Origin of the sequence: Campylobacter sp. BCW_4323, from assembly GCF_001763115.1 — a bacterium.
Taxonomy (GTDB): Bacteria; Campylobacterota; Campylobacteria; order Campylobacterales; family Campylobacteraceae; genus Campylobacter_D; species Campylobacter_D jejuni.
In genome coordinates this window covers 57672-115342 of the sequence record NZ_MJYC01000057.1, presented here as the reverse complement: position 1 = coordinate 115342, position 57671 = coordinate 57672, and the positions used below count along the sequence as shown (strand labels likewise).

Annotated in this window: 57 protein-coding genes and 2 pseudogenes (2 of these 59 cut by a window edge); 35 read left to right on the top strand and 24 right to left on the bottom strand. The window is 30.8% G+C overall.

Annotated features, from left to right (window positions below):
- The 14 genes and pseudogenes from coaD to AJN60_RS05465 all read right to left on the bottom strand — a co-directional run.
- Positions 1-296, bottom strand: partial view of a pantetheine-phosphate adenylyltransferase gene (coaD, locus tag AJN60_RS05535; protein ID WP_002852633.1) — the 5' portion only. Its footprint begins 181 nt before the window's first position; 296 of the gene's 477 nt are visible here — the first part of the coding sequence; its start codon is at positions 294-296; its stop codon lies beyond the left edge, outside the window.
- 39 nt (positions 297-335) lie between these two features.
- Entirely contained in the window at positions 336-899 is a 564-nt protein-coding gene (locus tag AJN60_RS05530; protein WP_002871446.1) for a UbiX family flavin prenyltransferase, read from the bottom strand.
- Positions 896-1558 carry a flagellar basal body P-ring formation chaperone FlgA gene (flgA, locus tag AJN60_RS05525; RefSeq protein ID WP_002852578.1) on the bottom strand — a complete coding sequence of 221 codons (663 nt, stop codon included), beginning with the start codon at positions 1556-1558 and terminating at the stop codon, positions 896-898. The genes AJN60_RS05530 and flgA overlap by 4 nt, the downstream gene beginning before the upstream one ends.
- Before the next feature lie 83 nt (positions 1559-1641).
- Positions 1642-2155: pseudogene (locus tag AJN60_RS05520) on the bottom strand (MetQ/NlpA family ABC transporter substrate-binding protein); the annotation flags it as partial.
- Positions 2156-2783: 628 nt separating this feature from the next.
- Positions 2784-2954: a cysteine-rich KTR domain-containing protein gene (locus tag AJN60_RS09360; RefSeq protein ID WP_004614788.1), complete on the bottom strand. Its 171-nt coding sequence runs from the start codon at positions 2952-2954 to the stop codon at positions 2784-2786.
- 54 nt (positions 2955-3008) lie between these two features.
- Complete coding sequence (gene tet(O) / locus AJN60_RS05515) at positions 3009-4928, bottom strand: tetracycline resistance ribosomal protection protein Tet(O) (protein ID WP_010790859.1); 1920 nt, start codon at positions 4926-4928, stop codon at positions 3009-3011.
- Between the two features lie 530 nt (positions 4929-5458).
- Positions 5459-5908: a hypothetical protein gene (locus AJN60_RS05500; protein WP_002892961.1), complete on the bottom strand. Its 450-nt coding sequence runs from the start codon at positions 5906-5908 to the stop codon at positions 5459-5461.
- Positions 5909-6006: 98 nt separating this feature from the next.
- Positions 6007-6267 (bottom strand): annotated as a pseudogene (locus AJN60_RS05495) (MetQ/NlpA family ABC transporter substrate-binding protein); the annotation flags it as partial.
- 9 nt (positions 6268-6276) lie between these two features.
- Positions 6277-7047 (bottom strand): MetQ/NlpA family ABC transporter substrate-binding protein, encoded by a 771-nt coding sequence (locus tag AJN60_RS05490; RefSeq protein WP_053872593.1) that lies wholly within the window; start codon positions 7045-7047, stop codon positions 6277-6279.
- Between the two features lie 47 nt (positions 7048-7094).
- A complete protein-coding gene (locus AJN60_RS05485; protein WP_044779442.1) occupies positions 7095-7868 on the bottom strand; it encodes a MetQ/NlpA family ABC transporter substrate-binding protein in 774 nt (257 codons plus the stop codon).
- A 191-nt stretch (positions 7869-8059) separates the two neighbouring features.
- The gene (locus AJN60_RS05480) at positions 8060-8971 is read right to left on the bottom strand and encodes a methionine ABC transporter permease (protein ID WP_052859179.1); all 912 of its coding nucleotides are present in this window, start codon (positions 8969-8971) and stop codon (positions 8060-8062) included.
- Positions 8968-9978, bottom strand: coding sequence for a methionine ABC transporter ATP-binding protein (locus AJN60_RS05475; RefSeq protein WP_052859182.1), 1011 nt, complete (start codon positions 9976-9978; stop codon positions 8968-8970). The genes AJN60_RS05480 and AJN60_RS05475 overlap by 4 nt, the downstream gene beginning before the upstream one ends.
- 4 nt (positions 9979-9982) lie before the next feature.
- Positions 9983-12595 (bottom strand): valine--tRNA ligase, encoded by a 2613-nt coding sequence (locus AJN60_RS05470; protein ID WP_070286048.1) that lies wholly within the window; start codon positions 12593-12595, stop codon positions 9983-9985.
- Between the two features lie 22 nt (positions 12596-12617).
- Positions 12618-13637, bottom strand: a complete 1020-nt coding sequence (locus AJN60_RS05465) for a hypothetical protein (RefSeq protein WP_070261323.1) — start codon at positions 13635-13637, stop codon at positions 12618-12620.
- 128 nt (positions 13638-13765) lie between these two features.
- Between AJN60_RS05465 and AJN60_RS05460 the strand changes: the two genes are divergently transcribed.
- The 14 genes from AJN60_RS05460 (at position 13766) to purU (ending at position 26425) form a co-directional block, all read left to right on the top strand.
- The gene (locus AJN60_RS05460) at positions 13766-15796 is read left to right on the top strand and encodes an ATP-dependent helicase (protein WP_070286047.1); all 2031 of its coding nucleotides are present in this window, start codon (positions 13766-13768) and stop codon (positions 15794-15796) included.
- 47 nt (positions 15797-15843) lie between these two features.
- Positions 15844-16584, top strand: coding sequence for an AcfC family adhesin PEB2 (gene peb2, locus AJN60_RS05455; RefSeq protein WP_004304145.1), 741 nt, complete (start codon positions 15844-15846; stop codon positions 16582-16584).
- A gap of 98 nt (positions 16585-16682) precedes the next feature.
- A complete protein-coding gene (tpx, locus tag AJN60_RS05450) occupies positions 16683-17210 on the top strand; it encodes a thiol peroxidase (RefSeq protein ID WP_070286046.1) in 528 nt (175 codons plus the stop codon).
- A gap of 223 nt (positions 17211-17433) precedes the next feature.
- Positions 17434-20208, top strand: a complete 2775-nt coding sequence (napA, locus tag AJN60_RS05445) for a periplasmic nitrate reductase subunit alpha (protein ID WP_070286045.1) — start codon at positions 17434-17436, stop codon at positions 20206-20208.
- Between the two features lie 17 nt (positions 20209-20225).
- Complete coding sequence (gene napG, locus AJN60_RS05440; RefSeq protein ID WP_044779449.1) at positions 20226-20966, top strand: ferredoxin-type protein NapG; 741 nt, start codon at positions 20226-20228, stop codon at positions 20964-20966.
- Complete coding sequence (gene napH / locus AJN60_RS05435; protein ID WP_079861547.1) at positions 20963-21745, top strand: quinol dehydrogenase ferredoxin subunit NapH; 783 nt, start codon at positions 20963-20965, stop codon at positions 21743-21745. The genes napG and napH overlap by 4 nt, the downstream gene beginning before the upstream one ends.
- The gene (locus tag AJN60_RS05430; RefSeq protein WP_079861548.1) at positions 21742-22266 is read left to right on the top strand and encodes a nitrate reductase cytochrome c-type subunit; all 525 of its coding nucleotides are present in this window, start codon (positions 21742-21744) and stop codon (positions 22264-22266) included. Before napH ends, AJN60_RS05430 begins: the two co-directional genes overlap by 4 nt.
- Positions 22267-22270: 4 nt before the next feature.
- The gene (locus AJN60_RS05425) at positions 22271-23185 is read left to right on the top strand and encodes a WD40 repeat domain-containing protein (RefSeq protein WP_070286042.1); all 915 of its coding nucleotides are present in this window, start codon (positions 22271-22273) and stop codon (positions 23183-23185) included.
- Positions 23178-23516, top strand: a complete 339-nt coding sequence (locus AJN60_RS05420; RefSeq protein ID WP_070286041.1) for a chaperone NapD — start codon at positions 23178-23180, stop codon at positions 23514-23516. The genes AJN60_RS05425 and AJN60_RS05420 overlap by 8 nt, the downstream gene beginning before the upstream one ends.
- A gap of 12 nt (positions 23517-23528) precedes the next feature.
- Complete coding sequence (tatA2, locus tag AJN60_RS05415) at positions 23529-23702, top strand: Sec-independent protein translocase subunit TatA2 (protein ID WP_070286040.1); 174 nt, start codon at positions 23529-23531, stop codon at positions 23700-23702.
- A gap of 78 nt (positions 23703-23780) precedes the next feature.
- A complete protein-coding gene (locus AJN60_RS05410; RefSeq protein ID WP_002859818.1) occupies positions 23781-24029 on the top strand; it encodes a tetratricopeptide repeat protein in 249 nt (82 codons plus the stop codon).
- A complete protein-coding gene (gene ciaD, locus AJN60_RS05405; RefSeq protein ID WP_070286039.1) occupies positions 24026-24517 on the top strand; it encodes an effector protein CiaD in 492 nt (163 codons plus the stop codon). The genes AJN60_RS05410 and ciaD overlap by 4 nt, the downstream gene beginning before the upstream one ends.
- Positions 24486-25604, top strand: coding sequence for a CCA tRNA nucleotidyltransferase (locus AJN60_RS05400; RefSeq protein ID WP_070286038.1), 1119 nt, complete (start codon positions 24486-24488; stop codon positions 25602-25604). Before ciaD ends, AJN60_RS05400 begins: the two co-directional genes overlap by 32 nt.
- Positions 25601-26425 carry a formyltetrahydrofolate deformylase gene (purU, locus tag AJN60_RS05395; protein WP_002852510.1) on the top strand — a complete coding sequence of 275 codons (825 nt, stop codon included), beginning with the start codon at positions 25601-25603 and terminating at the stop codon, positions 26423-26425. The genes AJN60_RS05400 and purU overlap by 4 nt, the downstream gene beginning before the upstream one ends.
- Here purU and AJN60_RS05390 read toward each other — a convergent pair.
- Positions 26422-27696, bottom strand: a complete 1275-nt coding sequence (locus AJN60_RS05390) for an aminotransferase class V-fold PLP-dependent enzyme (RefSeq protein ID WP_079861549.1) — start codon at positions 27694-27696, stop codon at positions 26422-26424. The genes purU and AJN60_RS05390 overlap by 4 nt on opposite strands.
- Before the next feature lie 35 nt (positions 27697-27731).
- Here AJN60_RS05390 and AJN60_RS05385 point away from each other — a divergent pair, with 35 nt between their 5' ends.
- From AJN60_RS05385 to AJN60_RS05375, 3 genes are all read left to right on the top strand, one after another.
- The gene (locus AJN60_RS05385; protein WP_070318003.1) at positions 27732-28610 is read left to right on the top strand and encodes a DUF234 domain-containing protein; all 879 of its coding nucleotides are present in this window, start codon (positions 27732-27734) and stop codon (positions 28608-28610) included.
- Between the two features lie 3 nt (positions 28611-28613).
- Positions 28614-29633: a fla regulon two-component system sensor histidine kinase FlgS gene (locus AJN60_RS05380; protein ID WP_070286036.1), complete on the top strand. Its 1020-nt coding sequence runs from the start codon at positions 28614-28616 to the stop codon at positions 29631-29633.
- Between the two features lie 98 nt (positions 29634-29731).
- Positions 29732-31063, top strand: a complete 1332-nt coding sequence (locus tag AJN60_RS05375; RefSeq protein ID WP_070286035.1) for a Cj0814 family flagellar-dependent secreted protein — start codon at positions 29732-29734, stop codon at positions 31061-31063.
- 57 nt (positions 31064-31120) lie between these two features.
- Here AJN60_RS05375 and AJN60_RS05370 read toward each other — a convergent pair whose 3' ends face one another.
- The 6 genes from AJN60_RS05370 to AJN60_RS05345 are packed head-to-tail and all read right to left on the bottom strand — an operon-like array spanning position 31121 to position 36981.
- On the bottom strand, positions 31121-32548 hold the full coding sequence (locus tag AJN60_RS05370) for a Mur ligase family protein (protein ID WP_070286034.1): 1428 nt from the start codon (positions 32546-32548) through the stop codon (positions 31121-31123).
- Positions 32549-33268 (bottom strand): alpha/beta fold hydrolase, encoded by a 720-nt coding sequence (locus tag AJN60_RS05365; RefSeq protein ID WP_070286033.1) that lies wholly within the window; start codon positions 33266-33268, stop codon positions 32549-32551.
- Position 33269: 1 nt separating this feature from the next.
- On the bottom strand, positions 33270-33485 hold the full coding sequence (locus AJN60_RS05360; RefSeq protein WP_002852622.1) for a type II toxin-antitoxin system Phd/YefM family antitoxin: 216 nt from the start codon (positions 33483-33485) through the stop codon (positions 33270-33272).
- A 59-nt stretch (positions 33486-33544) separates the two neighbouring features.
- The gene (locus AJN60_RS05355) at positions 33545-34585 is read right to left on the bottom strand and encodes a D-alanine--D-alanine ligase (RefSeq protein ID WP_044780319.1); all 1041 of its coding nucleotides are present in this window, start codon (positions 34583-34585) and stop codon (positions 33545-33547) included.
- 9 nt (positions 34586-34594) lie between these two features.
- A complete protein-coding gene (gene ruvA / locus AJN60_RS05350) occupies positions 34595-35146 on the bottom strand; it encodes a Holliday junction branch migration protein RuvA (RefSeq protein ID WP_002861440.1) in 552 nt (183 codons plus the stop codon).
- Positions 35122-36981, bottom strand: a complete 1860-nt coding sequence (locus AJN60_RS05345) for a flagellar assembly protein A (protein WP_070286032.1) — start codon at positions 36979-36981, stop codon at positions 35122-35124. The genes ruvA and AJN60_RS05345 overlap by 25 nt, the downstream gene beginning before the upstream one ends.
- Positions 36982-37083: 102 nt before the next feature.
- Between AJN60_RS05345 and murJ the strand changes: the two genes are divergently transcribed.
- From murJ to AJN60_RS05310, 7 genes are read left to right on the top strand one after another with little or no spacing between them, the layout of a single operon-like run.
- Positions 37084-38535, top strand: coding sequence for a murein biosynthesis integral membrane protein MurJ (gene murJ, locus AJN60_RS05340; protein ID WP_044779412.1), 1452 nt, complete (start codon positions 37084-37086; stop codon positions 38533-38535).
- Entirely contained in the window at positions 38535-39923 is a 1389-nt protein-coding gene (gene cysS / locus AJN60_RS05335; RefSeq protein WP_070286031.1) for a cysteine--tRNA ligase, read from the top strand. The genes murJ and cysS overlap by 1 nt, the downstream gene beginning before the upstream one ends.
- The gene (locus tag AJN60_RS05330; RefSeq protein ID WP_070286030.1) at positions 39916-41658 is read left to right on the top strand and encodes an ABC transporter ATP-binding protein; all 1743 of its coding nucleotides are present in this window, start codon (positions 39916-39918) and stop codon (positions 41656-41658) included. Before cysS ends, AJN60_RS05330 begins: the two co-directional genes overlap by 8 nt.
- A gap of 30 nt (positions 41659-41688) precedes the next feature.
- Positions 41689-42747 carry a quinone-dependent dihydroorotate dehydrogenase gene (locus tag AJN60_RS05325; RefSeq protein ID WP_070286029.1) on the top strand — a complete coding sequence of 353 codons (1059 nt, stop codon included), beginning with the start codon at positions 41689-41691 and terminating at the stop codon, positions 42745-42747.
- On the top strand, positions 42744-43994 hold the full coding sequence (locus AJN60_RS05320) for a M16 family metallopeptidase (protein WP_070286028.1): 1251 nt from the start codon (positions 42744-42746) through the stop codon (positions 43992-43994). The genes AJN60_RS05325 and AJN60_RS05320 overlap by 4 nt, the downstream gene beginning before the upstream one ends.
- A complete protein-coding gene (dapA, locus tag AJN60_RS05315) occupies positions 43987-44883 on the top strand; it encodes a 4-hydroxy-tetrahydrodipicolinate synthase (protein WP_070286027.1) in 897 nt (298 codons plus the stop codon). The genes AJN60_RS05320 and dapA overlap by 8 nt, the downstream gene beginning before the upstream one ends.
- Positions 44883-45662 carry an enoyl-ACP reductase gene (locus tag AJN60_RS05310; RefSeq protein WP_070286026.1) on the top strand — a complete coding sequence of 260 codons (780 nt, stop codon included), beginning with the start codon at positions 44883-44885 and terminating at the stop codon, positions 45660-45662. The genes dapA and AJN60_RS05310 overlap by 1 nt, the downstream gene beginning before the upstream one ends.
- A 40-nt stretch (positions 45663-45702) precedes the next feature.
- Here AJN60_RS05310 and AJN60_RS05305 read toward each other — a convergent pair whose 3' ends face one another.
- Positions 45703-46008 carry a hypothetical protein gene (locus tag AJN60_RS05305; protein WP_052949992.1) on the bottom strand — a complete coding sequence of 102 codons (306 nt, stop codon included), beginning with the start codon at positions 46006-46008 and terminating at the stop codon, positions 45703-45705.
- Between the two features lie 11 nt (positions 46009-46019).
- Positions 46020-46616 (bottom strand): MBL fold metallo-hydrolase, encoded by a 597-nt coding sequence (locus AJN60_RS05300; RefSeq protein WP_070286025.1) that lies wholly within the window; start codon positions 46614-46616, stop codon positions 46020-46022.
- A 73-nt stretch (positions 46617-46689) separates the two neighbouring features.
- Between AJN60_RS05300 and AJN60_RS05295 the strand changes: the two genes are divergently transcribed.
- The 6 genes from AJN60_RS05295 to AJN60_RS05270 all read left to right on the top strand — a co-directional run bounded on the left by AJN60_RS05295 (position 46690) and on the right by AJN60_RS05270 (position 52680).
- The gene (locus AJN60_RS05295; RefSeq protein WP_070286024.1) at positions 46690-47430 is read left to right on the top strand and encodes an NAD+ synthase; all 741 of its coding nucleotides are present in this window, start codon (positions 46690-46692) and stop codon (positions 47428-47430) included.
- Positions 47431-47433: 3 nt separating this feature from the next.
- The gene (locus AJN60_RS05290) at positions 47434-48360 is read left to right on the top strand and encodes a tetraacyldisaccharide 4'-kinase (RefSeq protein WP_070286023.1); all 927 of its coding nucleotides are present in this window, start codon (positions 47434-47436) and stop codon (positions 48358-48360) included.
- Entirely contained in the window at positions 48357-49769 is a 1413-nt protein-coding gene (thrC, locus tag AJN60_RS05285; RefSeq protein ID WP_002852451.1) for a threonine synthase, read from the top strand. Before AJN60_RS05290 ends, thrC begins: the two co-directional genes overlap by 4 nt.
- Positions 49766-50485: a 3-deoxy-manno-octulosonate cytidylyltransferase gene (kdsB, locus tag AJN60_RS05280; RefSeq protein ID WP_052805543.1), complete on the top strand. Its 720-nt coding sequence runs from the start codon at positions 49766-49768 to the stop codon at positions 50483-50485. Before thrC ends, kdsB begins: the two co-directional genes overlap by 4 nt.
- 86 nt (positions 50486-50571) lie before the next feature.
- Positions 50572-51816, top strand: coding sequence for a Cj0814 family flagellar-dependent secreted protein (locus AJN60_RS05275; protein WP_070286022.1), 1245 nt, complete (start codon positions 50572-50574; stop codon positions 51814-51816).
- A 93-nt stretch (positions 51817-51909) separates the two neighbouring features.
- On the top strand, positions 51910-52680 hold the full coding sequence (locus AJN60_RS05270; protein ID WP_002861461.1) for a transporter substrate-binding domain-containing protein: 771 nt from the start codon (positions 51910-51912) through the stop codon (positions 52678-52680).
- Between the two features lie 15 nt (positions 52681-52695).
- On the opposite strand, the gene fliP is transcribed toward AJN60_RS05270, so the two are convergent.
- Positions 52696-53430: a flagellar type III secretion system pore protein FliP gene (fliP, locus tag AJN60_RS05265; RefSeq protein ID WP_002861462.1), complete on the bottom strand. Its 735-nt coding sequence runs from the start codon at positions 53428-53430 to the stop codon at positions 52696-52698.
- Positions 53431-53573: 143 nt separating this feature from the next.
- Here fliP and glmU point away from each other — a divergent pair, with 143 nt between their 5' ends.
- The 5 genes in view from glmU to AJN60_RS05240 are tightly spaced (at most 3 nt apart) and all read left to right on the top strand, a layout consistent with a single transcriptional unit that may run on beyond the window.
- On the top strand, positions 53574-54863 hold the full coding sequence (gene glmU, locus AJN60_RS05260; protein ID WP_070286021.1) for a bifunctional UDP-N-acetylglucosamine diphosphorylase/glucosamine-1-phosphate N-acetyltransferase GlmU: 1290 nt from the start codon (positions 53574-53576) through the stop codon (positions 54861-54863).
- Positions 54860-56014, top strand: coding sequence for a bifunctional phosphopantothenoylcysteine decarboxylase/phosphopantothenate--cysteine ligase CoaBC (gene coaBC / locus AJN60_RS05255; RefSeq protein WP_070286020.1), 1155 nt, complete (start codon positions 54860-54862; stop codon positions 56012-56014). Before glmU ends, coaBC begins: the two co-directional genes overlap by 4 nt.
- On the top strand, positions 56011-56628 hold the full coding sequence (locus AJN60_RS05250; RefSeq protein WP_044779277.1) for a hypothetical protein: 618 nt from the start codon (positions 56011-56013) through the stop codon (positions 56626-56628). The genes coaBC and AJN60_RS05250 overlap by 4 nt, the downstream gene beginning before the upstream one ends.
- Before the next feature lie 3 nt (positions 56629-56631).
- Positions 56632-57300 carry a polyprenyl diphosphate synthase gene (gene uppS / locus AJN60_RS05245; RefSeq protein ID WP_044779276.1) on the top strand — a complete coding sequence of 223 codons (669 nt, stop codon included), beginning with the start codon at positions 56632-56634 and terminating at the stop codon, positions 57298-57300.
- Positions 57297-57671, top strand: partial view of a prepilin peptidase gene (locus AJN60_RS05240; RefSeq protein WP_070286019.1) — the 5' end (the start) only. Its footprint extends 402 nt past the window's final position; the window shows 375 of its 777 coding nt (coding positions 1-375); it begins with the start codon at positions 57297-57299; its stop codon lies beyond the right edge, outside the window. Before uppS ends, AJN60_RS05240 begins: the two co-directional genes overlap by 4 nt.

Genomic DNA, 57671 nt, shown 5'->3' with positions numbered 1-57671 from the left:
TGCAATTCGTATTCAAAATCACTCACCGCTCTAAGTCCACGGATTATAGTATTAACTTTTAATTCTTTGGCTAAATCTACAAGTAAATTATCAAAAGCAATGATTTTAACATTTTTTAAATTTTGTGTTGCAAGCAGGGCTAGTTCTTTGCGTTTTTCTAAATCATAGCAAGGTTTTTTATGTTCACTTTTTGCTATGGCAACGATGACTTCATCAAAAATTTTTAAAGCTCGTTTGATAACATCTAAATGTCCGTTGGTAATAGGATCAAAAGTCCCAGGATATAAACAAGTCATTTTTGCTCCAATTTTTTTTAAAAATATAACAAATTTAAACTAAAAATTTTGCCATTTTTCATATAAATTGTGTTTTATTTCTAAAAGATCTAGCCATTTACCTACGATAAAATTTTCCATTTGTTCTAGATTGTTTGCTTTAGAATAACTTGCGATAATAGGAGGTGCGATAATAACTCCCATTTGGCTAAGTTTTAACATATGTTCTAAATTTAAAGTAGAAAAAGGCATTTCACGTACGCCTAAGATGAGTTTTTTTCTTTCTTTTAAGGCCACTGCTGCAGCACGCATTAAAAGAGTGTCTGCAAAACCAGCGTGAATTTTTGCTAAACTTGAAATCGAACAAGGAGCAATGATAGTTTTTTCTATTCCAAAAGATCCACTTGCTACACTTAGACTTAAATTTTTATCATCTAAAAAATGAGTGTATTTAAAATTTTCTTGACAAATTTCTTCTAAATTTGCTTCATTTTCAGCTTTGAAACTAAGTTTTGCACCTTGAGTTAAAATACAATAAAGTTCGCATTGATTTTCTAAATTTTTTAATAATTTTAAGCCTAAATTGACACTGCTTGAACCAGAAATTCCTAATAAAACCTTCATTGTATAATCATCCTATTTTTACCCACTACGATGCCTTGCATAACTTTACCTTCTTTGTTTTTTGCACGAATCCTTTCGCCCATATTTGCACTTTGCAAAGCCACAAGTTCGATTAAAACATCAACATTTGCTTCACTTAAAACTCCGATTATAGGATCATTTCGGCGTATTAAAGCTGTGGTTTTAAACATATTTGCTCTTAAAATGGCGTTTTTGTTAATATTGCTTTTAGCTACAAGATTATCTACATCATCTAAGGTTAAGGCATTTAAAGGAACTTTATCAAAATCAATCAATACGCTTTTATAGTCAAAAGCTCCAAGTTTATCTCCTCTTTTTATAGCGCGTTCGCTTTTTAAAACTTCTAAATTTGCTTGAATGAAATATCTAAAAAATACATTTTTTTGTATATTTTGCGGAGTTTTAAATTCAGCCCTTAAAAAGCCTTGTGCTTGATTAAAACGCCCATTAGCGATTCTTAGAAATTCATATTGATCAAAATCTTTAGGCAATGATGTTATTTTTAAATCAATTTGAGAAATTATAATTTTAGGGAAATTATTTCTAAATTCTTTAGCTAGTGCTGTTTTGATTTCTTCTAAACTAGCTGCTTGGATATAATTTATCACAATAAAAAAAGTTAAAAAAATAATTTTCATTTTTATCCTAAGAATTATAATGCAATAAATAGTATTTTAGCTTTTATAAGTTTAACAAAGCCTTTAGAAGACTTTGTATAGAGTTAAAAAGTAGGGATAACAGAGCCTTTGTATTTTTCTATGATAAAATTTTTAATTTTATCGCTTGTTAAAATTTCTTTAATAACAAGACTTTTTTGACTTGTTTCTTCACCTTTTCTTGTAGCTAAAACAATAGCATATAAACTATCTTTATCTTCTATAAAAATACCATCTTTTAAAGGGTTTAAACCTGCTCCAAGAGCATAGTTTGTGGTAATAACAGCCAAATCAGTATCATTTAGGGCTCTTGGAAGTTGTGCGGCTTTAAGCTCTATAAATTTAAGTTTTTTTGGATTTTTACTTATGTCAATAGGGGTTTTAAGGGTGTTTTGACTTTTAAATTCTATTAAATTTGCTTTAGCTAGTAAATCAAGGGCTCTGCTTTCATTGGTAGCATCATTAGGTATAGCGATTTTAGCACCATTAGGAATGTCTTTTATCTTTTATGGAGTTAGAATATATAGCCATAGGAACTAAAACAATAGCACCTAAAGAACTTAAATTTGTTCCTTTGTGGGCTGTCCGTCCGTTCCGTTACTTCCCCCTGTGCTTCAAGGTCTGGTCGGATTCCCTGCAACGGCAGAACTCCGTGTAGGATAATTCCACATAGCCGCCACTTTCTCTGATATATACCTTTCTTGGTGCATATTTCACCATAAATACCTCCCATCTGAATTTTTGAAATGTAAAAAATCCAGATGGAGAGGCGGAGAACGACACCGCATATCAGAAACAGCCCTACGGCACTTTCCAACAAAAATCGACAAAAGAAAAACCGCAAAGGCTCTGTGACCTTTACGGTTATAGGAAATAGTAATTCTATTGTATGGAGATTGTACTTCTACTTTCAAGGTGAGAAGTACCGTTGCACTGGCAGAAATTTTTTTAACTGGTTTCCTGCCGTTCTCTGATATGCTATGTATTGATAAATTTTGCTTCGTATGAGCAGATAGATAACTGTCCGAAAAAAGGACATAAAAAAATCCCTCCAAATTTAAAAACAAATTCAGAGGGTAATTTAGGGTATAACAAAATAACCCACCCGAATATCGTTTTTTTTATTTGGTGAGTTTGTTCTTTCAAATACGAAACAAAAAGAGCCGATGATTCGTGAATTGTTCCACAATTTCATCGGCTCTGCGTCTTAAGCGTCTGGCTCTTTGATGACAGTTATCTTCAAGTTGTCAACTTTAATCAATCTTTCTTGTCTGCATTTTGGACAATAAAGGGGATAATTCTCCAAAACAGTGTCCTTCCTAATTTTATTACGGGTTTTGCTCCCACAAACAGGACACAATATCCATTCGCATTTCATCATAATTAGTCTCTAATCCTTTCAAATCTCATTTTATATGACTTTTGCAAGCTGTTAAGCTAACTTGTGGAACATATGCCGAACCTTATCTATACGGCTATTCGGGCGGCGGGGTTGGCAAATAAATTTACCAATAGCTGGCTGGTATCCTTTTAACTCTGTCAAGCAGACTCCCTGCCCATTTGTGAAACAAGTTAAATCGTTCCTGTATTCTTGAATACATCTAGCAGGGATTTCTCCTTTCAGAATGACCTCGTCATTCTTTATCTGAGTACTTACAATATCTGCACAATACCTTGGAGCATCATGATACGCCCGTGAGAGATATTCCTGCGGTGCATAAATTTCAAAGTGGAGATATGGCTCTAATAGTTCTGTCCCTGCTTTTTTTAAAGCCTGCTCCAATACGATAGGGGAAAGCAGCCGAAAGTCTGCGGGGGTACTTACAGGACTATAATACAATCCATATTCAAAACAGATTTTACAGTCTGTCACTTTCCATCCATACAGCCCCTGCTCGCAGCCATAAAGAACCCCCTCCATAACCGCATTTTGGAACGATTGATTTAAATATCCAAGTGAAACTCTGCTTTCATACTGCACTCCGCTTCCAATAGGGAGCGGCTCTATGGACAACCCGACAGAAGCCCAGAAAGGATTTGGCGGGACTTCTATGTGGATGGTATATTCTGCTTTTCTAAGCGGTCTTTCCATATATATAACAGTAGGCTCTTTTATTTCTGCCTCCACATGATATTTTTCCTCAAGGATGGCACAAATGACTTCCATCTGCACATTCCCCAAAAAAGAAAGTATAATCTCATGCGTTGTAGTATCCACATAATATTTTAAAAGAGGGTCGCCATCTGAAATTTCTGTAAGTGCCCCAAGCAATATTTCCCGCTGTTCAGATTTCTTTACTGCAATCGTTGTTTGGAGCATAGGGAGAGGATTTTCAATAAATTTTCTCTGCGGCAACAGTATTTCGTTCCCCAAAATACTGTTTAGCTGCAAAACATCATTTGGTAAAATTACAATATCACCAGAGCAGGCTGTATCGGATGAATATAATTCACCGTTTGTCGGAACACACATCTCTGTGATTTTTATTTTCTCTTTTTCAGATATTCTAATAACATCCCTCAAATGCAATGTTCCGCTATATATACGCACATAAACAAAACGCCGCCTTTTCTCTGAATATTCAATCTTAAAAACCTGCCCGCATAGTTCAGATTGACCTTCAGGCGTTGATGAATAAAATTTACTGGCAATTACTTCTATAAGCTGCCGAATCCCCAGATTGTTTTTAGCGCTTCCGTGATAAACGGGAAATAACGTTCCGTTTTGGAATCTCCTGTTTTCTTCCTGTTCCAGTTCTGACATTTTAAACGGTTTCCCTGACATATATTTCTCTAATAGTTCATCGTTTCCCATAATTACCGCATCCCACTGTTCCATATCGTCATTGTCCGTTACATTTATATGGGGATGCTGCCCAACCTTTTGCTTCACTATAATTTCCGAAGAAAGCTTTGCTTTCATTTCCCGATATACCATTGGCAAATCAATCCCCTCTTGGTCAATTTTATTGATGAAAAAAATTGTCGGAATCTTCATTATCTGTAGTGCATGAAACAGTATACGGGTCTGTGCCTGTATGCCATCCTTTGCAGAAACTAATAATACTGCTCCGTCTAATACGGATAAAGAACGGTATACTTCCGCCAAAAAATCCATATGGCCTGGCGTATCTATAATGTTGACTTTTACATCCTCCCACTGAAAAGATGTCACTGCTGTCTGGATAGTGATTCCCCTTTGACGCTCCAAATTCATTGTATCTGTCCTTGTTGTGCCTTCATCTACGCTCCCTAGTTCTGCAATTGCACCACTGGTATACAATAAACTTTCCGTTAATGTTGTCTTTCCTGCGTCAACGTGAGCCAGAATGCCTAAGTTAATTATTTTCATGTGATTTTCCTCCTATCAACACTCAAAAAAGGGCATAAAAATACCCAGTGATAAACACTCCTATCACTGGGTAAATAACTCCAATAGCCGTTTTCCCCTCCGGCATTATAGCCAACAAAAAAGAGTATCAAGGGTAAACGCTGCGGTCTATGACCGCCCTTGACACTCTTTTCCTTATGGCTTTGATGATAAACAAGGGGAAATGGCTTCTTGTGGCATTTCTGCCCCTGTGATATAATGAACGACGCTACCGCCCCCAGACAGGTAGAGAAAGGGTGTGAACCGCATGAGTGAACTTCTGTCATTTTTTCTCTCTGTTTTGGCAAGTGTAGTTGCCTACTACATCTGCAAATGGTTGGACGGAGAAGAATAACTGGTAGCCAGCCTTGGGATTAAGCCACCCACCCAGAACGGAATAGAAAAGCCCCGGAGTTGCGACCTCCGGGGCTTTTTGCTGTGCCACATGAGCACTTCTGTCATTTTCGCCTACTGGCATTATACCATATGCCTTTCGGCATTTCAAGTATGCCCTACTTCCACCACTTGTAAACTGTGGGCTTGCTCAATCCTGTCTCCCGTATGCAGTCTGCTTTCTTTCCGTCCGGGTGCTGACGCTGCCATTCTTCGACAATCTTCGACTTTTCTCCGCTGCCTTTTGGTCTACCATTTCCCTCTCTCCAATCCCTATCCTGTCTTTTCATACGAATATCACGAATTGCCCTTGCTTCTTCTAAGTGATCAGCCTGTTTTTGGTAATTCCTTTTATTCGCTGGCATAGGAATAGCCGATACTCTTTCCGCTTCACTTCGACTATATGTGACATAATTTTCTTGATAAAACTGCATAGCGTCCATTATATCACGCTTAGTAAAACGGTTATGCTCATCATCTGACATATCATCAAGAAACTGCAATAGGGAAAAAGCGTCCGTAAAAAGCTCATCTTCCGGAATATCGCACTTAACGGCATAGGACGCCAAAACGCAAAGGCAGCTGTATCTATGCCCTACAGAAGCTCCCTCTTTTATTTTCCGCAGCCACCAATCATATAAGTCCCTTTTGATATGCCAACGCTCACGGTATTAAAATCATCTAAAAAAGGTTTATGCTGATATAAATTTGCATCTAAATCTTTCTCATTTAAAGCGATATTAGGTATATTATAGTCATTAAATTCCTTAACTATTAACTTCCAACCTTTTTCTTGAAATAAGGGTTTAGAGAAATTTAAAATTTCAGCATAAGGCGTTGGTGTTGCACCTATGATTATGGTTTTATCTGCCCCAAAACTAAGGCTAATTGTAAATAAAACACTTAAAAATATTTTTTTAATATTCATGCTATACTCCTAAAAAGCTGGGATTAATATATCTTTATAATGTTTATTAATGATGGCTTTAAATTTATCGCTTCTTAAAATTTCATCAATTACTTTGGTTTTTTCGCTATTTTTATCTTCTGAGCGTACCGCAACATAATTTACATAAGGGCTATTTTTATCTTCCCTAAAAATAGTATCTTTACTTGGATTCAGACCGGCTCCAAGTGCGAAATTAGAATTAATTATAGCAATATCAACATCATCTAAAGCTCTTGGAAGTTGTGCGGCTTTAAGTTCTATAAATTTAAGTTTTTTTGGATTTTTGTTTATGTCCAATGGGGTTTTTAGAGTATTTTTGTTAAGCTCTATTAATTTTGCTTTCTCTAAAAGCTCTAAAGCTCTGCTTTCATTGGTCGCATCATTAGGTATAGCAACTCTAGCACCTTCTTTAAGATTTTCTAAATTTTTGATTTTTTTACTATAAACTCCTACTGGAGCTATAAGTACAGGCGTTGTTGCAATTAAATTTGAACCTTTTTTTAGGTTGTATTCTTCTAAAAAAGGTTTGTGTTGATATAAATTTGCATCAAGTTCTTTTTCCTCTAATGCACGATTGGGCAAAATATAGTCTGAAAATTCTACTATTTTAAGCTCATACCCTTTGTTTTTAAAATCATCTTTCATTAGTTCTAGTAAGCTACCAAAAGGATTTGGAGTGGCTCCTATAGTAATGTTTTGTGCAAATAGGCTAGATAAATTTAGAATGCAAGCGAGTATAATAATTTTAAATAAATTCATAAAAACTCCTTTGTATTTAAAAAAAAGTCCCTAGGCAAGGGACAAAATTAAAAAGCAGGTAAAACAGATCCGTTGTATTTTTCTATGATAAATTGTTTGATTTTATCACTTTGTAGAGCTTGGATTAAGGCTTTGATTTTTGGATCGTTTTCATGTCCCACTCTTACAACAAGAATGTTTGCATACGGGCTTTCTTTATCTTCGATAAATACACTATCTTTTGCAGGATTTAGATTTGCAGAGAGAGCGTAGTTGGAATTAATTACAGCAAAATCAACATCATCTAAAGCTCTTGGAAGTTGTGCGGGCTTTAATTCTACAAATTTAATTTTTTTAGGATTGTTTATAATATCAAGAGGTGTTTTTAAAGCCTTATCTTTAAATTTTACCAAACCTTTTTTTGCAATAATATCTAAAGCTCTACTTTCATTGGTTGGATCATTTGGAATGGCGATTTTAACCCCTTCTTTAATATCATCTAGACTTTTATATTTCTTGGAGTAAACAGCCATAGGTTCTATGTGTATGGCAGCTACTTTGATAAGTTTGGTGCCTTTGTTTTTATTAAATTCTTCCAAATAAGGAGTATGTTGGAAAAAATTTGCATCGGCTTCTCCGTTATCAACAGCTAGATTGGGCAAAACATAATCTGTAAATTCTTTGATTTCAAGTTTATAGCCTTGTTTTTCTAAATCAGGTTTTGCTTGTTCTAGGATTTCAGCATGAGGAACAGGAGTTGCTGCAACTGTGATGATTTCTAATGCATTTGCATTAAGACTTAATGTTAAAATACTTGCTATAAATAAAGATTTGATTTTCATTTTTTTCCTTTTTAGTCATTTTGTGCTTGCTTTAATCTTAATAAATTCACTCTGACTATCAGGAAGAAGCGTATAAAAACTTGTTGATAGCCAGATTAACGCATCTGATACATCATTTTAATTCCTTTAATTTTTTGTTTAAATTTTACTTAAAAAAACTTATATTTATCTTAAAAGGAGATATAATCTCCTTATTTTTTGAAACCTTTATAAAGCAAACTTCCTAAAAATAAGATAAAAATAATTGCTTGCCAAAAGAAATTTTCATCATTGTTTATATTGATAACTATACTAACTCCAAGTAAAATCAATAGAGTGGCAATGATATATGTAGTTTTACTATTTTTAGCCCAAGTATAAAATAAATTACCTAGAATTTGAACTAACTGAACTAATATAAGTAAAATAACTACAGTTTGAATCATAACTTCTTTGTTAAATCTTTCATAACCATAGCGAATAGCGACATCTCCCAAACCTCCACCACCGACAGTTCCAGCAAGAGCAGAAAAACCAATGGTAAAGATTAAAGTTAGAGTAATTCCGCTAATTATAGCAGGAAGAGCCTCACTAAAGATAACCTTGAAGATAATTTGAATATTGCTAGCGCCATAACTTTTTGCTGCTTCTATGATTCCTTTGTCTATTTCTTTAAAAGCACTTTCAAGCATCTTTGCCAAATAAGGAGCTATTCCGATAGCTAATGGAACTATGGCGGCATTTGTACCTATGCTGGTGCCTACTATGATTTTAGAAAGTGGTAAAAGAACAACTATAAGAATTAAAAATGGAAAGGCACGCAGTATATTTGTAATAAAATCTAAAATGCTATAAGCGATTTTATTTTCTTTAATTCCGTTTTTATCCCAAATAGCAAGTAAAATTCCAGGAATAATAGCCAATAAAAATCCAAATAGTACAGCCATTAAACTCATATAAATTGTTTCATTAAGTGCAGGTTTTAAAATGTTCTCATAATTTTCACTGAAACTTGTGATAGAATTTAAACTCACTTCTTTAATATCCTGCCAAGAAAATTCATTAAAAAATTGAGAAATTCTACTAAAAAAAGCACTGATGATAGAGATGTTTTCTTCATTCATGATGCCACCTCCCATAATACTCCACTTTTTTCTATGTAATCAAGAACCTTGTCTTTATCCTTTTCATTTATATTTATAACTAAATTTCCCAAGGCTTTTCCATTCAGTTTTTCTATTTTACCCCAAACTATGTTAAAGTCTATATTTAGAGTTCTTGCCATATGAGTGATGACGCTATTTTGGGCAACTTCTTTTGGAAAGTAAAGTTTGATATTAAGTCCGTGTTTAGGCAAAAAATCACTTTCTCCTAAAAATTCTTTCATTTTGGCATTAGGCTTTAAAAAAAGCTCATCAATTGCTCCACTTCCTATGATTTGTCCATGTTCAAGTAATAAAGCTTTTTGAGCTATGTCTTTTACCACATCCATTTCGTGAGTTACTAAAACAACAGTAATCCCAAATTCAGCATTGATTTTAGATATAAGCTCTAAAATATTTTTTGTAGTGTTTGGATCAAGAGCCGAAGTAGCTTCATCACTAAGTAAAATTTTTGGGTTTAAAGCTAAGGCTCTAGCAATAGCAACGCGTTGTTTTTGCCCCCCACTCAGTTCTCTTGGATAGGATTTGTTTTTATGATCAAGCCCTACGATTTCAAGCAAAGAATTGACTTTTTGGGCAATTTCTTTTTCGCTCATGTATTCTTTATTAAAAAGCTTGGCATGAAATTTACACTGAGTATAGTGTGTTCTTAAAGGCATAGCAACATTTTCAAATACATTTTTGCGCTCCATTAGGGCAAAATTTTGAAAAATCATTCCTATATCTTTTCTAAGCACTCTTAGCTCTTTTGATTTTTTTTGACTTAAATCTTTAATTTCTTGATCAAAGACTTTTAAGCTTCCTTTTTGATAATTCTCAAGTCCATTAATACATCTTAAAAGAGTGGATTTTCCAGCTCCACTATGACCAACTATAGCGTAAATTTCACCCTTTTTAATCTCCAAAGAAACATCGTTTATCACGAGTTCCTTGCCATAATATTTTTTTAAATTTTTTATTTTTATCAAATTTTTAACCTCTTAGATTTTGAAGCTCAACTGATATTTTTTCAAGTTGAATTTTTAAATTTTCTAGAGCTTCTTTATTTTGCTCCACCACCTCTTTAGGTGCGTTAGCAATGAATTTTTCATTTGAAAGCATGGAGTTAAGCTTGAAGCTTTCTTTTTCAAGTTTATTTTTTTGATTTTCAAGCCTTGTTAAAATACCGCTTAAATCAACATTTTCAAGCGTAATGAAAATTTCTAAATTTTCGCTAACATCACACATTGCTTTTGGTAATTTTTCTTCACTAAATTCTATTTGCTCGCACTTTGCGAGCATCATGATAAAATTCATATAAGCTTTGATTTCATTTTTGATTTTTCTATCGTTAAATTTGATATAAGCTTTTTCTATTTTAGAATTTCCAAGATCGATTAAACTTTTAGCACGGCGGATACCAACTATGCTTTCTATAAGTAAAGAAAAGATTTTTTCTATGTTTTTATCTTGTTCTTTAAATTTTGGATATTTGCTTATCATAATAGAAGGGCTTGTTTTAAGTTCTGTATCGCTTAGTTTGTGATATAAATATTCACTGATAAAAGGCATAAAAGGATTTAAGAGCTTTAAAGCTTCTTTGAAAATACTACCAAGTTCTTTAACACTCGATTTTTCTGCTTTGCTAAGCTCTATACCCCAATCGCAAAAATCATCCCAAAAGAATTTATATAGAGTATTGGCTGCATCATTAAAACGATAATTGTCTAAATTTTCTCTTACATCTTTAACACAAGTTTGAAATTTGGCATAGATATATTTTGCTAATTCTGAATGAAGTGTGATATTTTCCAAATCTTCAAATTTACTTTCATTTAAAAGCAGATAATTTGCAGCATTATAAATTTTATTTGTAAAATTTCTAACTTGTAAAAGTTTATCATTACTAAGTTTAATATCGCGTCCTTGTATAGCAAGAAGCGCTAAAGTAAAGCGTAAAATATCAGCACTATATTCTTTAATGCTTTCATTTGGGTCGATAACATTTCCAAGGCTTTTGCTCATTTTTCTACCTTGCTCGTCTTTCACAAGAGCGTGTAAATAAATATCTTTAAAAGGAAGTTGATGTAAGGCATTAGTGCTTTGAAACATCATTCTAGCTACCCAGAAAAATAAAATATCAAAACCTGTAATGAGTAAAGAATTAGGATAAAAATCTTTTAAATCCTTTTCAGACCAAGTTTTATCTTTACCCCAGTTTTCATTTCCCCAGCCTAGAGTACTCATAGCCCAAAGCCCCGAAGAAAACCAAGTATCAAGCACATCTTCATCTTGTTTGAAATTTTGACTTTGGCATTTTGGGCAAGTTTTAGGCGTATGTTGGCTTGCCCATTCATGAGAGCACTCGCAATAATACACAGGAATTTGATGTCCCCACCAAAGTTGTCTTGAAATACACCAATCTCTTAAATCTTTCATCCAGGCATTAAAGCTATTTGTCCAGTGATTTGGGTAAAATTTACTTTCTCCAAGAGCAACTTTTTCTATACTTTCTTGGGCGATTTCTTTTTTTACAAACCATTGTTTGGAGATATAAGGTTCAACTATATTGTTGCAACGATAACAATATCCTATTTGATTGTTATGCTCTTCTATTTTTTCTATAAAACCAAGACTTTCAAGTTTGGCTACGATTCTTTCTCTTGCTTCTAAGCGTTCCAAACCTTGAAACTCTAAACAATGTTCGTTTAAAATTCCTTTTTCATCAAAAACACTTATAAATTCTAAATTATGTCTAAGTCCTACTTCATAATCATTCATGTCATGAGCGGGAGTAACTTTTACAACTCCTGTTCCAAATTCTTTTTCTACATGTTCATCAGCTATAATTTTAATGGCTTTTTTGCTTATAGGTAAAATCACTTCTTTGCCCACAAATTTAGTATAGCGTTCATCATCAGGATGCACCATAACTGCAGTATCGCCAAAAAAAGTTTCAGGGCGCGTTGTGGCTACTACTAAAAATTCATCGCTATCTTTTAAAAAGTATTTAATATGATAAAGTTTTCCTTTGTTTTCTTTGTATTCAACTTCTATATCACTTAAAGCGCCATCGTGAGTACACCAATTGATCATATAGTTTCCACGCACAATAAGTCTTTTATCGTAAAGTTCTACAAAGGCTTTTTTTACCGCATTGGCTAAACCTTCATCCATAGTAAAACGCAAGCGACTCCATGCAGGAGTGATGCCTAGTGTTCTCATTTGGTCTAAAATTTTTCCACCGCTTTGCTCTTTCCACTCCCAGACTTTTTTTATAAATTTTTCTCTACCTAGTTCTTCTTTTTTAATGCCTTGAGTAAGGAGTTGTTTTTCTACAACATTTTGAGTAGCAATACCTGCGTGATCAAGCCCTGGTTGATAAAGAACCTTATAGCCATCCATTCTTTTGTAACGCGTCATAATGTCTTGTAGAGTAAAGGTTAAAGCATGTCCTATGTGTAAAACTCCAGTGACATTAGGAGGAGGCATCATAATGCAGAAATTTTTATCTTTTTCTTGTATGGTTTTATTGCCATCGATCTCAAAATATCCGCGTTCTTCGCAAATTTGATAATACTCTTTTTCTAAATTTTTATCATACATTATTTGCCTTTATTGTTTTAGCTTATTTAATAGAGCTAATTTCTATAATTTCGCAAAACGGGAAGAAATATTGTGCTGTATTAAGTCCAGTTTTCAAACTTTTGATATGTTTAGAAAAATCACTTCCTTTGCCATCTTTTTTAATTTGAAGTTTAAGTCTTTCTAAAATTTCTTCACGTGCTACATGTTCATTTAATTCTTTTGGATTGTTTAAATATGGGCTTAATCTATCTAAGCTAATATATTTATAAGCTTTTTTCATATCTGAAAAGATAATTTCTTTGTTATAGATAGTTAATTTCATTTCCCCTTTTGGTAGCATTTTAACAAAAATACTTAGATAATAATCTTTTGCATTATCTTGTATAACGCTTAGCATATCTTTTAACAGATTGATTCTGTATTGGCTTAAAAATTTTCCATCTAAAATATAAACTTTCATATTTTCTGTACTAAGTTCAGGTTCTAAACGACTGTTTTTTCCTATGCTTAGATACTCTCTAGCGGTATTTAGATATTTATTTTTGTTTGATTTGTTTGATTGAAGTTCTTTTTTTACGGCTCTCTCTCTTTCTAAGATCTTTTGTTGTTTGCTGATTTCTTTTTTAAGAGCTTCTATTTTAGCTTGTTTATTTTCTTGTTTTAATTTTTCTTTATCCGTATCTAAAATTTGTTTATTTTCATTTGTATTGATATTATTGCTTATGTTGGTGTCATTATTTAAGCTTTGATTGTTTTCGCTTATTGGTGTATTAAATGTATCATTATTTAAGCTTTGATTATCATCTAATGGGTTTGTTTCTTGCTTTTGGATGGTATTGTTATTAATATTTATATCTGATGAACTATTGTTGGTTTGGATCGAGGGCGAATAGGAATTATCGTAGTTATTGGTATACGATTTTTGCTCGGTGTAAGTGTTGGTGTTTAAGGTGTAATTCTTTGGTTTTGAATATTCAAAAAGATAATAATAGGTTCCACCTAATATCACAATAACAGCAATTAATATGCCAACAATAATAGAAAAAATTTTCAAATTCATTTGCTATCCCTTAAAAACAGAAAGTTAAATAATTTTAGCATTGTACTATAATCTAATATAAAGTAATTTTAAATTTTTATATTTTTAAGTAATTTTTTTTTATAATTTTAACTTTTATAAGGAAAATAATGCCACTTTCAAAATTAAATAATGAACAATATCTTGCTGCTACTGCTGATTTTGGACACAATCTCGTCATTGCAAGTGCAGGTACAGGAAAAACTTCTACTATTGTTGCAAGAATTTCTTATCTTTTAAGTAAGGGAGTGGCACCGCAAAAAATCATGCTTTTGACTTTCACAAATAAAGCCAGCAAAGAAATGATAGGGCGTTTAGGGAAATTTTTTGATAAAAATATTACTAATAAAATACTTGCAGGAACTTTTCATAGTACGGCTTATACCTTACTTAGAAATGCGGATAAAAATATAATTTTAAAGCAAGCAAGCGAGTTAAAAACTCTACTTAAAAGTGTCTATGAAAAAAGAACCTTTAGGCATTTAAGTGATATAAAACCTTATCAATCAAGTTATTTATATGATCTTTATTCTTTGTTTCAAAACAAAGCACACAATCAAGATTTTTATACTTGGTTTTGTCAAAACTATGAAAAACAAAGTATTTATGCTGAAATTTATGAAGATATTTTAAAAGAATATGATAATGAAAAAAAGCGTTTTAATTATGTAGATTTTAATGACTTGCTTATCAATCTAAAAGAGCTTTTAAAAGAAAAAAAATATGAATTTGATGAAATTTTAGTGGACGAATATCAAGACACAAATACTTTGCAAAGTTCCTTAATAGAGGCTTTTCATAGCAAAAGTTTGTTTTGCGTGGGGGATTATGATCAAAGTATTTATGCTTTTAATGGAGCCGATATTAATATCATAGGTGGGTTTAAAGATCGTTTTAAAGATGCAAAAATTTTTTCTTTAAATAAAAACTACCGTTCATCAAGAAGTATTTTAGCTTTGGCTAATAAAGTGATTTTAAATAACGAAAGATTATATCCAAAAGAACTTATTGTTACAAGAAATGATGAGTTTAAAGCCCCATCTTTGCTTACTTTTGAAGAATTATTTGATCAGTATCAAAATATAGCCAAAATGATACTTACAAGCGGAGTAAGTTTGGAAGAAATTGCCGTGATTTTTCGCAACAACTCAAGTGCTGATGGGGTTGAAGTAGCTTTAAGGGAGCAGGGCATTGCAAGTGTGAGAAAGGGAAGTGGAAGTTTTTTTGAAAGTTTGGAAGTTAAAGCTTTTAGCTCCATGCTTGCGCTTGTGGTAAATCCTAAAGATATCATGGCTTTTATTCATTTGGTTCAATATACCAAAGGTGTGGGTGGAGTTTTAGCAAAAGAAATTTTTGACGCACTTTTAAAATTAGGGCATGGAAATTTAATAAAAGGTTTTTTAGATCCTGATAAAAATGTAAATTTGCAAAATCATCAAAAAAGAAATTATCAACTTGGGCTTTTTGCAGATTTGGAGGAATTAGCCAGCGAAACTCGTTTTAAATTTGAGAGTGAATTTGATGCACATCCTATTTTAAGACTTTCAAAAATCAATGATTTGTGCGCTAGAAATTTGGAAAAAATCTATCTTTTTTTAAAAAAAGCTATGGAAATAAAACATTCTTTGACTTTAGTCAATTTAATTTGTGAAAATTCTTTTTATAGAGAAATTTGCGAAGAACTTGCAACCAAAAGAGCTACAAATAAAGCAGGGCAGGTGGATTTATTAAGAAAGAGTGAAAATTTAGAAAAAATAGAAACAAAATTCAATGTTTTAAAAGAGCTTACAAAAAATTATAGCGATATTTACAAGTATTATAATTTTCTAACTTTAGGTGCAAGCGAAATGAGTAGTGGCAAAGGAGTTAATTTGCTTAGCGTGCATGCAAGCAAGGGTTTGGAATTTGATCTTGTTTTTGTGATCGATCTTGCACAAGGTCGTTTTCCTAATCAAAAGCTTATGGGAATGGGTGGAAGCTTAGAAGAAGAAAGAAGACTTTTTTATGTTGCAGTAACTAGGGCAAAAAATATACTTTATTTAAGCTATGCTAAATACGATAAAAACAAAAAAACTTCTTTCGCTCCTTCTCGTTTTCTTATAGAAGCAGGGCTTTGCAAGGGAGAGTTAACTATAGATTGATAAAATTTCCTTTCAAGTAAGTTATATTATAAAGAAAGGTTTATTTTATGAAAAAAATATTAATTTTAAGTTTAGTAGCAGCAAGTTTTTTAAATGCTGAAATTTTAGTTTATGGTCCAGGTGGTCCTGCTCCTGTGCTAAAAGAGCTTGCTTTAAAATTTGAGGAAAAAACAAAAGAAAAGGTGATTGTAACGGCAGGTCCAACTCCAGCTTGGATAGATAAAGCAAAAGAAAATGCAGATTTGATTTTTTCAGGCAATACTTCAATGATGGATGATTTTGCTAAAAAAATTCCAAGTTTAAGTTTGGAAAATTTAAGCGTTTTAAATGTGCGTCCATCGGGTATTATCGTGCGTCCAAATAATCCAAAAAATATTAAAAATTTTGAAGACATTTTAAAAGATGGCGTAAATGTTATGGTGGTTGATGGTGCAGGACAAGTTGGACTTTATGAAGATATGGCTTTAAAAAGTGCAAAAAGAGAAAATTTGGTAAAATTACGTAAAAATATAAAAATTTATGCTAAAAATTCCAAAGCTGCTGTAGATGAGTGGAATAACAATCCAAATATTGATGCTTTAATCATTTGGTCTCATTGGGCAAAGGCTTTAGGCGATGATAAAGCTTTATTTATCAAAGATAAAAATGCAGTGATTTATCGTGCAGCTGAAATAGCTCCTACAAAAAAAGGTTTAGAAAACAAAAAAGCTTTAGAATTTGTAGATTTTATTAAGAGTAAGGAAGCTCAAAAAGTGTGGAAAAAATATACTTGGAAAGAAGTAAAATAATTTTCAGTGAAATTAAAAATAATTAATGTTTATAGGATATAATCACTCCTAAAACATTAATTGTAATAATGTTTAAAATATCAAAAAAAGGAAATTAAATGAGTACAGTAAATTTTAAAGGAAATCCTGTAAAACTTAAAGGAAATTCGGTAGAAGTTGGAGCAGATGCTCCTAAGGTAAATCTTAAAGCTAAAGATTTAAGCGTGATTGAAATCGGTGCAGCGGGTAAAACTCAAATCATTTTAAGCGTTCCAAGCTTAGATACACCAGTTTGTGCTACAGAGGCTAGAGAATTTAATAAAAAAGTAGCCAGTTACAATGGTGCTGAAGTGATTGTAGTAAGTATGGACTTGCCTTTTGCTATGGGAAGATTTTGCAGTACAGAAGGTATTGAAAATTTAAGTGTTGCAAGTGATTTTGTGGCAAAAGAATTTGGTGAAAAATATGGTGTTTTGATAAATGAAGGTGCTTTAGAAGGGCTTTTAGCTCGTGCCGTATTTGTGATTAAAGAGGGTAAAGTGGCATATAAAGAACTTGTAAATGAAATCACAGAAATGCCAGATATTGTAAAACTTGATGCATTTTTTGGTGGTTCTAGCTGCTGCGGTGGTTGTGGTTGCCATTAATTTTGATTAAGCCCATTCTTAGGGCTTAATTTTTACATCTTCATTTTTTTATTATTTTAAGTTGATTATTTTTAATATTTATTTTATGTAAGAATAATATAAAAAGGACAATAAAACTCCTATAAAATAGAGCTTTAAAATTATTATTTTTATTAAAATTTCAAGAGATTTTTATACTCCATTTTTTATAATAAGATGATTTTTTTATTTTGGAGGAATAAGGATGAATAGAAGGGATTTTATTAAAAATACCGCTATTGCAAGTGCTGCTAGTGTTGCAGGACTTAGTGTTCCAAGCTCTATGCTTGGCGCGCAAGAAGAAGATTGGAAATGGGATAAGGCTGTTTGTAGATTTTGTGGAACTGGCTGTGGAATTATGATAGCCAGAAAAGATGGCAAAATCGTAGCAACAAAAGGTGATCCTGCAGCACCTGTAAATCGCGGACTTAATTGTATCAAAGGTTATTTTAATGCTAAGATCATGTATGGTGAAGATCGTCTTGTTATGCCTTTACTTCGCATGAATGAAAAAGGCGAATTTGATAAAAAAGGCAAATTTCAACAAGTTTCTTGGCAAAGAGCCTTTGATGAAATGGAAAAACAATTTAAAAAAGCCTACAATGAACTCGGCGTTACAGGTATAGGGATTTTTGGTAGTGGGCAATACACTATCCAAGAAGGTTATGCTGCTTTAAAACTTGCAAAAGCTGGCTTTAGAACAAATAATATTGATCCAAATGCAAGACATTGTATGGCCTCTGCAGTGGTTGGTTTTATGCAAACTTTTGGTGTAGATGAACCATCAGGCTGTTATGATGATATAGAACTTACAGATACTATTATCACTTGGGGAGCTAATATGGCTGAAATGCACCCAATCCTTTGGTCAAGAGTAAGTGATAGAAAACTAAGTAATCTTGATAAGGTCAAAGTTGTTAATCTAAGCACTTTTTCTAACCGTACTTCAAATATTGCTGATATTGAAATTATTTTTAAACCAAATACAGATTTGGCTATTTGGAACTACATAGCAAGAGAGATTGTTTATAATCATCCAGAGGCTATGGATACGAAATTTATCAAAGATCACTGCGTATTTGCAACTGGTTATGCTGATATTGGTTATGGTATGAGAAATAATCCAAATCATCCAAAATTTAAAGAAAGTGAAAAAGATACAGTTGAAAAAGAAAATGTAATCACTTTAGACGATGAAGAGGCTACTTCTTTATCTTATCTTGGCGTTAAAGCGGGTGATAAATTTGAAATGAAACATCAAGGTGTGGCTGATAAAAACTGGGAAATTTCTTTTGAAGAATTTAAAAAAGGTTTAGCCCCTTATACTTTAGAATACACTGCAAAGGTAGCCAAAGGTGATGATAATGAGTCTTTGGAAGATTTTAAGAAAAAACTTCAAGAATTAGCTAATCTTTACATAGAGAAAAATCGCAAAGTCGTAAGTTTTTGGACTATGGGCTTTAATCAACATACAAGAGGTTCTTGGGTAAATGAACAAGCTTATATGGTGCATTTTTTACTAGGAAAGCAAGCTAAACCAGGTAGTGGAGCCTTTTCTTTAACAGGACAGCCAAGTGCTTGCGGAACGGCTAGGGAAGTAGGGACTTTCTCACATCGTTTACCTGCGGATATGGTTGTGGCAAATCCAAAACACAGAGAAATTTCTGAAAAAATTTGGAAAGTTCCTGCAAAGACTATCAATCCAAAACCAGGTTCTCCTTATCTTAATATCATGAGAGATTTAGAAGATGGAAAAATTAAATTTGCATGGGTGCAAGTGAATAATCCATGGCAAAACACTGCAAATGCAAATCACTGGATCGCAGCAGCAAGAGAAATGGATAATTTTATTGTTGTAAGTGATTGTTATCCTGGAATTTCAGCAAAAGTAGCTGATCTTATTTTACCAAGTGCTATGATTTATGAAAAATGGGGTGCTTATGGTAATGCTGAAAGAAGAACTCAACATTGGAAACAACAAGTCTTACCTGTAGGTGCTGCCATGAGTGATACTTGGCAAATTTTAGAATTTGCAAAACGCTTTAAGCTTAAAGAAGTTTGGAAAGAGCAAAAAGTGGATAATAAACTTACCTTACCAAGTGTTTTAGAAGAGGCAAAAGCTATGGGTTATAGCGAAGATGATACACTTTTTGATGTGCTATTTGCCAATAAAGAAGCAAAAAGCTTTAATCCAAACGATGCTATCGCAAAAGGCTTTGATAATACTGATGTTAAAGGCGATGAGAGAAAAATTCAAGGCAGTGACGGAAAAGAATTTGCAGGCTATGGCTTTTTCGTTCAAAAATACCTTTGGGAAGAATATCGTAAATTTGGCTTAGGACACGGCCATGATTTAGCGGATTTTGATACCTATCATAAAGTAAGGGGTTTAAGATGGCCTGTGGTTAATGGCAAGGAAACACAGTGGAGATTTAATACTAAATTTGATTATTATGCTAAAAAAGCGGCTCCAAATTCAGATTTTGCTTTTTATGGTGATTTTAACAAAATGCTTACAAATGGAGATTTAATAGCTCCTAAAGATGAAAAAGAGCACAGTATTAAAAATAAGGCTAAAATTTTCTTTAGGCCATTTATGAAAGCACCTGAAAGACCAAGTAAAGAGTATCCATTCTGGCTTGCAACAGGAAGGGTTTTAGAGCATTGGCATAGTGGAACTATGACTATGCGTGTGCCTGAGCTTTACCGTGCTGTCCCTGAAGCGCTTTGCTATATGAGTGAGAAAGATGGAGAGAAATTAGGCTTAAATCAAGGTGATTTGGTTTGGGTGGAATCTCGTCGTGGTAAAGTAAAAGCAAGAGTAGATATGCGTGGAAGAAACAAACCGCCTGTAGGACTTGTGTATGTGCCGTGGTTTGATGAGAATGTATATATCAATAAAGTTACTTTGGATGCGACTTGTCCGCTTTCAAAACAAACTGACTTTAAAAAATGTGCTGTAAAAATTTATAAGGCTTAATTTAGGGTTTTGATTAAATGAAAGGTAGAAGAGAATTTTTCGTTAGCGCCTTTAAGGCTGCATGTTTATGTACAGGAGGTGGATTTTTGGTTAATTTGACTTTAAAAGCCGATGATAATTATGCCTTGCGTCCTCCTGGGGCTGAAGATGAAGCTAGATTTTTAAGCAAATGTATTCGTTGTGGGCTTTGTGTAAAAGCCTGTCCTTATAATACTTTAAAGCTCGCTAGCTTGTTAGATAGTCCAAAAAATGGCACGCCTTTTTTTAGAGCAAGAGAAATTCCTTGTTATCTTTGTAAGGATATTCCTTGCATTAGAGAATGTCCAACTGATGCTTTAGATAAAAAGCATTTAGAGCAGGGTATAGAATCCTTGAAAATGGGTATTGCTATTGTTGATAGTGCTTCTTGTGTGGCACACTGGGGAATTCAATGTGATGCTTGTTATAGAGCTTGTCCTTTGATAGATAAGGCTTTAAAACTTGAGCTTAAACGCAATGAACGCACCGCCAAACATGCTTTTTTACTACCTAGTGTGGATCATGAAGTGTGTGTAGGTTGTGGGCTTTGTGAACTTGCTTGTATTACTGAAAAACCGGCCATTCGTGTTTTACCAAGGGAGTATGTATTGGGAAAAGCAGGATCTCATTATGTAAAAGGCTGGGATGAAAAAGATGAAGGTCGTATAAAAAATGCAGATACTTCAAAACATTTTAATGCTAAAAAAGCAACCAATTATTTAAATGATGGAGAACTGTGATGAAGTATTTAATTGCTAGACGCATCGTTCAGCTTGGAATTTTAGCGCTTTTTAGTTTTAAAGCTACAGATTTTATCTTGCAGGGAAATTTAAGTTCTTCTAGACTTTTTAATATCATACCTTTAAGCGATCCTTTTGCGGTTTTGCAAATCATTTTAGCAAGCTGGAGTATAGATTTAATGGCTTTAATAGGAGCTTTGATTATATTTTTTATCTATGGTTTGCTTTTAGGAAGGGTTTTTTGCTCTTGGGTTTGTCCTGTTAATTTAATCACAGATTTTGCTGCTTTTGTGCGAAATAAATTAACCCTTAATAATAAATTTTTAATTTTGCCTAAAAATTTACGCTATTTTGTGTTGGTCTTGGTTTTAGTCCTTTCTTTTGTATTTTCATTACCTGTGTTTGAAAGTTTTTCTTATATAGGAATAATACATAGAGGGATTATTTTTGCTACAAGTTCTTGGATTTTTGTAGCCTTTATACTTTTTTGTATCGATACTTTTTTAAGCCCTAGGGCAATTTGTTCACATTTTTGTCCACTAGGGGCTTTTTATGCTTTTATTTCTCGTTTTGCTTTGCTTAAAATAAAGCATGATAGTGATAAATGCACTAAATGTTATGAATGTATCCGTATTTGTCCTGAAAAACAGGTTTTGTGGATGGTTGGAAAAGAAAGTGCTAGTGTGAAATCAGGAGAGTGTATAAGGTGTGCAAGATGTATAGAAGTTTGCAATGATGATGCTTTGAATTTTAATATTTTTGATTTAAGGAATAAATAATGAAGAAGAAATTGGTTTTATTAGGAAGTGCTGCAGTGGTATTTTTTGCCGCTTGTGCAATGAATAGTGGGGTAAGTTCAGAACAAATTGGACTTAGAAAAGTAAGTTTAGAAAATGAAAATAAAGTAAATTTAGTGGAGGCAAATTTCACAACTTTACAGCCTGGGGAATCTACTCGTTTTGAGCGTTCTTATGAAAATGCACCACCATTAATTCCGCATGCTATTGAAGATTTGTTGCCTATAACTAAAGATAACAATATGTGCTTAAGCTGCCATGATAAGGCTATAGCAGCAGATGCTGGTGCAACTCCACTTCCTGCTAGTCATTATTATGATTTTAGACACAATAAAACCACAGGAGATATGATTAGCGATAGTCGTTTTAATTGCATTCAGTGTCATGTTCCACAAAGCGATGCAAAACCTTTAGTGGGAAATAGCTTTAAACCTGAATTTAAAAATGAACAATTAAAAAGTCGTTCAAATTTAATTGATGTGATTAATGAGGGTGTAAAGTAAATAAATGAAAAAAATTCTTTTTATTTTGAGTCTTTTTTGTGTTTTGTCTTATGCTTATGAGCTGAAATTAAATGCTAATATAACAGCTTTAAAGCTTGATAAGCAAAACTTATATATAGGCACTGATAAAGGTGAAATTTTACAATATAACATTAAAGATAAAAGTTTAAAAGAACTTTTATCTTTGCCAAAGATTAAAAATTATTATGGTGATGATTTTGCTAAAATTTACAACATTGATATTTTTAAACATACACTTTTAATACTTAGCGAGGGTGATTTTGGTGCTAAAAATTTAAGTTTTTATAAGGAAAATTTACAAATCAAAAAGCTCGAAGAAAATAGCATAATAAAAGCATTTTTTATCAATGAAAACATTTATCTTTTGATTTCTATTGGTTCTGAAATAGAATTGATTGATAAAAGTTTAAAAAATATAAAAAAATTTAATTTTTCTCATTCTAGTCTTAATGATGCAGTTTTAAATGAAGATAAGAGTATGCTGGTTGCAGGTTTTGAGAGTGGTGAAGTGGAGCTTTTTGATTTGAAAAATTGGAAGATGTTAAAAAACTATGATAAAATGCATAAAGATAATATCTATCAAGTAGATTTTAAAAATAATGTTATTTTAAGTTGTGGAACGGATAGGCGTATAGGAGTTGTAAAAAATGAAGAGCAAAATTTTTTACAAAAAGATTTTTTGATATATACTTGCGCTTTAAGTCCTAATGGAGAATTGGCTGTTTATAGTGATAACGAAGCTGGAGTTAGTGAAGTTTTTAGCACAAGTGATTTTAAGCCTGTTAAAACTTTTAATAATGGAAATTTGATGAGTGAGTTTATTATTTTTTTAAACAATAAAGATTTTATCATTTCAGGCTTTGGTGATAGTATAATGTTTAGGAGTATTGATGAATAATCTTTCTAGTGTTTTGATTTTAGCAAAAGAAGAATATATAAATGATTTAAAAAAGGCTATATCTGAAATTCCTTTTTGTTCTGTAGAACTTTGTAAAAATGAAAAGATTATAGTTGTGATTGAAAGTGAAAATTTAGAAGATGAATTAAACTCTTATAAAATGCTTGAGAAATTGCCAAATATTATCAATATTAATATGGTTTTTTCTTATCAAGATTTAAATGATGATATCCAAAAAGCAATCAATAGTGGTGCAATAGAAACGATAGAAAAAAATGAAAATGCTGAGAATATTCGCTACTATGGTAGTGTATTTAACCAATTTTCTTAAAGTGTAAAGTATATGGTATTTTTAATCCCATTGCTTATTATAATTGGTGTTATTTTTGGAATTGATTATGTGTATTTTAAAAATCAAGATTTAAAAGTGCAAGTTAAAAAAGAACAAAAAGAATTAAATTCTAGCTTAGAGAAAGAAAGAAAAGAATATATAGAAAAATTGTTTAAAACAAAATAGACATTAAAAATCATATTATTTTCTTAAAGATAAATTAAAAAGCTTTTTGCTAGAATTAAAGAAAAATTTTAGGAAACAGTGATGAAAAATACAGTCACTGAAGCTTCTATCTATGAGGCTCAAGGGTTAAAAGACGAAGCTTTAGAAATTTATAAAAATATCTTAAAAGAAGATCCAGATAACCAAAACGCTATCGATGCGGTTCGTCGTCTTAGTGGTTTTAGATCCAAGCATAAAGATTTAAACACTCAAATGTTGGATTTTTTTATTAATATGAAAAGCGATGAAGAAATTAATGAATTTAAAAGGTGGTTGATAAAAATATGAATTTAGAAGATTTAGCTAAAAAAACCATTAGCGAAGTTAGCTCTATCATGGAAGAGCAAAGAAGACAAAATGAAATTTTAAAAGAACAAGAATTAAGCAGAAAAACTGAAATAAAAGATGAATTACCACCTATGGAGTTTGTATGCGAAGAGCTTGATACTCCGCAAGACTTAGAAGATAAAATTTCTATGGCAAAATTTGAAGAAGAGCAAAAAGTACAAAATAATATTGAAATTTCTACTCAGGAAAATAAAGAGTTTAAAAAAGAAGAGCCTTTTTTACAAAGTGAAATTTTAAATCCTAGTGTTATGACAGAGGTTCAAACGCTTAATGAGGATATTTTTTTAAAACATCTTAGAGAGAGAATTTTAGTTCTTTTTGAAGGTTTAAATAGTATAAAAAAAGATGATCTTGAAAATAGGTTAAACTTGACCATAAATTTTTTAGAGTTTTTGCTTGCAAATATCGAAGATAAGCTTAAAAAATAATCCTGATTTACAGTTTATTGCTGAGTTTTTAAAGCCTTATACCAAACGAGCGTATTTGGTTGGAGGTAGCGTTAGAGATTTGTTTTTAGGCTTAAAAATTTGTGACTATGATATAGAGCTTTATGATATAAAACCTAAAGATTTTGAAAAGATTATGCAAAAATTGGGCGCACAAGGCTTTGGAAAAAGTTTTTTTGTGTATAAGTTTAAAAATTATGATTTAGCTCTTGCTAGAACCGAAAACAAAATAAGCCATGGACATAAAGGTTTTGAAGTTCAAATTTGCAATGATGAAAAACTTGGCGCCAAAAGACGAGATTTTACCATAAATTCTATGATGATTAATCTTTTTAACGATGAGTTTTTAGATTTTTATGGAGGATTAAAAGATCTAGGAGCAGGCTTTTTAAGACATATTGATAAACAAAGCTTTCAAGAGGATAGTTTAAGGGTATTAAGAGCAGTAGTATTTGCCTCAAGGTTTAACTTTAAGATAACCAGTGAAAGCTTGAAATTGATGCAAAGTATGGATATAACTGATCTTAGCAAAGATAGGATCAATGTGGAGCTTTATAAATTCTTTAAAAGTCCTAGACTTGATGTCGGCTATAGATATTTACAAGAACTTGGCTTAGAGAAACAGGTTTTAGGCTTTGAGGGTGTTTTTAAGAGTTTGGAATTCCAAAATTTACTCAGACAAAGTAGAGAATTTGTAAAAAGCGATGCTTTATTCTTGTATTTGTATTTGAATTTTTTTAATTTAGAAAAAGATATATTTTTTAAAAGAACTAAACTTAAAAAAGAATACCTAAAATACGCAAATCAAGCTTTTTATCTTGATGATATAAGTGATTTTGAACTAGCAAAAATTGCTTTTGAAATGCCTTTGAAGGAATGGCTTGGACTTTGGAGTAAAAAGCGTATTGAGCAAGCTAAAAGATTAGGGCTTTATGAGAATAAGTTTGAAAGTAAAATTTTAGCAAAAGATTTCATAAATGCTGGATTTTGTGGTAAAATTCTTGGTTTAAAGATTCAAGAAGCAAGAGAGAATGAATTAAAAGAATATATAAAAGGTTTAGCTAAATGATTTCTGTATTAAAAATTTGCACCAAAGATCAAAAAGGTTTAATCTATAGAATTTCTGATGTTATTTTTAAATATCATATCAATATAGTAAAAAACGATGAATTTGTAGGTGAAGGAATGTTTTTTTTTCGTGCTCTTTTAGAAGGTGAGTTTGATAAAGAAGCTTTTATAGGAACGCTTGAGGCTATGCTTGGACAAGAAGCCTTGATAGAGCTTTGCGAGAAGAGAAAAAAAGATATCGTTGTTTTTGCTACTAAAGAAAGTCATTGTTTGGGAGATTTGCTAATAAAGCATTATAGTAACGAACTTGAAGCAAATATCAAAGCTGTGATTTCAAATCACAACTCTTTAAAGGATTTAGTTGAGAAATTTGAAATTCCTTATCATTTTATCAGTGCTGAAAATTTAGATCGTAAAGAGCAAGAAAATCAGATTTTAAAATGTCTTGAACAATATAAATTTGATTATTTGGTTTTGGCAAAATATATGCGAATTTTATCTCCTGATTTTGTTAGGCATTTTGAAGGCAAGATTATAAATATTCACCATTCTTTTTTACCTGCATTTATAGGAGCAAATCCTTATAAACAAGCCTTTGAAAGAGGGGTTAAAATAATTGGAGCTACGGCACATTTTGTAAATAATAATCTTGATGAAGGTCCTATTATCACTCAAGCTGTTTCGCCTGTAAACCATGAATTTACTTGGCAAGATATGCAACAAGCAGGTAGAAATATAGAAAAAGATGTTCTTTCAAAAGCACTTGATTTGGCTTTTGAAGATAGAATTTTTATACATAATAATAAAACTATAATATTTTAATGCGATAATTTTACTATAGTTTTATTTAAAGCATCGAAAAAATAATCAATATCCTCTTTTTCATGCGTATAATGCAAGCTTATTCTTAACCAACCTGGTTTTGTTTTAAGTTTTTGATTATCTTTTAAGCCTAGCAAATCATGACCATAAGGCCCAGCACAAGCACATCCAGCGCGTGTTTCTATGTGGTATTTTTTACTAAGTTCGTAAGCGATATCAAAAGGAGAAATTTCTTTGATATTGAAAGCAAAAATAGGCAATCGGGTTTTTAAATTCTTTGCGTATAAAATTAAATTAGGTATAGTTTTTAGTTTTTCAAAAAAATAATCTTTTAAAATTTCTTCTTTTTTTTCTATATTTTTAACCCCTATAGAATCTTTGATTTTAAAAGCTAAGCTAGCGCGAATGAGTTGTAAAATTCCAGGTGTTCCTCCTTCTTCTAAAGCTTCTTCATTACAAAGGTAGCATTGTGAAGTGCGAGAAACATAGCCCACAGTTCCACCTGCTGCAAAGCTAGGCTTGTTTCCACAAAGATCTTTTTTGATGGCCAAAAGTCCAGAACCGCCAATACCACCAATTAATTTATGAGAACTTATAAACAACGCATCATAGTATTGACAAGATATGTTTTTATAAGGAATGAAACTAGATGCATCAAAAGCAACTATCCCTTTAAATTTACGAATCATTTCAGAAATGCGTTTGTAATCACTTAATATCCCAGTAACATTTGAAGCTAAAGAAAAGCTAGCGATTATTTTCCTTTTTTTATTTTTTTGTAAAGTTTTTTCTAGAAAATCAAAATCAATTTCTCCATTTTTATCTAAGGGAATTCTAATACATTCGCACAAGCCTTCTCGAAATGAAAGTTCATTGGAATGATGCTCATAAGGCCCTACGATAACTAAAGGTAAAGTATTTTTATCAATTTGCGTAAAATATCTTTCTTTTACAAGAGGAGGAATGTAAATGCCGATCAATTCTTGAAATTTTTTAATAGCACTGCTTGATCCTGTTCCACAAGCTATAAGGGCAAAATTTTCATCTAGTGATAAACTTTTTTTTATATCTTTTCTTGCTTGTTCGTAAATTTGTTGAGTTTTAAAAGAATTCAAAGAGCTATCAGAATGTGTGTTTGCATAGATTGGAAGAATTTTTGAAATTTCTTTTTCTACACATTTTAGAGCTAAAGCACTTGCTGTGAAGTCAAAATGCAAAATACCTTTTTTTAAGATCAATTCTTTTTTTAAATCTGAAATTTGCAAATGCAATCCTTATGAAAATTTGCTAAAATTATACTATAAAAATGCTTTATAAAAGGAAAAATATAAAATTTAAGAACTTTGTAGATTTGCATAAGAATTTGTCTTTAAGTAAGCTTTTTGATTTTTATAGTGTGTTTGAAGGTTTTGAAAAATTAAACATTTTAAATTTTGAAGACGATGTATTTACAAATATAGAGCGAATTTTGCTTGATGATTATCTAAAAATTAAAAGTTATTTCGCCTTGGATGAAACAAGTTCTTACGCTCTTACTTTACTAGCTAAAAACAATCGTAAGCGTTTTTCTATCAATAGAAAAATTCAGCATTTTAAAGCTTTATCTACACTTAAATATCTTTTAGAAACAGGTATAATAAAACTTGAGTATAGTAAGGAAGCTAAAAAAATAAAAGATAAAAAACAAAAAATCAAAAAAGAACTAAGATCTTATGTTATCCAAGATAAGATTATATTTAGCAACCATTTTACTCGTTTCTTTTTTTATTTTTTAAAGCCCAATGAAAAGCTTATTTTGCAAAATCGTTATAAAGAAGTTTTAGAATGCATTAAAGAAAAATTTGAACTTTATCAAAGTTTTTGTTTTGAACAACTTTCTAGAGAATTGCTTGAGAAAAAATTCAATATCAATGGAGTGCAAAGTTACTGGGATAAGAATTTAGAACTTGATCTTTATTATCAAGATGAAAATTTGTGTTTTGTCGGAGAAGTTAAATTTAAAAATAAAAAAATTTGTAAAAATATTTTAAATCTTTTAAAATCAAAAGCAAAGTCTTTAAATTTGGCACCAAATTATTATATTATAATCTCAAAAAATGGTTTTAGCAAGGAATTTGATAAAATATGCGAACAGAATTTGCTTTTATTTGATTTGAATGATTTTAAGATTTTATTAGAGGAATGATAAATGAATGAAAGTATTTTAAAAAGTTTAGACTCAAATGAAAAAGAAACCCTACAAAAAGGCTTAGAAAGTCTTATAGAACAAACTTATGTAATAGAAAATGAATACAAAACTTTAAATGAAAACTATAATTCCTTACGTGCAATGGTTGATGAGATTATAGAGGTATTGCCTAGTGCGCTTTGGATTTTAGATAAAGAAAAAAATATTATTTTACAAAATCAAGAAGCCTTGAAAAATCCAAAATTACTTAGTATCATTAGTCTTGATAAAATTCGTGATGAGCTTGAATTTGAAGGTAGGTTTTATGCGGTAAAAATCATAGCGCATAATGAAAAAACTATAGTTTCAGCTACAGATATTAGCGATGAAAAACGCAATGAAAGGCTTGCAAGCATGGGTAGTGTAGCGGCTCATTTGGCACATGAGATAAGAAATCCTATCGGATCTATATCTTTACTTGCTTCAACCCTTTTTGCTCGTAGTGAGCTTAAAAATAAGCATATAGTTCTTGAAATCCAAAAGGCTATTGCCAGAGTAGAGCGTATCGTAAATTCAACTTTACTTTTTACTAAGGGTGTGCACATCAATGCTTTAAATTTTAATCTTTTAGAGTTAAAAGAAGAGTGTGAAAGTGCCATTAACTCTTATAATTTTACTTCTCAAATAGACTTTGAAATATCTTTTTTGAATAAGCCGATTTGTGCTGATAAAGCTCTTCTTGGTTTGGTTTTACAAAATTTGATTTATAATGCTATTGATGCGATAGAAGAAAGCGAATGTGAAAAACCTATGATTAAAATTTTAGCAAGTTGTGATAATGAAAAAATATGCATCAGAGTGTATGATAATGGTTGTGAAATAAAAGATGAGAAATTGGTTTTTGAAGCTTTTAAAACAACAAAACTTAAAGGCAATGGGCTTGGCTTGTCTCTTTCTAAAGAAATTATAAACGCTCATAAGGGAGAGTTAAGTTTTCAAAGCGATCCTAAGAATTTTTATTTTACCTTACCTTTGGTGTGATAAATATTTTCTTTTCACCCCAAAACGGAACAGATTTTGCTTATATTATTTTAATATATTTAGGTTGAAGGCAAAAAAATCTAAATCAAGGAATTAATATGAGTATCTTTAGTATCAATGATAACTCAAACTATGGTTCTATACTTTCACAAGCAAAAGCTAATAAAGAAAGTAAAGAAAATTCTAAAATAAGTTTTGCTAATGCTTTTTTAAAACAAAATGCTAGTAAATTAAATGAAATTCAAAATGCAAATTTACAAACTCTAGCAAGAAGTGAAGTATTAAATTCTATTAATACAACAAATACTAGCAATAACACTAATTTTAGTATAAGTAGTAAGACAAATTCTCCTAACTATGATATATCTAGTGAATTTAAAAACTCTATTTATACTCTAAAATATAAACAAGCAGATATAAGTAATACTTCTACCAATACAGCCTATGGTTATAGTGTAGATAAAGATGGTTATATGGGAAGTGATTTTAATAAAGCTGCAGGACTTCCTGAAGATTTTAAGATACATAAATCTACTTTGGATGAGATATATAACTTTAATGAAGCACAATATCAAGACATAAAAGAACAGCTAGGAATTTCTCGCTATTTTACCAATATCGATATGGCTGATACCATAAAACAATACTATAATCAATTTAATCAAATTGTTAATCATACTTTTAACGATACCAATAAAACAAGTTTCACTGAAGCGGATATAAATTCTATGCCCAAGGGTTATATTTCTGTTGGCTATAAAGGTTTAGATTTTTCAGATCAATCCAATCCTTATAATGCATTAGGACTAGTTAATCATTCTAACACAAAAGTAACTAATGTTTTTAAAACAGATGATGAATTTCATGAAGCTCAAGCAATACAAATGGGAATGATGGGTATTGATTTTTATCCACAAAAATTAAATATATCAACTCAAAGTTTATCACAAGGAGCTTTAATGGAAGGTGGATTTAATCCTGATATGTCAGTTTATCCACAAAATGAAGATGGAAGTTATTCTAAAGAAGCTTTGTTTATGAGCTTTTTAAAATCAGAAGGTGGTTATATGGTTGCAGGAAAAAATACAACTATTGCACGGCAAGCAATGAATTATAATCTTAATGTTGCCAAACAAAGTATTCCAAAATACTCTAATGTAGATTTCGATGACATCATGACAGCCAAAGTAGATTTTGCAAGTTTATTAAAAGGTTATGCACAAGATGGCTGGCTTGATGCAGATATATATGCAATGGAAAAAGGAGTTGCTTGGCAAAATACAAGCATAGGTTATGGTGGAGCTTGGTTTGATAATCAGTTTAATCAAGCAAAAGCTGATGGTTGGAAAGCAAGTAGTGAAAGTATAAATTCTTATGTTGGATCTATAATGGATAGATTAAATAATCTTATAGGACAAACTAGGGTTTAGGAAGTATTTGCACGAAGTCAAATTGAAAATGATGACATTTGCAAATACTTATACGAATCACATAAAACTAGGCGCATCGTTTGAAAAGAGTATTAAATCTCCGTTTTTTGTTTCTTTAGCTAGAGTTTGAACTAGCTGGCTTTTTTCTTTAAGTATAATGGTTTTTATTTTTAACTCTTTTTTGAAAATTTCAGCATTGATTTGTGCGCTAATGATAGCAAGATCAAAACACTCATTGATGATTTTAGCAAGTTTTATATTTTCTTCTTCGCTTACTTCTACTATACCAGGACTTACTAAAACTTTGCGTCCTTTATAGCTTTTACAAAGTTCATAGCTTGTGCTCATACCTTTAAAATTTCCATTAAAACCATCATCTATGATAAATTTAGGCTCTCTTGAAAGCACTTGCAAGCGATGTTCTACGGAGTTTATATTTAAAACTTGCTTTTGAATTTTTTCTAGCTTTACGCCAAGATAATGAGCACAAAGTATACAAACACAAAGATTTTGCGCGTTAAAATCCCCTAAAATTTGACTTTTAAAATCATAGGATTTATTTTCTATATCGACTTTAAATTCTAAACCTTCAAGACTTGAATGAATAAGATTTAATTTATCATCATAAAGGCTGATGAGTTTATCTTCTTCTTTTTGGGTGCTAGAGTGTAAAAAAGCCTTTTCTAGTCTTTTGGAATTTAAGGCTTCAAGTTTGGTTGAGCGGATATTTTCAACACTTTTAAAATACTCTAAATGTGCATTGCCTATCTCTCCTACTATGCTGGTGTGAGGTTGTAAAAAACGAGTGATTTCATCAATATCGCCTTTAAGTCTAGCACCTGCTTCAGCTATGTAAATTTGAGTATCTTGACTTAAATTGGTATTGATATCAGCAACTATACCTAGCAAGGTATTGACAGAGCGTGGTGTTTTGTAGCTTTTAAAGTCATCTTTTAAAAGTTCGTATAGAAAATTTTTAATACTTGTTTTTCCAAAACTTGCGGTAATGAGTATGATTTTTAAATTTTCATTGGCTTTTAGTTTGGCTTTGGCTTGTTTTTTATAATATAAATTTGTAAAAAACTCATAAATTTTAAGACTCAATAAAGCAAAAGGAAGGCTAAAAAGATTAAAAAGAAAAGAAAAACGCAAAGCAAGGATAGCAAAAATAGCATTATAAACAAAAACAAAAACAAAAAACCATTTGACCTTGCTTGTAAAAACAAGCTTTTTATCTATACCTTTGTTCCAAAAATACAAAATCGGAGTATGGAACAATGCAAAATATGCCAAAGAGTATAAAGGAAAAGCTAAGAATAAAAAATAAGGAATAAATAAAAAATACAAATGCCACAAAGGTTTATGATAATGAAAAAACACGCGCTTAAATTTATAAGAATACCATTGTAAAGCACTCATAAGATAAAAAGCTATACAAAAATTAAAAAATAAAGAATTGATAAAATAAAGAGTATTGATAAGCATTTAAATTTCCTTAATTTTTTGAGCTATGAAAGCAGAATGTTTTAAAAAGAAAAAATGATCCCCCTCTAAAGGATAAAAAGTGCTATTTTTTAAGAATTGATGCATTTTCTCGCCACAATATAAAGGCGTAGCTTCATCGCTTTTTCCCCAAAAAATCAAACTTTTAGCCTTTTGCTTGGCAAAAATTTCACTAAAATCCTCATCAACAACCTTTTTAAAGGTTTCATACATCATAGGACTAAGATTTGCTCCATCTTTACTAGCAAAATAGCGATAAAATTTTCCCAAACCAAAGAGTTTTAAAATTTTAAAAATACGGATTTTAAAACGCACTTTTAGGGATTTTTTAGCCAAAATTCCTGCACTTGAAAGTAAGATTAGAGTGTCTTTTTCTTTTGCGAGTAGGGTGCTTACTTTTCCGCCAAAAGAATGCCCCATGAAAAAACAGATATTGAGTTTTTTTTGTTTTAAAAAAAGTTCTGTGATATTGGCATAATCTTGAGTGTTTAAAATTTCTTCCACACTTGAATTTCCAAAACCTGCTAAATCCATATAAATTTGACAAAAATCTTTTAAAAAAGGACGAAAACTTTGCTTCATAAGTTCTTTATTGGCTCCCCAGCCGTGTAAGATAAGTATTTGCGGTAAGGAAAGATCGCCTAAAATTTCATAAGAAATTTGATAAGTTTTGTTTTTATAAGAAAGTTGAGTTTGAGCCATTTTAAGCCTTTTGATTTTTGTAGATATTTTCTAAAAGTTGCATGGCATTTTGTAAGCGTTCAAATTCTTTCATACTAAGCATTACAGCTTCAAATTTGTTATTTTTTAAAATAACTATTTTTCCACTTTCGCTTTTTTTGAGTTTTTCCATAATGGGGCTAAAATTTCTTACCACCTCGGTGGCAGTGTAAATTTCATCTTGTTTAAAAGAGAGCATTTTTCTTCCTAAAATACGCTAAATTTTATGTATAATTTAGCGTATTTTGACTTAAAAGCTTATAATTTTCCTTTTTGTCCGTTGATGGAGTGAAGGAAGTTGTAGTTGATTTTTATCATTTTTTCAAGTGAAATTTGATCAGCTAAAGCGTTTAAAGTGGTATTAAAATCTTTAAAAAGATAATTAGCCAAAGAACCAGGATTTGGGTTGATTTCATTTAAATATACTTCATTATCCAGTATAAAAAAATCGCAGCGTATTAAAGCACCTTTAAACAAAGGATTGTAAATCTTTTTAAAGCTATCTTTGAGTTTTTCTTTTAATTCTTCGCTTAAATCTGCTTCTATAAGCTCATTGTGTCCTGAAAAACTAAGATATTTTTGTTCAAAGTCTAAAAATTCTTTTTTCTTTGGCTCTTCTATGATAGAAAAAACAAACTCATCATTGATCATGCATCCTGCAAGATTGTATTCTTTGATATTGTTTTTAAATTCTTCTACTACAAGATCATTATCAAATTCAAAACCTACATCTTTGGCGTATTCTAAATCTTTTTCATCTTTTACTATGCTAATACCTATACTACTTCCAAGTCTTGCAGGTTTGATAATGCAAGGAAAACTAAGCTTTTCTTTAGAGTTTTGATTTTTTCTTAGCATGGTATAATCAAGTGTTTTTACTCCAACGCTTTTGGCATAAAGTTTGGTAAGTTCTTTGTTAAAAGATAATACACTAGCTTCAAGCCTAGGTCCTATAAATTTAATAGAATAAAACTCAAATAAAGCCGCAATTTTTCCATCTTCTCCATCTCTACCATGGATAAGATTGATCACGCATTCGCACTCTAGTTTATTTTCTTTTAAAAAACCTTTGCTAAAAAAACCTCCTTGTTTAACGAAGAGCTCTTTTTCTTTTTTATAAGCTTTGGTGCTAAAAGTTTTAGAATTCATTTTTTCACTTGGGATATGATAAAATCTTCTTTCTTCATCGCAAAAAATAAATTCTAAATTTTGATTGATAACTTTTTTAAGCACTACAGCACTTACTATACTGATCTCATGTTCATAAGAATTTCCGCCAAAAAGTATTGCAAATTTCATTTTATTCCTTTATCCTAGTTTTTTAAGAGCTTCTTTGATGAGTTCGCTTGTGCCTGTTGCTTGAGCGCTTGCTAAAACACTTATGATTTTTTCTTGTTTAAAGCCTAGAGTAAGAAGCGCGGTTAAGGCTTCGCTTTTATCATCGCTTACATTTTCAAGTTTGGTTTTTGTGTCAGAAAGTTCTACTATAATGCGTTTTGCACTTTTTGGACCTATGCCAGGTACTTTTTTAAGCACGCTTTCATCGCCCAAACTTAACGCTTTGTAAAAAGAATTTACATCAAGACTAGAGCATACCGCCATAGCAGTATTTGCACCCACTCCATTGACTTTTAAAAGCATTTCAAACATTTTTTGCTCATCTTTATCCAAAAAGCCATAAAATTTATTAGAATCTTCTTTGATGATTTGAGTAATAAAAAACTCATGCTTTTCTTGAGTTTGAATTTTAGCAGAACAAAAAAGCGAAATAAATATCCCATAGCTTAAACCACTAGCACATTTAACAATGATAAAAGTAGGTTCTTTTTTTGTGATTATTCCTTCGATGCCGACAACCATGCTATATCCTTTTCTTCATAATCTAATTTTTTATGTATTTCTATACTTTCTTGGTTGTTTTGTATGACTTTTTTAATACCTATAAATTTAGCACTTTCATTAACAAATGAAGAGTAAAAAATATCTTCTTTAGGCTCTAGAAGTGAAAATTTGATCTCATTCATATCAGTCCATTTGCCGCTTTTATTTATAAAAGTTGCTTCAAAAAGCATTTTTTGTAAATTGATTAATTCTAATTGTAAAGATTTTTTGCGTTCAAGAAGTTCTTTTTCTTCATTTTGTAGTTTATTTAATTCAAGATTTTGTAAAGAGAAATCTTTTAGAGCTTTTTCGTATTGTACGGGAACATTTTGACCTTGATTTTTAAGTTCTGCTATCTTTTTTTCAACGCTTAAAATTCCATTTTTGCTTGATAAAATATATTGTCTTATTTTATTTATTTTATGATTTAACTTAGAAATTTGCTCTCCTAAAATCGCAAATTCTTCATCATAATTTTTATCAAGAGTTTTAATTTTGGCATGAAATTTATTGTTATCCCCGTTGATGCGTTCTATTGTAGTGTTTTCAAAAAACACACAAGAATTATTACTTTCTAAATTTTCTATATAGATTTTATCAGCTTGTATATTTCCACCTAAACTTTTTTTAATTCTCACTTCTTTGGCTTTGATTGTTCCCCCTTCGAGCAAATCTATATTTAAAATTTCGGCTTCTGCAAATCCTCTATGAGTTTTTATATAGGCTTGTTTGGCTTGAATTTTGGCTTTAGAGTGTGTAGTGCCTTCAATTTTCATTTTAGTGGCATTAAGTTGAGTGTTGCTTCCTATGCTTCCGACTACATTTAATTCTTCACATTCTATCCCAACGCCAGAATTTACAGCATCTTTTACTTCTGAAAGAAATTTTATATTGATTTTGACATTTTTGTCTAGTCCAGCTCTTATAATCCCTATATTTTTAAAATCTACCCCATTAAAATCTAGTTCATTGGCGATATCAAAATTTTCACCATCTTGTACTACATAACCTTTTTTTAAGGCTATATATTCTGTGTATCCATCTTGCTCTACTTGTTTAAAAGCCGAAGAACAAGAAAATTTAACTTTATTTTCATTTGCGGCTAAAACTTTTAAGGTGTGTAAATTTAAGTCTTTTCCTTCTTTACCTTGTTTAAATTTGGTGTGTTTTAAAATAACTTCATTTTCATCAACAGCAATAATACCTGAGCGTTTTTCATCGATAGTATAGTTTTTGGTTTTTTCTTTATAAGTTAAGATCAGAGATTCGTCTTGACTTTCTATAGGATCAATACCTTGTGCAACGGTGATTTGTATAGTTTTATTTAAAGGGGTATTTTTATGTTGGTTGCAAAAAGACATTAAATTTTTCTTAAAATCAAAAATGCGGATACCTATCAAAAATTTAAGTTTCAACATCTTTTTATAAATATTTTGCAAAAGTTCTAGTGCTAGTTTTTCATGAAAGTCTAAATTTGCAAAATCAATTTGAGCAACTATTTTGGTTAAATTTTTATTCGCAACTAGTTTGACTGCTTGAGATGCTTTGCTTTGGTTTATACCATGGAAAATTTCTATTTTGTATTCTTGCTTGATTTGAAGATCATTTTTTAAAAAAATTTCATCTTTATCAAAAAGAGTTAATTCTTTTTCAGAGATTTTTTCCCATTCTAAATCTCCAAAACGATATTGTGTAGAAAATGCCAATAAATTAAAATCAAGCTCATTTAAGTTAATGTTTGTTCGTGAAGCTACACTTAAAAGCTCTCGAGCTGGATTTTCTGTATAGGCAATAATTTTTTCATCCAAAGTCAAAACTTTCCCCTTGTAAAAAATTAAGAATGTAATTATAGTCAATTTTTAATCAATTTTAGTTAAAATAGTTCTCTTTATATTTTGAAATCTATGAAAAATTTAATGAAGAGTTTAGTATTTAAAAATTTTATTATCAATGCTTTAGGAATTTTATTTTCAAGAATTTTAGGGCTTGCTAGAGATGTTTTAATAGCGCTTTTTTTAGGAGCAGGGCTTTATAGTGATATTTTTTTTGTGGCTTTAAAAATGCCTGCTTTTTTTAGAAGAATTTTTGCAGAAGGGGCTTTTGGACAAAGCTTTTTGCCTAATTTTGTAAAAGCGAAAAAAAAGGGAGCTTTTTGCGTTAGTGTAATGATGCAATTTAGCCTTATAGTTTTTTTATTTTGTCTTTTGGTAAGTTTTTTCTCTTCTTTTTTTACCAAGCTTTTTGCTTTTGGATTTAACGCAGATACTATAGCTTTAGCAGCTCCTTTAGTGGCGATTAATTTTTGGTATTTGTTTTTTATTTTTTTAGTTACTTTTTTAGGAGCTATTTTAAATTATAGACAAAAATTTTTCATTACCTCTTTTTCTGCGGCATTATTCAACTTAAGTATTGTTATAGCTGCTTTTTTTGTGGATAAAAATGCACCGCAAAATACACTTTATTATTTTTCTTATGCAACGGTTTTAAGTGGGGTGGCACAGCTTATTTTACATTTGCTTGTTTTAAAAAACAATCCTGTAATCCGTGCTATGGCTTTAAGTATAAAATTTAAAAAAGCCAAGGCGAAATTACAAGGTTTTTATGGCAATTTTTTTCATGGAGTTTTAGGTTCTTCTGCGACTCAATTTAGCTCATTGCTTGATACAACTATAGCTAGTTTTTTAATGAGCGGGAGTATTTCTTATCTTTATTATGCAAATCGTGTCTTCCAACTCCCCCTTGCACTTTTTGCTATCGCTCTAACTCAAGTTTCTTTTCCAAAAATTTTAAAACATTTAAAAAGTGGTCAAGAAAATTTAGCCTTAAAATTTATGCAAAGAGCATTAGCGCTTTTAAGCATTTTGCTTATTGCTTCTAGTATTGTAGGTTCTGTGTTTGCTTTGGAAATTTCAAAGCTTTTATTTGAAAGAGGAAATTTCACTCACGAAGATAGTGTGATTACGGCTTATGTTTTGATTGCTTATCTTATAGGGCTTTTACCTTTTGGTTTGCAAAAGCTTTTTTCTTTGTGGCTTTATGCAAAATTTAAACAAAAAATAGCAGCTTGTATCGCGTTAAAATCTTTAATTATCAGTGCTTTATGTTCTATGGCTTTTATATTTTTGATTAAAGATGAAAGTTTAAAGGTTATTGCAGTAGCACTTTCAAGCTCTATTAGTGCTTTTTATTTGCTTGGAGCTAATATCAAAGAATTTGGTTTTAAGAAATTTTTTGCTTTAATATCTATTAAAATTTGCTTATTAGTTATAGTTGCTTTGATTGTTTTTACGATCTTGCTTATTTTGATTAAACCTTATATTTTAAGTTTTTTTATAGGAATTTTTACAAGTTTTAAAGGAGTTTTTTAATGAGATTATTAGACAGTGCAACAAAAGAGAAAATAAAACTTGATAAAAAAGATATTAGTATTTACTTATGCGGGCCTACGGTTTATGATGATGCACATTTAGGACATGCAAGAAGTAGTGTTTGTTTTGATCTTTTGCGTAGGGTTTTACTTGCTCAGGGCAATAGGGTAAAATTTGCTAGAAATTATACAGATATTGATGATAAGATTTTGAAAAAAATGGCTCAAAGTGGTCAAACTTTAGAGGAAATTACGGAATTTTATATCAAAAGTTATGAAGAGGATATGAGGGTTTTAAATGTATTAGATCCTGATTTTAAACCTCGTGCAACGCATTATATAACAGCTATGCTTGATTTGATTAAAAAGCTTGCTAAGGATGGGTTTGTTTATGCTCTAGAAGATGGAATTTATTTTGATACAAGTAAAGATGAAAAATATTTAAGCCTATCAAATCGCAATTTAGAAGAAAACATCTCTCGTCTAAGTAATGAAGTGCAAAAAAGAAATGAAAGCGATTTTGTGCTTTGGAAATTTGATGAAAATTTTTACGAAAGTGAATTTGGCAAAGGGCGTCCAGGTTGGCATACTGAATGTGTTGCTATGATTGATTCTATTTTTGAAAATACTCTTGATATACATGCTGGAGGGATAGATTTGCTTTTTCCTCATCATGAAAATGAAGCTGCGCAATGTCGTTGTGGATGTAAGAGAAAATTAGCAAATGTTTGGCTTCACAATGGTTTTGTAAAAATTGATGGCGAAAAAATGAGTAAAAGTTTAAATAATAGTTTTTTTATAAAAGATGCTTTAAAAGAATTTATGGGCGAGGCTTTAAGATTTTATCTTTTGAGTTCTCATTATAGATCTCATTTTAATTATTCTTTATCGGATTTAGAAAATACTAAAAAACGTTTAGATAAATTTTATCGCCTTAAAAAAAGATTAGATTTAGGTGAAATTTCTGATTTTGATGTTTTAAATGATATTGAAATAAAAAGTGAAATTGCTAAGCAAATTTTAGAGATTTTAAATGATGATTTAAATATTTCTAAAGCCTTAGCTCTTTTGGATGATTTTATAAGTAATGCAAATTTAGAGTTGGATAAAGAAAGCAAAAATAAAATTTTAAAACAAAATATCAAAGAAGCTTTAAGTGAGCTAGCTAAAATTTTTGGCTTTGGTTTTATGGATACAACTTTATATTTTCAATGGGGTGTAAGCAAAGAAGAACGAGAAGAAATTGAAAAGTTAATTTTAGAAAGAATTGAGGCTAAGAAAAACAAAGATTTTAACACAGCTGATGCAATAAGGGAACAATTAAGTAGTAAAAAAATCACTCTTTTAGATACTCCAAATGGAACAATTTGGGAGAAAATAAATGCATAATGAGATGAATTTAAAAGAGGTTTTAATACGCTTTAAACCCTTTTATAAAAGATATTGGAAACAATTTGCTATAGCTATTTTTGGTATGATTTTGGCAAGCGGAGGAACTGCTGGAAGTTTTTATGCTTTAGAGCCTATTTTAAATTATATTTTCGTTGAAAAAAATGAAGCTTTACTTTATACAGTGCCTTTTTTGCTAGTATTGATGTATTTTTTTAAAAATCTTGGAACTTATTTGCAAAGTTTTTATGTTTCTTTTATAGGAACAGATATGTTAAGAGTATTGCGTGCTAGGGTCTTAAAAAATATTTTACGCTTGGATATGGATTTTTTTAAACGCTATAGAAGTGGAGAGCTTGTAAGTCGTTGTACTAATGATATTAATGCGCTTCAAAGCATAGTATCAAACATTATTCCTGATTTTTTTAGAGAGCTTTTAACTGCTATAGGACTGCTTTCGGTAGTCTTGTATCAAAGTCCTACTTTGGCTTTTTTTGCTTTAGTGATTTTGCCTTTAGCTATTTTCCCTTTGGTGTGGTTTGCTAAAAAACTTAAAAAATATGCAAGAAATATACAAGAGACAAATTCGGATTTACTTTCTTATTTGGGTGAAATTTTTTCAAATATTGAATTGATCAAAGCTAATGATAATGAAAAAAAAGAAAGTGATAAATTTGCCAAGCATAATGATACTTTATGTAAATTAAACCTAAAATCCGCACGTATTGATGCACTTACAAGTCCTTTAATGGATATGATGGGTTCTGTTGGGGTTGCTGTGGTGATTATTGTAGGGGGTAGAGAGGTTATCAATGGTTCTATGAGTGTGGGAAGTTTTATCAGTTTTGTTTCAGCACTTTTTGCGATATATACTCCTTTAAAGCGTCTTTCGTCTTTATATGGAAAGCTTCAAGGTGCTGTTGCGGCAAGTGAAAGAACTTTTTATTTATTGGATTTAGAACCTCAAATTAAAGGTGGAAGCAAAGAATTAAAAAACATTAAAAAAATTAGCTTTAAAAATGTTGAATTTGCTTATGAAAACCCGCATAAAAGTGTTTTAAAAGGCGTAAATTTTGATTTTGTTAAAGGGCAAATGCTTGCTCTTGTAGGGACAAGTGGGGGTGGTAAATCTTCTATTATTAATCTTTTGATGTATTTTTATGAAAAGCAAAAAGGTAAAATTTTACTCAATCAAGAAGATATTAGCACTTTTACCATAGAAAGCTTACATGCTAAAATAGGACTTGTAACGCAAAATATTTATCTTTTTAATGATAGCTTTGCTGCAAATATTGCTTATAGCGAAGAGTTAGAAGAAGAAAAAGTCGTCCAAGCTTTAAAATTGGCCAATGCCTATGAATTTGTTAAAGAAATGGGCGGGATTTGGGCTGAAGTGAAAGAACATGGTAAGAACTTAAGTGGAGGGCAAAAACAAAGAATAGCAATCGCTAGAGCTTTATATAAAAATCCTGATGTGCTTATTTTTGATGAAGCAACTTCAGCTTTGGATAATGAAAGTGAAAAAGCCATAGTTAAAACTATAGAAAATTTAAAACAAGACAGATTGATTTTAGTGGTTGCACATCGTTTAAGCACTATAGAAAATGCAGATAAAATAGTAGTATTGGATAAGGGTAAAGTATTGGCAATAGGTAAAGATGAAGAGCTTTTACAAACTTGTTCTTTATATCAAAAATTTAAAAGCAAAGAAAAAACAAAGCCTAGCTTTAGTTAATTTTAGTTAGAATTTCAAAAAGGATTAAAAATGGCTTATGAAATGATAAAACCTTTACTTTTTAAGTTAAGCCCTGAGCATGCACACGCTTTGGTTGAATATAGCTTAAGGACTTTAAGCGCTAGTTTTCCAGGAGCTTTAAGTTTTTTAGCGCATAAATATATAGTTGATGATGAGAGTTTAAGGCAAAATTTACTTGGACTTGATTTTAATAATCCTGTGGGTTTAGCAGGAGGCTTTGATAAAAATGCTACCATGATAAGACCTTTGAGTGCTTTAGGATTTGGCTTTTTGGAAGTGGGAACTTTTACTCCAAAACCTCAAGAAGGCAATGAAAAGCCACGCCTATTTAGACTTGTAAAACAAGAAAGTATACAAAATGCTATGGGTTTTAACAACGAAGGTGCTGAAAAGATTGCTTTAAGGCTTGCAAAAACTTATCCTTTTGTTTTGCCTTTAGGGGTAAATATAGGGAAAAATAAAATCACTCCAAATGACAAAGCCTTGGAGGATTATTTTACTTTGTTTAGAGATTTTAAGGATTTGTGTGATTATTTTATCGTTAATATCTCATCTCCTAATACTAAAAATTTAAGAGAGTTGCAAAATGATGATTTTTTAAATACCTTGCTTGAAGAAGCCAAAAAAATCACTTCTAAGCCTATTTTGATAAAAATTGCTCCTGATATGAAAATAGATGATGCTTTAAATTTATGTGAAAATGCCATTAAAAAAGGTGCAGATGGGTTTATATTAGCCAATACCAGTGTTGATTATAGCTTGTTAGATAATAATCGTACTTTTGGTGGTATTAGCGGAAGGCTGATTACGGAAAAAAGTGGTATTTTTTTCAAAGAAGTAGCTAAGATTCTTTTTGGTAAAACCTTGCTTATTGCAAGTGGAGGGATTGATAGTGCTGATATTGCTTATGAGCGTATTAAAAATGGGGCTAATTTGGTGCAAGTTTATACAGCTTTGATTTTTAAAGGTCCTTCTTTGGTAAAAAATATCAATCAAAATCTTATAGAGTTTTTAAGAAAAGATGGTTTTTTACATATTAGTGAAGCTGTTGGGGTAAATTTAAAATGATTGCTTATGAAAAAATTCAATTAAAAAACAAGCTTGAAGTTTATGCTTTGCCTGTAAATAAAAATAGCAATGTGATTAGCGTTGATATTTTTTATAAAGTGGGTTCAAGAAATGAGATCATGGGAAAAAGTGGCATAGCTCATATGCTAGAACATTTAAATTTTAAAAGTACTAAAAATTTAAAAGCTGGCGAATTTGATGAGATTGTTAAGGGTTTTGGTGGTGTGGATAATGCAAGCACAGGTTTTGACTATACTCATTATTATATTAAATGTGCGAAGAAAAATTTAGATAAAGCTTTAGAGCTTTTTGCAGAACTTATGGCGAATTTAAATTTAAAAGATGAAGAGTTTCAGCCTGAAAGAGCAGTGGTTTTAGAAGAGCGTAGATGGAGAACAGATAATAACCCTTTGGGATATCTTTATTTTAGACTTTTTAATCACGCATTTATGTATCATCCTTATCATTGGACTCCTATAGGTTTTTTTAAGGATATAGAAAATTGGAGTATTGAGGATATTAAAGAATTTCACAGCATTTACTATCAACCTAAAAATGCGATTTTGCTTGTAAGTGGCGATATAGAAAGTAAAGAAGTTTTTGAGCTTTCAAAAAAACATTTTGAGAAGATTAAAAATACTAAGACTATACCTAAAATTCACACAAAAGAGCCTAAACAAGATGGAGCAAAAAGAATATATTTGCATAAAAACTCAGATACTGAACTATTAGCCCTTGCTTATAAAATTCCAAATTTCAAACACAAAGATATACCTGCTTTAAATGCTTTATCTGAGCTTTTAGGAAGTGGGAAAAGTTCTTTAATGAGTGAAATTTTGATTGATAAATTAAATTTAATCAATGATTATTATGCTTATGTTAATGATTGTATAGATGAAAATTTATTTATTTTTATTTGTAATTGTAACCCCAATGTTAATGCAGAAAAAGTAGAAAAAGAGCTTTTAAAAATCATTGATAAACTTAAAATGGGTAAAATTTCTCAAAAAGATTTGCAAAGAGTAAAAAATAATGTTAAAAGTGATTTTATTTTCTCACTTAACAATGCTAGTGCAGTGGCAAATATTTATGGTTCATATCTAGCAAGAGGAGATATCAATCCTTTGTTAAATTATGAGAAAGATATACAAAATTTGGAATTAAAAGATTTGATTTCTTGTGCTAAAAAATATTTTATTCAAGAAAATTCAACTACGGTAATTCTAAGAAAGGATTCAAATGGATAAAAATATTATCATTGGGGCGATGACGGCCCTTATTACACCGTTTAAAAATGGAAAAGTTGATGAGCAAAGTTATGCAAGATTGATTAAAAGACAAATAGAAAATGACATCGATGCAGTAGTTCCAGTAGGAACAACAGGAGAGAGTGCAACTTTAACCCATGAAGAACATAGAACTTGTATAGAAGTAGCCGTTGAGACTTGCAAAGGAACTAAGGTTAAGGTTTTAGCAGGTGCGGGAAGTAATGCAACTCATGAGGCAGTGGATTTAGCTAAATTTGCTAAAGAGCATGGAGCTGATGGGATTTTAAGTGTGGCGCCATATTATAATAAACCTACACAACAAGGACTTTATGAGCATTATAAGGCTATTGCACAAAGTGTAGATATTCCTGTGCTTTTATATAATGTTCCAGGAAGAACAGGTTGTGAAATTTCAACAGATACTATTATCAAGCTTTTTAGAGATTGTGAAAATATTTATGGAGTAAAAGAAGCGAGTGGAAATATCGATAAGTGCGTGGATTTGCTCGCGCACGAACCTAGAATGATGCTTATTTCGGGAGAAGATGCGATCAATTATCCTATACTTTCAAATGGTGGAAAGGGAGTGATTTCAGTAACTTCAAATTTATTACCCGATATGATTAGCGCTTTAACTCAATTTGCTTTAGATGAAAATTATAAAGAAGCTAAAAAAATCAATGATGAGCTTTATAATATCAATAAAATTTTATTTTGCGAAAGCAACCCTATTCCTATTAAAACGGCTATGTATATAGCTGGATTGATAGAAAGTTTGGAGTTTAGACTTCCTCTTTGTCCTCCAAGTAAGGAAAATTTTGCTAAAATTGAAGAAGTGATGAAAAAATATAAGATCAAAGGATTTTAATGAATACAGAATTTCAAGGAAAAACTTTAGTAATCAGCGGTGGAACTCGTGGGATAGGTAAGGCTATAGTTTATGAATTTGCTAAAGTGGGTGCAAATATAGCTTTTACTTATAATTCTAATGCGCAAATTGCTGATAAAATGGTGCAAGATTTGGAGAAAAATTATAAAATCAAAGCTAGGGCTTATGAATTTAATATTTTAGAACCTGAAACTTATAAAGAACTTTTTGAAAAAATTGATGCGGATTTTGATAGAGTGGATTATTTTATCTCAAATGCTATCATTTCAGGACGTGCTGTTGTAGGTGGTTATACTAAATTTATGAAGTTAAAACCAAAGGGAATTAATAACATCTTTACAGCTACTGTAAATGCTTTTGTTGTGGGTGCACAAGAAGCAGCTAAAAGGATGGAAAAAGTAGGGGGTGGAAGTATTATTTCTATTTCATCTACAGGAAATTTAGTGTATATAGAAAATTATTCAGGTCATGGTACAGCAAAAGCTGCTGTAGAAGCTATGGCAAGATATGCAGCTACTGAACTTGGAGAAAAAAATATCCGTGTAAATGTCGTAAGTGGTGGGCCTATTGAAACCGATGCTTTAAGAGCTTTTACAAATTATGAAGAAGTAAAACAGGCTACTATAAATTTAAGCCCTTTAAATCGCATGGGGCAGCCTGAAGATTTGGCTGGAGCATGTCTTTTTCTTTGTTCAAGTAAGGCAAGCTGGGTGACAGGACATACTTTCATCGTTGATGGTGGTACAACTTTTAAATAAAAATTAAGAAAAATCAATGGATTTTTCTTAAAAATATTTTTCAATCAAGCTTTAATTTCCACCCTAAAAAAACACTTAATAATGCAAGTAAAAAAATAAAATTTAAAGCCCAATTACCAAAACCTACAAAACCTATAGATAATACGCTGTAAAAAAATCCTCCCACAGCTGAATAAATACAAATCGTACTTAAAGATCCATTTTCTGCCATTTTTTTACATGGGCAGATTTTGTAAAATTTTTTATCGTTAAATTGATTTTTCTTTTTATTTCCCAAAAATAAACCAAAAAGAGCAAAAAGATTTAAAAAAATAAAAGCATATAATAAAATTTGATCTAATTCCATTTTAATATACCTTAAAAGTATCTAAGCCAAGAGGGTAAATGGGCTTGTTCTTCTTTTAAAGTAGTCTCTTGTCCATGTCCTGGTAAAAGTTTAAAATCTTCTTTGTAAGTCATAACTTTTTCTAAGCTTTGTTTCATTAAATTTGCATCTGAATAATGAAAATCCCATCTTCCTATGCTTCTATAAAATAAAAAATCTCCACTAAATATGATATTTTTACCTACAATTTCTATCATAGTGCAACCTGGCGTATGTCCTGGTAAAAAGTGAAATTTAAAATCAAATCCGCCTATAGAAATGATATTTTCATCATCAATCAAATAATCCGCTTTGCTAGATATAAAACCTTGATTAAAAGGATCTTCAAGCATAAAAGCATCATTTTTATGAATATAAATGGGGATTTGATAGGCTTGTTTTACTTTTTCATTATCCCAAACATGATCGTAATGTCCGTGAGTATTTAAAATCGCCAAAGGATTTTTTACATGTTTTTTGATGAAATTTAGTGCATCAAAACCAGGATCAATGATAATTTCTCCATGCTCACCAAATAAAATATAACAATTTGTCTCATAAGCTCCACAAGCTTGTTTGATAATTTGCATTTTTTGCCTCTTTAATGAAAAATTTGCCTTAAATAAATATAATTATACATTAAATTTTTAAAAGGCAAGCTTTATGGATTGGCAAAAGATAACAGAAAAAATGTGTGATTTTATACAAGAAAAAGTGAAAAATTCTCAAAGTCAAGGTGTGGTTTTGGGGCTTAGTGGCGGGATTGATTCTGCTTTAGTAGCAACGCTTTGCAAAATAGCTTTAAAAGAGAATGTTTTTGCTCTTTTAATGCCAACTCAAATTTCAAATAAAGCCAATCTCGAAGATGCTTTAAGGCTTTGTGCGGATTTAAATCTTGAATATAAAATCATAGAAATTCAAAGCATTTTAGATGCTTTTATAAAGCAAAGTGAAAATACTACTCTAGTATCGTTAGGAAATTTTGCAGCTCGCATTAGAATGAGTTTGCTTTATGATTATTCTGCTTTGAAAAATTCTTTAGTCATAGGCACTTCTAATAAAAGCGAATTACTTTTGGGTTATGGTACGATTTATGGAGATTTAGCTTGTGCTTTTAATCCTATAGGATCGCTTTATAAAAGTGAAATTTATGCCTTAGCAAAATACCTTAATTTGCATGAAAATTTTATCAAAAAAGCTCCAAGTGCGGATCTTTGGGAAAATCAAAGCGATGAGGCGGATTTAGGTTTTTCTTATGCAAAAATCGATGAAGGTTTAAAAGCCTTAGAAAACAATGATGAAAAGCTTTTAAAAACACTGGATCCTTCTTTGATTGCTATGCTAAAAAATCGCATGCAAAAAAATGCTTTTAAGGGAAAAATGCCCGAAATTTTGGAAATTTAAACAATGAGTGAAGAAAAAAATTATGAACTTTGGCTTGATAATTATTTTTTTAAGCCCAATTTTTGGCAAAAATGCCTTGCTTTTATACTTTTACCTTTAAGTATGCTTTATGCTTTTTTTGCGATTTTAAATACTTTTTTTCGTAAAAAAATAGTTTTTAAAAAGCCTGTTATTAGCGTTGGTAATTTAAGTTTTGGAGGTAATGGAAAAACCCCGCTTTGTAAAGCTATAGCAAGGGAATTTGATGGTGTTTTTATAGTACTTAGAGGCTATAAAAGAAAGTCTAAAGGTTTGTTTGTTGTTAAAAATCAAAATGAAATTTTATGCACCTTAGCACAAAGTGGCGATGAAGCTATGGAGTATGCTTTTGAAGAAAATATCAAAGGTGTGATTGTGAGTGAAGATAGGGTAAAAGGTATTGAAAAAGCCTTTGAATTGGGAGCTAAAATCGTTGTGCTTGATGATGCTTTTTCTAAATTTCATATTAAAAAATTTGATATTTTGCTTGAAAGCAAAATCAAACCTTATTTTAATTTTACCTTGCCAAGTGGAGCTTATCGTTTGCCAAAATTTTATGAAAAAAGAGCTGATTTTATTGCATTAGAAGGCAGGGATTTTTTGCGTTATTCTTTTGTAAAAGAAAATCCAAAGGCTGTTTTGGTAACTGCTATTGCTAAACCTTTTAGATTGTATGAGCATTTTATCAAAGCAAGGGCTTGTTATTTTTTTAAAGATCATTATGAATTTAAAAAAGAAGAATTAGAAAATTTGCTAAAAAAACATAATTGCGATACACTAATGCTTACTTTTAAGGATTTTGTTAAAGTTAAAGATTTTGGTTTTAAATGTCAAATTATAGAATTAAATATAGAATTAAAAGATTCATTAAGGGAAAAAATAAAAACTTATATCAAGGAGTTTAAACAGTGAAATTGGTCGAGAGTAGAAATGTAAATAATGTATCAAGTTTTAAAGAAGCTTTGATTAACCCAAACGCCCCAGAAGGAGGGCTTTACTCACCTTTAAATTTGCCTATTTTTGAAGGAGAAAAATATGCCAATTTGTCTTATAAAGATTTTGCTTTAAAGCTTATAGAAAGTTTTGGTTTTGGCGAAGAAGAGCTTTTTAAAAAGGCTTTGAAAAGTTATGAAAGCTTTGATGATAAAAATACACCTATTTCTTTGCAAAAAATCTCTGAAAAAACCTATATTAACGAGCTTTGGCATGGGCCTACAAGAGCTTTTAAAGATATGGCTTTACAGCCTTTTGGCGTGCTTTTAAGCGAATTTTCAAAGGATAAAAATATTTTAATTATCTGTGCTACAAGCGGCGATACAGGGCCTGCAACTTTAAAAAGTTTTGAAAATGCAAAAAATGTTAAAGTAGCTTGTATGTATCCAAAAGGTGGTACAAGTGGAGTTCAAGAGTTGCAAATGCGAGCTTTAGATAAGGATAATTTGAAAGTTTTTGCTATAGATGAGGATTTTGATGCAGCGCAACGCACTTTAAAAGAATTGCTTTTTTCTAAAGATTTTCAAAATGAAATTAAAGCTTTAAATTATGAGCTTTGCGCAGCAAATTCCGTAAATTTTGGACGTATTTTATTTCAGATTATTTATCATTATTATGCGAGTTTAAAACTTTTTAATGAGTTTTTAGAAGAAGTACAAATCATCGTTCCAAGTGGAAATTTTGGCAATGCTTTAGGGGCTTTTTATGCTAAAAAAATGGGAGCTAAAATTTCAAAAATCAAAATCGCTTCAAATGCGAATAATATTTTGAGTGAATTTTTTAATCAGGGCGTTTATGATTTGCGTGAAAAAAGTCTTAAGAAGACTATTTCTCCAGCTATGGATATACTTATTTCATCTAATATCGAAAGACTTTTGTTTGCGAAATTTAAAGATAAAAGAACTAAAGAACTGATGAATTTGTTAAAAAATGAGAGATATTTTAAACTTGAAAAAGAAGAATTACAAAGTTTGCAAGAAGATTTTGAGGCGGATTTTTGCACCGATGAAGAATGTATGCAATTTATCAAACAAAGCAAGATTTTAATCGATCCGCATACCGCAACTTGTTTTAAAATGCTTGATCCTTTAAAACCTAGCATTATCACTTCTACAGCAGAATGGACAAAATTTACTCCAAGTATGATAAAAGCTTTATATGATAGGGATTCTAAGAATGAAAAAGAAGATTTAAAATTTATAGCTAAAGAGTTTAATGTCCAAGTTAAAGATGAAATTTTGGCTTTATTTGATTTGAAAAATAGCGATGAAAAGGTATTTGAAGCCAGAAATATAAAAAAAGAAATTTTAGATTGGATGCAAAAATGATTATTATCCCTGCAAGATTAAAATCAAGTCGTTTTCATGAGAAAATTTTATGTGATATAGGTGGAGTGCCTATGTTTGTGGCTACTGCAAGAAGGGTAAGTAGTGTAGATGAAGTTTGTATAGCTTTAGACGATGAAAAGGTTTTAAGTATCGCTAAAGAATATGGTCTAAATGCGGTTTTAACAAGCAAAGATCATGAAAGTGGTACGGATAGGATTAATGAAGCTTGTAAGAAACTAGCTTTAAAAGATGATGAGATTATTATCAATGTCCAAGCTGATGAGCCTTTTATAGAATGTGAAAATTTATTAAAATTTAAAGAATTTGCAAGTTCTTGCTTGGATAAAAAAGCTTTTATGGCGAGTTGTTATAAAAAAATTACTCAAGAAGAAGCTATGGATCCTAATCTGGTTAAAGTGCTTTGCGATAAAGAAGGGTATGCCTTGTATTTTTCAAGAGCTAAAATCCCTTATGAAAGAGAAAATTACGAGGAAAGTTTTAAAGGGCATTTAGGCATTTACGCTTATAGTGTCAAAGCTTTAAGGGAGTTTTGTTCTTTATCAAGTTCTGCGCTTGAAAGAGCGGAAAAATTAGAGCAATTAAGAGCTATAGAAAATGGTAAAAAAATCAAAATGCTTGAAATTTCAACAACAAGCATGGGGATTGATACTAAAGAAGACTATAAAAGGGCTTTAAAAATTTATTTAGAAAAATAACTCCACCCCAAAACGGAACAGATCTTGCTTATATTATTTTAATATATTTAGGTTGAAGGCAGAAAAATCTAAATTAAGGAATTAATATGAGTATCTTTAGCATCAATGATAACTCAAACTATGGTTCTATACTTTCACAAGCAAAAGCTAATAAAGAAAGTAAAGAAAATTCTAAAATAAGTTTTGCTAATGCTTTTTTAAAACAAAATGCCAGCAAGTTAAGTGATATAGAAAGTAAAAATTCACAAACTCTAGCAAGAAGTGAAATATTAAATTCTACTAATACAACAAATACTAGCAATAATACTAATTTTAGTATAAGTAGTAAGACAAGTTCTCCTAATTATGATATATCTAGTGAATTTAAAAACTCTATTTATACTCTAAAATATAAACAAGTAGATTTAAACACTGATACAGCCTATGGTTATAGTGTAGATAAAGATGGTTATATGGGAAGTGATTTTAATAAAGCTGCGGGACTTCCTGAAGATTTTAAGATACATAAATCTACTTTGGATGAGATAGAGAGATTTAATCAAAATGGTATGGCTGATGAAACTAGTGGAAACTATTATAATAGTTTTGATATGGCTTCTATTGTTAAATCCTATTATAATAGCTTTAATCAAGTAATAAGTGCATTTCCAAATGATAAAACAAGTTTTAGCAAAGCAGATTTAGAACAATTGCCTAAAGGATTAAATTATATTAATAATGAAGACAATGAAAAAATTGTAAAAAATATATTTAATGCGGAACAATTTCACGAAGCACAAGCGATTAAATATTCTACTATGGGTTTGGATATGAACCTTATGAAACTTGACTTTTCTCCACAAAGTATGGAGCAAGATCCTTCAATTGAAGGTGACTTTAATCCTGATATGTCAGTTTATCCAAAAAATGAAGATGGAAGCTATTTTAAAGAAGCTTTGTTTATGAGTTTTTTAAAATCCTATCCGCCTTTTCCATCTCCAAATCAAGTTGTTTTTAGTCCTGAAGCAAAAGTTCGTGAAGCAAAACTTGAGCTAGAAATGAAAGCAAATCCTTCTTTTAGCGTTTCCTTAGATGACATTATGACAGGAAAAGTTGATTTTGCAAGTTTATTAAAAGGCTATGCACAAGAGGGTTGGCTTGATGCAGGTATTTATGCAATGGAAAAAGGAGTTAAATGGCAAAATATATACGTAGGCAGTGGAATCTCTTTTGATAGAGAATTTCATCAAGCAAAAGCTAATGGTTGGAAAGCAAGTAATGAAAGTATAAATTCTTTTGTAAATAATATAATGGATAGACTTAATAATCTTATAGGACAAACTAGGGTTTAGAAGTTTTAATTTTTTAAGTTTGAAACAAATTGCTAATAACAAAATAAGATAAAATTAGTATAATTTTTTTACAAAAAATTTTGAAAGGAAATTATGAAAAAAATTATTTTGATTTTTATCTCTTTTTTTGCTTTAAATTTGAGTGCAAAAGATTTGGTTGTAGGAATGGAGCTTGGATATCCGCCTTTTGAAATGAGCGATAAAACAGGCAAAGCAAGTGGAATTAGTGTGGATTTTTTAGAAGCTTTTGCAAAGAAAAACGGCTATAAACTTGTAGTAAAAAATATCGCTTGGGATGGTTTGATACCTGCTTTAAAAACGGCCAAGATAGATCTTATCATATCTTCTATGACAATTACCGATGAGAGAAAGAAAGTGGTGGATTTTAGCATTCCTTATGCTAAGGCAAATTTGGCTATTTTAACTCCTTTGAACTCTGATATTACAAATATCAAAGATTTAGATAAAAAGGGCAAAGTTTTGGCTTTAAAGCGTGGTTCTACAGGGCATTTATATGCGGTTAAAAATTTAAAAAATGCAACTATTAATTTATTTGATAAAGAAAATGCTGCTATTTTGGAAGTGATTCAAGGTAAGGCTGATGGATTTTTTTATGATCAACTTACGATTTATCGCACTTGGCAAAAACATCAAGATACAACTAGAGCCATTTTGGCACCTTTTCAAGAAAATCCTGAATTTTGGGGTATAGCAGTGCAAAAAGGTAATGCAGAACTTAAAAAAGAGCTTGATGAATTTATTGCAGAAAGCAAAAAAGATGGGCTTTTTGATTCTTTAGGAGAAAAATATCTTAAAGATGTTAAAGATACTTTTAAAAAGAATAATTTAGAATTCTTTTTCTAAGAAGGATTTTCCTTCTTAGGTTACAAAGCTTTCCACAAGCCTTTGCACTAGCAAATTCCATCCATCCACTAATACAAAAATTAAGAGTTTAAAAGGTAAAGAGATCATAGTAGGAGGTAGCATCATCATACCCATAGCCATTAAAACTGAGCTTACAACCATATCTATGACTAAAAAAGGTAGGTAGATTAAAAACCCTATTTCAAAAGCGGTTTTAAGCTCTGAAATCATAAAAGCAGGAACTAAAACCGTAAGGGGAACATCATCTATGGTTTTGGGATTGGGTAGATTGCGTATGCGATAAAAAAGGGCTAAATCTTTTTCGCGAGTATTTTTAAGCATAAAATCTTTAAAAGGCTTTACTCCTTTTATAAAAGCCTCTTCATAGCCTATTTTTTCTGCCAAATAAGGTTTTATACCTTCATTATAGGATTTTGTAGCTACAGGTTCCATGATAAAAAAAGTTAAAATTAAAGCCAAGGTTACTAAAATAGTGTTAGGTGGCATACTTTGCGTCCCCATAGCTTGTCGCAAAAATGAAAATACCACAATAAGACGCAAGAAAGAAGTCATAACAAAAACTATACTTGGAGCGAGCGCAAGTATGGTTAAAACAATCACTATATTTAAAGTAGTAACAAGCTGATTAGGTGTATTGGGTGCACTTAAGCTTAAATTTACTGTAGGGATAGTTGCTTCAGCAGCAAATAAGCTCATGCTTAAAAGTAAAAATAATAATATTTTTTTCAAAATTTAAAAACCTTTTTTTTGTTTTTTATTAAAGAAATTTAAATTTTATCTTTTGATGACTAAAAACTAGTTTAAGGGTATTAGGATTTTAACTTTAAACTGCTAAAATAGTCTTTTAGACTTCTTAATAACAAAGGTAAAAAATGAAAACTTCTATTTTGATTTTAGCGGCAGGATTAGGCACTAGAATGAAATCACAAAAGCCAAAGGTTTTGCAAGAGCTTTGTCAAAAAAGTATGATTTTACACATTTTAAAAAAGGCTTTTGCTTTAAGTGATGATGTAAGTGTAGTTTTATCGCATCAAAAAGAACGCGTTGAAAAAGAAATTTTAGAACATTTTCCAAAAACACAAATTTTAGAGCAAGACTTGCAAAATTATCCAGGAACTGCGGGAGCTTTAAGGGGGTTTGAGCCTAAAAATGAAAGAGTGTTGATTCTTTGTGGCGATATGCCTTTGGTTGAGCAAACAAGTTTGGAAGCTTTGTTGGGTAATAATGCAAAATTAAATCTAGCAGTTTTTAAAGCAAGAGATCCTAAAAGTTATGGTAGAGTGGTGATAAAAAACGATAGCGTTGAAAAAATTGTTGAATTTAAAGATGCAAATACGCAAGAAAAAGAGATAAATACTTGCAATGCTGGGGTTTATGTGATTGACTCGAGGCTTTTAAAAGAGCTTTTACCTTTGATTGATAATAATAATGCGGCAAAAGAGTATTATTTAACCGACATTGTAAAACTAGCAAAAGAAAAAGATGTGATGATTAAAGCGGTTTTTGTAGATGAAGATGAATTTATGGGGATTAATGATAAATTTGAACTCAGCATAGCTGAAAATTTCATGCAAGAAAAAATTAAAAAACACTGGATGCAACAGGGTGTGATTTTTCATTTACTGCAAAGCACTTTTATAGGCGCAGATGTTGAATTTGTAGGCGAATGCGAAGTATATGAAAATGTGAGGATAGAGGGTAAAAGTAAGATTATAAACTCCATTATTAAAAGTTCAAGCGTGATAGAAAATTCCATCGTAGAAAATAGCGATGTAGGGCCTTTGGCACATTTGCGTCCAAATTGTGAGTTAAAAAACACTCATATAGGAAATTTTGTAGAATGCAAAAATGCCAAGTTAAATACCGTAAAAGCAGGACATTTGAGTTATTTAGGAGATTGTGAGATAGATAGTGGAACCAATATAGGCTGTGGGACTATTACATGTAATTATGATGGGGTAAAAAAGTATAAAACCATCATAGGAAAAAATGTTTTTGTAGGTTCGGATACGCAATTTATCGCACCTGTAAAAATCGAAGATGAAGTAATCATAGCAGCAGGAAGCACAGTAAGTGTTAATGTAGAAAAAGGTGCTTTATTTATCAATAGAGCAGGGCATAAGATGGTAAAAGATTATTATTACAAGAAATTTCAAAAATGAAAACCATACTTTTAGCCATTAGTGGCAGTATAGCTTTTTATAAATCTTACGAGCTTATTTCTTTGTTTAAAAAAGAAAGCTTTAGGGTAAAAGTTTTGCTTTCTAATGGTTTGTTAAAATTTGCTAGCAAAATGAGTTTTGAAGCCTTAGTTGATGAAGTTTTATGCGAGGAAAATGAAAGTTGGCAAAACTCAAACAATCACATAGCTTTTAGCAAGGATGTAGACCTTGTTTTATTTGCCCCTGCAAGTGTTAATTCTATCAATAAACTTGCTTTTGGTATAGCGGATAATCTTTTTATCCAAACCTTAATCGCAGCAAATAAACCTCTTATCATAGCTCCTGCGGCAAATACAAATATGTTTCATCATTTTAGCACGCAAAATTCTTTAAAGATGCTTAAAGAAAATAAAGCTTTGATTATAGAGCCTATTTGTAAAGTTTTAGCTTGTAAAGATGAAGGCGTAGGAGCCTTAGCTGAAGTTAAGGATATTTTTAATATTAGTAAAAGAGAACTTTTAAAAGAAAAGTTTTGGTGCGATAAAAGCGTAGTTATCACAGGTGGTGGCACAAGAGAAAGAATTGATGATGTGCGTTGTGTGAGTAATTTTTCAAGTGGAAAAATGGCAAAAGCCATAGCTGATGCTTTTTATTTTTTAGGAGCTAGGGTAAAACTTTTAAGCTCTGTGGAATTTGATACTCTTTATGAGCTTTGCAAATTTGAAAGTTCTAAGGATCTAAAAGAGCTTTTGGATAAAAATTTAAGTCATGATTTTTTGATTATGACGGCTGCAGTGAGTGATTTTATCCCTCAAAGTGTAAAAGGAAAAATTAAAAAAAATGAGCATTTACAGGGTTTAAACTTGCATCTATCTTTAAATGAAGATTTGCTTAAAACTTGCAAATTTCAAGGCAAAAAGATAGGTTTTAAGATGGAATTTGATTCTCAAAATGCCTTAGAAAATGCGAAAAAATCTTTAAAAGATAAGCAACTTGATATGATTTGTCTTAATATCATTGATCAAAAAAATTATTTTGGAAGCGATCAAAATGAACTTTATTTTATCACTTTAAATAATGAAAATAAAAGCACCTTACAAAGCAAGGAAAAATTGGCATTTGAATTAGTAAAATGGTGTGAAAAATTATGAGTATGATTAATTCTACCTTGCCTATACAAATGAAAGTTTTGGCTAAATCAGGCTATGGACACTATACGCTTTTGTTAAATCACAAAAAGATTCAAACCAAAAGCATGATAGAGCTTGAAATTGGCGCTGAATATTTAGCTGAACTTTATATGCAAAATGGTGGAGTTATACAATTTAAACATCTTTCAAAGCGTCCTAATTTCAAACCTTTTGAAGAGGGATTGGCTTTGATAATCGCTATTTTAGAGAATAAAATTTCTTATAAAAAATTCATCATACAAAATCTTTTAGATTGTAAAGATATAGAGCGTTATCAGATATTAAAAGAAATGCTTTTTGCAAGTTTTGAAAATATTTATCATATTCCTTTTATCTTTGAAAATAAATCTTGTTTGTTTCAAATGCGTAAAAGAGCAAAATATTTAGAAATTTACTTATATTTTAGTGTTTTTGGAGCTTTGAAAATTTTGATAGATTCACAAGGTGTTAGCGTTTTTACACCTTTTGCCAAGGTACAAAAATTTTTAAACGAACATTTAGATTTTAATGTATCGCAAGAAAACAAGATTGAACCTTTGTTTGTTTTCAAAAGGCTTTTTGATTTTAAAGGATGAAAAATGAATGAATTAAAACACCTTGCTGTTGTTATGGATGGTAATAGGCGCTGGGCTAGGGCTAAGGGTTTTTTGGCAAAACTTGGATATTCCCAAGGAGTCAAAACTATGCAAAAATTGATGGAAGTTTGCATGGAAGAAAATATTTCAAATTTAAGCCTTTTTGCTTTTAGTACGGAAAATTGGAAGCGTCCTAAAGATGAAATTGATTTTATTTTTGAACTTTTAGATCGTTGTTTAGATGAAGCTTTAGAAAAATTTGAAAAAAATAATGTGCGTTTAAGAGCTATAGGTGATTTATCGCGTTTGGAATATAAAGTAAGAGAAAAAATTACCTTAGTTGAAGAAAAAACAAAGCATTGTGACGCACTTTGTGTTAATTTGGCTATAAGTTATGGTGCAAGAGATGAAATTATAAGAGCTGCTAAGCGTGTGATCGAAAAAAAACTTGAGCTAAATGAAGAAAATTTAACGCAAAATTTAGATTTACCTTTAGATGTGGATTTGATGCTTCGCGTTGGAAATGCTAAAAGACTTTCAAATTTCTTACTTTGGCAGTGTTCATATGCTGAAATTTATTTTAGTGAAACTTTATTTCCATCTCTTACCAAGAGAGAATTTAAAAGGATTATTAAAGAATTTAGAAATAGAGAAAGAACTTTTGGAAAATGATACTTTTCATAATAATTCTAGGGGCTTGTTTGGGTTCTTTTTGCGCAAGTTTGGCAAGTAGGATAATTGAAAAAAAACCTTTTTTTATCTCGCGCTCTTTTTGTTTTTCTTGCGATACAAAATTAAAATACTATGAAATTATTCCTATTTTTTCTTATGTTTTTTTAAAGGCAAAATGTCAAACTTGCAAATGTCATTTACCTATTTCTTTATTAATCAATGAAATTTTAGGCATAATTTTGCTTATTTTGGTTTATTCTTTAAGTCAAAATTTTTATGATTTTTTATTTTTATCTCTATTTTTATTTAATCTTTTCTTGCTTTCTTTAATTGATATTAAACTCAAAGCCGTACCACAAATCTTACTTTGG

Coding starts and splice junctions, on each gene's coding strand:
- flgA (WP_002852578.1), bottom strand. CDS start 1,558: ATGAAAATTATTTTTTTAACTTTTTTTATTGTGATAAATTATATCCAA.
- tpx (WP_070286046.1), top strand. CDS start 16,683: ATGAGTACAGTAAATTTTAAAGGAAATCCTGTAAAACTTAAAGGAAAT.
- ruvA (WP_002861440.1), bottom strand. CDS start 35,146: ATGGTTGTCGGCATCGAAGGAATAATCACAAAAAAAGAACCTACTTTT.
- AJN60_RS05485 (WP_044779442.1), bottom strand. CDS start 7,868: ATGAAAATCAAATCTTTATTTATAGCAAGTATTTTAACATTAAGTCTT.
- kdsB (WP_052805543.1), top strand. CDS start 49,766: ATGATTATTATCCCTGCAAGATTAAAATCAAGTCGTTTTCATGAGAAA.
- AJN60_RS05530 (WP_002871446.1), bottom strand. CDS start 899: ATGAAGGTTTTATTAGGAATTTCTGGTTCAAGCAGTGTCAATTTAGGC.
- AJN60_RS05480 (WP_052859179.1), bottom strand. CDS start 8,971: ATGAATGAAGAAAACATCTCTATCATCAGTGCTTTTTTTAGTAGAATT.
- AJN60_RS05385 (WP_070318003.1), top strand. CDS start 27,732: ATGCTTTATAAAAGGAAAAATATAAAATTTAAGAACTTTGTAGATTTG.
- tatA2 (WP_070286040.1), top strand. CDS start 23,529: ATGGTATTTTTAATCCCATTGCTTATTATAATTGGTGTTATTTTTGGA.
- AJN60_RS05465 (WP_070261323.1), bottom strand. CDS start 13,637: ATGAATTTGAAAATTTTTTCTATTATTGTTGGCATATTAATTGCTGTT.
- AJN60_RS05375 (WP_070286035.1), top strand. CDS start 29,732: ATGAGTATCTTTAGTATCAATGATAACTCAAACTATGGTTCTATACTT.
- AJN60_RS05380 (WP_070286036.1), top strand. CDS start 28,614: ATGAATGAAAGTATTTTAAAAAGTTTAGACTCAAATGAAAAAGAAACC.
- AJN60_RS05305 (WP_052949992.1), bottom strand. CDS start 46,008: ATGGAATTAGATCAAATTTTATTATATGCTTTTATTTTTTTAAATCTT.
- AJN60_RS05290 (WP_070286023.1), top strand. CDS start 47,434: ATGAGTGAAGAAAAAAATTATGAACTTTGGCTTGATAATTATTTTTTT.
- napA (WP_070286045.1), top strand. CDS start 17,434: ATGAATAGAAGGGATTTTATTAAAAATACCGCTATTGCAAGTGCTGCT.
- dapA (WP_070286027.1), top strand. CDS start 43,987: ATGGATAAAAATATTATCATTGGGGCGATGACGGCCCTTATTACACCG.
- AJN60_RS05370 (WP_070286034.1), bottom strand. CDS start 32,548: ATGCTTATCAATACTCTTTATTTTATCAATTCTTTATTTTTTAATTTT.
- AJN60_RS05325 (WP_070286029.1), top strand. CDS start 41,689: ATGGCTTATGAAATGATAAAACCTTTACTTTTTAAGTTAAGCCCTGAG.
- AJN60_RS05420 (WP_070286041.1), top strand. CDS start 23,178: ATGAATAATCTTTCTAGTGTTTTGATTTTAGCAAAAGAAGAATATATA.
- AJN60_RS05470 (WP_070286048.1), bottom strand. CDS start 12,595: ATGTATGATAAAAATTTAGAAAAAGAGTATTATCAAATTTGCGAAGAA.
- AJN60_RS05330 (WP_070286030.1), top strand. CDS start 39,916: ATGCATAATGAGATGAATTTAAAAGAGGTTTTAATACGCTTTAAACCC.
- napG (WP_044779449.1), top strand. CDS start 20,226: ATGAAAGGTAGAAGAGAATTTTTCGTTAGCGCCTTTAAGGCTGCATGT.
- AJN60_RS05250 (WP_044779277.1), top strand. CDS start 56,011: ATGAGTATGATTAATTCTACCTTGCCTATACAAATGAAAGTTTTGGCT.
- uppS (WP_044779276.1), top strand. CDS start 56,632: ATGAATGAATTAAAACACCTTGCTGTTGTTATGGATGGTAATAGGCGC.
- ciaD (WP_070286039.1), top strand. CDS start 24,026: ATGAATTTAGAAGATTTAGCTAAAAAAACCATTAGCGAAGTTAGCTCT.
- cysS (WP_070286031.1), top strand. CDS start 38,535: ATGAGATTATTAGACAGTGCAACAAAAGAGAAAATAAAACTTGATAAA.
- murJ (WP_044779412.1), top strand. CDS start 37,084: ATGAAGAGTTTAGTATTTAAAAATTTTATTATCAATGCTTTAGGAATT.
- purU (WP_002852510.1), top strand. CDS start 25,601: ATGATTTCTGTATTAAAAATTTGCACCAAAGATCAAAAAGGTTTAATC.
- AJN60_RS05300 (WP_070286025.1), bottom strand. CDS start 46,616: ATGCAAATTATCAAACAAGCTTGTGGAGCTTATGAGACAAATTGTTAT.
- AJN60_RS05360 (WP_002852622.1), bottom strand. CDS start 33,485: ATGCTCTCTTTTAAACAAGATGAAATTTACACTGCCACCGAGGTGGTA.
- coaBC (WP_070286020.1), top strand. CDS start 54,860: ATGAAAACCATACTTTTAGCCATTAGTGGCAGTATAGCTTTTTATAAA.
- AJN60_RS05365 (WP_070286033.1), bottom strand. CDS start 33,268: ATGGCTCAAACTCAACTTTCTTATAAAAACAAAACTTATCAAATTTCT.
- glmU (WP_070286021.1), top strand. CDS start 53,574: ATGAAAACTTCTATTTTGATTTTAGCGGCAGGATTAGGCACTAGAATG.
- AJN60_RS05270 (WP_002861461.1), top strand. CDS start 51,910: ATGAAAAAAATTATTTTGATTTTTATCTCTTTTTTTGCTTTAAATTTG.
- AJN60_RS05320 (WP_070286028.1), top strand. CDS start 42,744: ATGATTGCTTATGAAAAAATTCAATTAAAAAACAAGCTTGAAGTTTAT.
- AJN60_RS05310 (WP_070286026.1), top strand. CDS start 44,883: ATGAATACAGAATTTCAAGGAAAAACTTTAGTAATCAGCGGTGGAACT.
- AJN60_RS05425 (WP_070286042.1), top strand. CDS start 22,271: ATGAAAAAAATTCTTTTTATTTTGAGTCTTTTTTGTGTTTTGTCTTAT.
- AJN60_RS05490 (WP_053872593.1), bottom strand. CDS start 7,047: ATGAATTTATTTAAAATTATTATACTCGCTTGCATTCTAAATTTATCT.
- AJN60_RS05295 (WP_070286024.1), top strand. CDS start 46,690: ATGGATTGGCAAAAGATAACAGAAAAAATGTGTGATTTTATACAAGAA.
- AJN60_RS05275 (WP_070286022.1), top strand. CDS start 50,572: ATGAGTATCTTTAGCATCAATGATAACTCAAACTATGGTTCTATACTT.
- peb2 (WP_004304145.1), top strand. CDS start 15,844: ATGAAAAAAATATTAATTTTAAGTTTAGTAGCAGCAAGTTTTTTAAAT.
- AJN60_RS05460 (WP_070286047.1), top strand. CDS start 13,766: ATGCCACTTTCAAAATTAAATAATGAACAATATCTTGCTGCTACTGCT.
- AJN60_RS05355 (WP_044780319.1), bottom strand. CDS start 34,585: ATGAAATTTGCAATACTTTTTGGCGGAAATTCTTATGAACATGAGATC.
- AJN60_RS09360 (WP_004614788.1), bottom strand. CDS start 2,954: ATGAAATGCGAATGGATATTGTGTCCTGTTTGTGGGAGCAAAACCCGT.